General features: G+C 41.2%; 27 protein-coding genes (2 of these 27 cut by a window edge). 4 read left to right on the top strand and 23 right to left on the bottom strand.

Features of this window, described 5'->3' with window-relative positions:
• From F9Y84_RS11145 to F9Y84_RS11115, 7 genes are all read right to left on the bottom strand, one after another.
• On the bottom strand, positions 1–10,687 hold the 5' portion of the coding sequence (locus tag F9Y84_RS11145; protein WP_147388739.1) for a non-ribosomal peptide synthetase/type I polyketide synthase. It extends 6,260 nt beyond the left edge of the window; only the first 10,687 of its 16,947 coding nucleotides appear in the window; the start codon lies at positions 10,685–10,687; its stop codon lies off the left edge, out of view.
• A 40-nt stretch (positions 10,688–10,727) separates the two neighbouring features.
• Positions 10,728–13,670, bottom strand: coding sequence for an amino acid adenylation domain-containing protein (locus F9Y84_RS11140; RefSeq protein WP_167508203.1), 2,943 nt, complete (start codon positions 13,668–13,670; stop codon positions 10,728–10,730).
• Positions 13,671–13,767: 97 nt separating this feature from the next.
• Positions 13,768–22,452, bottom strand: coding sequence for a non-ribosomal peptide synthetase (locus F9Y84_RS11135; protein WP_147388741.1), 8,685 nt, complete (start codon positions 22,450–22,452; stop codon positions 13,768–13,770).
• Positions 22,453–22,474: 22 nt separating this feature from the next.
• Positions 22,475–23,494 carry a TauD/TfdA family dioxygenase gene (locus F9Y84_RS11130; RefSeq protein ID WP_161972749.1) on the bottom strand — a complete coding sequence of 340 codons (1,020 nt, stop codon included), beginning with the start codon at positions 23,492–23,494 and terminating at the stop codon, positions 22,475–22,477.
• A gap of 41 nt (positions 23,495–23,535) precedes the next feature.
• Positions 23,536–31,590 carry a non-ribosomal peptide synthetase gene (locus F9Y84_RS11125; RefSeq protein ID WP_147388742.1) on the bottom strand — a complete coding sequence of 2,685 codons (8,055 nt, stop codon included), beginning with the start codon at positions 31,588–31,590 and terminating at the stop codon, positions 23,536–23,538.
• A gap of 147 nt (positions 31,591–31,737) precedes the next feature.
• Positions 31,738–33,069, bottom strand: coding sequence for an N-succinylarginine dihydrolase (gene astB, locus F9Y84_RS11120; RefSeq protein ID WP_147388743.1), 1,332 nt, complete (start codon positions 33,067–33,069; stop codon positions 31,738–31,740).
• Positions 33,070–33,590: 521 nt separating this feature from the next.
• Positions 33,591–35,690: a winged helix-turn-helix domain-containing protein gene (locus F9Y84_RS11115; protein WP_147388744.1), complete on the bottom strand. Its 2,100-nt coding sequence runs from the start codon at positions 35,688–35,690 to the stop codon at positions 33,591–33,593.
• Between the two features lie 260 nt (positions 35,691–35,950).
• Between F9Y84_RS11115 and F9Y84_RS11110 the strand changes: the two genes are divergently transcribed.
• The 3 genes from F9Y84_RS11110 (at position 35,951) to F9Y84_RS11100 (ending at position 37,379) form a co-directional block, all read left to right on the top strand.
• Positions 35,951–36,142 carry a hypothetical protein gene (locus tag F9Y84_RS11110; protein WP_147388745.1) on the top strand — a complete coding sequence of 64 codons (192 nt, stop codon included), beginning with the start codon at positions 35,951–35,953 and terminating at the stop codon, positions 36,140–36,142.
• 23 nt (positions 36,143–36,165) lie between these two features.
• Entirely contained in the window at positions 36,166–36,930 is a 765-nt protein-coding gene (locus F9Y84_RS11105) for a 4'-phosphopantetheinyl transferase family protein (protein WP_167508204.1), read from the top strand.
• A gap of 62 nt (positions 36,931–36,992) precedes the next feature.
• Positions 36,993–37,379, top strand: coding sequence for a hypothetical protein (locus F9Y84_RS11100; RefSeq protein ID WP_147388747.1), 387 nt, complete (start codon positions 36,993–36,995; stop codon positions 37,377–37,379).
• A gap of 236 nt (positions 37,380–37,615) precedes the next feature.
• On the opposite strand, the gene F9Y84_RS11095 is transcribed toward F9Y84_RS11100, so the two are convergent.
• The 5 genes from F9Y84_RS11095 to F9Y84_RS11075 all read right to left on the bottom strand — a co-directional run bounded on the left by F9Y84_RS11095 (position 37,616) and on the right by F9Y84_RS11075 (position 45,554).
• Complete coding sequence (locus F9Y84_RS11095; protein WP_147388748.1) at positions 37,616–39,703, bottom strand: winged helix-turn-helix domain-containing protein; 2,088 nt, start codon at positions 39,701–39,703, stop codon at positions 37,616–37,618.
• 143 nt (positions 39,704–39,846) lie between these two features.
• Positions 39,847–40,386 carry a hypothetical protein gene (locus tag F9Y84_RS11090; protein ID WP_128732785.1) on the bottom strand — a complete coding sequence of 180 codons (540 nt, stop codon included), beginning with the start codon at positions 40,384–40,386 and terminating at the stop codon, positions 39,847–39,849.
• Positions 40,387–40,396: 10 nt separating this feature from the next.
• Positions 40,397–40,579: a hypothetical protein gene (locus F9Y84_RS11085; RefSeq protein ID WP_128732786.1), complete on the bottom strand. Its 183-nt coding sequence runs from the start codon at positions 40,577–40,579 to the stop codon at positions 40,397–40,399.
• Between the two features lie 631 nt (positions 40,580–41,210).
• The gene (locus F9Y84_RS11080) at positions 41,211–44,339 is read right to left on the bottom strand and encodes a lantibiotic dehydratase (RefSeq protein WP_147388749.1); all 3,129 of its coding nucleotides are present in this window, start codon (positions 44,337–44,339) and stop codon (positions 41,211–41,213) included.
• Positions 44,340–44,348: 9 nt separating this feature from the next.
• Positions 44,349–45,554 carry a lanthionine synthetase C family protein gene (locus F9Y84_RS11075; RefSeq protein WP_147388750.1) on the bottom strand — a complete coding sequence of 402 codons (1,206 nt, stop codon included), beginning with the start codon at positions 45,552–45,554 and terminating at the stop codon, positions 44,349–44,351.
• Between the two features lie 400 nt (positions 45,555–45,954).
• On the opposite strand from F9Y84_RS11075, the gene F9Y84_RS11070 reads away from it, so the two are divergent.
• Positions 45,955–46,155: a hypothetical protein gene (locus tag F9Y84_RS11070; protein ID WP_147388751.1), complete on the top strand. Its 201-nt coding sequence runs from the start codon at positions 45,955–45,957 to the stop codon at positions 46,153–46,155.
• A gap of 58 nt (positions 46,156–46,213) precedes the next feature.
• Here the strand turns inward: F9Y84_RS11070 and F9Y84_RS11065 are convergent, their stop codons facing one another.
• The 11 genes from F9Y84_RS11065 to atpD form a co-directional block, all read right to left on the bottom strand.
• Positions 46,214–46,981 carry an outer membrane lipoprotein-sorting protein gene (locus F9Y84_RS11065; protein ID WP_147388752.1) on the bottom strand — a complete coding sequence of 256 codons (768 nt, stop codon included), beginning with the start codon at positions 46,979–46,981 and terminating at the stop codon, positions 46,214–46,216.
• On the bottom strand, positions 46,974–48,188 hold the full coding sequence (locus F9Y84_RS11060) for an ABC transporter permease (RefSeq protein ID WP_147388753.1): 1,215 nt from the start codon (positions 48,186–48,188) through the stop codon (positions 46,974–46,976). Before F9Y84_RS11060 ends, F9Y84_RS11065 begins: the two co-directional genes overlap by 8 nt.
• Positions 48,188–48,514, bottom strand: coding sequence for an ATP-binding cassette domain-containing protein (locus F9Y84_RS11055; protein WP_225740644.1), 327 nt, complete (start codon positions 48,512–48,514; stop codon positions 48,188–48,190). Before F9Y84_RS11055 ends, F9Y84_RS11060 begins: the two co-directional genes overlap by 1 nt.
• Entirely contained in the window at positions 48,480–49,085 is a 606-nt protein-coding gene (locus F9Y84_RS11050; protein WP_147388754.1) for a LytR/AlgR family response regulator transcription factor, read from the bottom strand. Before F9Y84_RS11050 ends, F9Y84_RS11055 begins: the two co-directional genes overlap by 35 nt.
• A complete protein-coding gene (locus F9Y84_RS11045; RefSeq protein WP_167508205.1) occupies positions 49,069–50,091 on the bottom strand; it encodes a sensor histidine kinase in 1,023 nt (340 codons plus the stop codon). The genes F9Y84_RS11050 and F9Y84_RS11045 overlap by 17 nt, the downstream gene beginning before the upstream one ends.
• Positions 50,092–50,117: 26 nt before the next feature.
• The gene (locus tag F9Y84_RS11040) at positions 50,118–51,260 is read right to left on the bottom strand and encodes a hypothetical protein (protein ID WP_128732335.1); all 1,143 of its coding nucleotides are present in this window, start codon (positions 51,258–51,260) and stop codon (positions 50,118–50,120) included.
• Between the two features lie 128 nt (positions 51,261–51,388).
• Positions 51,389–53,533 (bottom strand): peptidase domain-containing ABC transporter, encoded by a 2,145-nt coding sequence (locus F9Y84_RS11035; RefSeq protein WP_128732334.1) that lies wholly within the window; start codon positions 53,531–53,533, stop codon positions 51,389–51,391.
• 17 nt (positions 53,534–53,550) lie between these two features.
• Positions 53,551–54,795 (bottom strand): HlyD family secretion protein, encoded by a 1,245-nt coding sequence (locus F9Y84_RS11030; protein ID WP_125250817.1) that lies wholly within the window; start codon positions 54,793–54,795, stop codon positions 53,551–53,553.
• A 154-nt stretch (positions 54,796–54,949) separates the two neighbouring features.
• Positions 54,950–56,308, bottom strand: coding sequence for a bifunctional UDP-N-acetylglucosamine diphosphorylase/glucosamine-1-phosphate N-acetyltransferase GlmU (gene glmU / locus F9Y84_RS11025; protein WP_147388756.1), 1,359 nt, complete (start codon positions 56,306–56,308; stop codon positions 54,950–54,952).
• A gap of 339 nt (positions 56,309–56,647) precedes the next feature.
• Positions 56,648–57,064, bottom strand: coding sequence for a F0F1 ATP synthase subunit epsilon (locus tag F9Y84_RS11020; protein WP_147388757.1), 417 nt, complete (start codon positions 57,062–57,064; stop codon positions 56,648–56,650).
• Positions 57,065–57,077: 13 nt separating this feature from the next.
• A protein-coding gene (gene atpD / locus F9Y84_RS11015) for a F0F1 ATP synthase subunit beta (protein ID WP_128732332.1) crosses the window boundary here: on the bottom strand, positions 57,078–57,671 show its end. Its footprint extends 792 nt past the window's final position; only the last 594 of its 1,386 coding nucleotides appear in the window; its start codon lies beyond the right edge, outside the window — the gene reads right to left on this strand; its stop codon occupies positions 57,078–57,080.

Below are 57,671 nucleotides of genomic sequence, written 5' to 3'. Positions count from 1 at the left end.
ATAAACATCTATGGCCATCTACTTGGCTAGGCTGGTTTGGCTTGCGCAGCCAATTTGGTGCATAGAACCACTTACTAAAGTCTAGCTTATTGTTTTGATTGGTAATTGCACTGTGCATCTCTTGGCGTATTTGTGGTTCAAATCGCTTTCTCTGGAACGCATACGTCGGCAAAGGAATGCGTCTTCTTTTCTCACCACGATAGCAAACTGACCAATCAATATGAGCACCAATTGACCAAAGTTTAGCCATTACATTGGCGACTAGCTCTTCGCCTTCACTATGGTTATCCGCTAATGACACAAAAGGTACTACACTTTCTATTAGCTCAGGAAGATGCATTGAGACCAAGCCCGCTAGCGTTTTCCCAGGCCCAACTTCTAATAGTGCATGCTCTGGGTAACGATTTATCAAACTTTCAATCCCACTGGCAAAGCGCACTTCCCCAGCAAGCTGCTCAACCCAGTATTGCGCTGTCATAGCCTGATCCGGCGTGATCCAGTCGCCGCTCACATTGGAAATAAAAGGTAATGCAGGAGCGTGTAGAGAAATGCCATCAAAAACAGACTTAAACTCCATCAAGATTGAGTGGGTATGACGCGAATGGAATGCTCTATCACCTTTTAATTTCTTGTACTTAATCGAGTTTGCTTCAAGAGACGCTAGACAACGAGAGATAGAGTCACTGTCGCCTGATAGCACGATGCTCTCTTTTGCATTTGTTGCAGCTACACATAAATTAAACTGAGCCGCAATCTCATTAGCTTGCTGAGCCGTACATTTAATCGCCACCATATTACCTGTTGGCATGCTCTGCATTAACCTACCACGATTCGCTACGATATGAATCGCATCTTCTAGACTGAACACACCAGCAAGACATGCAGCCACGTACTCTCCTATACTATGGCCTATCATCGCACTCGGTTTGATCCCAAGAGTCATAAGGTGACGTGCTAACGCGTATTCAATACTAAATAACGCAGCTTGAGTGTAGTTAGTCTGATCTAATAACCTTTCTTTTTCGGGGTCAAAGCAGACTGCGTACAAGTCACTGTCTAGGTATGGATTAAATAGCGCGATACACTCGTCTAGTTGCTGTTTAAACTCATCACTAGACTGATATAGAGACAGTAGCATACCGGTATATTGTGCACCTTGCCCTGGGAACATAAAGGTCAGCTCACGAGACGCTGCGCGATGTACTTTTTGAGCTGTTGTTTGTAGTAATTCAGTCGCTTCAGATGCCGACGTCACGACCAACGCATCTCTATACTGGTAAGGTTTTCTGCCTTGCTGCAAAGTATACGCCATATTCGCCACATCAATATCCGCATGGCTATTGATGTATGCAGACAATCTCCCCTTACTTGCAATTAACGCCTCTGGAGATTTTGCTGATAAAGGTAATACGTGATATTTCATACGGCTTCTGTCCTCACCGGATCCCTCAAACTCTTCCAAAATAACATGTGCATTCGTTCCACCAATTCCAAAGGAGCTTACAGCACCTCTTCTCGGCTCCACACCACCTTTCCATTCGCGTAATTCATTCTCTAAATAGAATGGGGTCGACTGTAGATCAAGTTCAGGATTCGGGCTGTTAAAATTAATATTTGGAGATATTTTCTTATAATTAAGTGCACAAACGGCATGTATAAATCCAGCTACACCAGCTGCTGTATCCAAATGGCCGATATTGGCTTTGAGCGTACCTAGCGCTATCGACTGTTTATCTAGTTCTTTGCCAGCAACACTCTTATATGCTCGGTTAAGCGCTCGAACCTCTATCGGATCTCCTAAATAAGTACCTGTACCATGCGCTTCAACAAAACCTATCGTGCTGGGTTCAACACCTGCCACTGTCATTGCACTCGCAATTGCTTTAGCTTGCCCCTCAACACTCGGTGCTGTATAGCCAGGCTTTAGCGACCCATCGTTATTTATAGCCGAGCCTTTGACGACTGCGAAGATGGTATCACCGTCCTCAATAGCAAGATCTAAGCGCTTTAGTAACACCATACCAGCACCTTGTCCTACTCGTGTCCCACTCGCGCTCTCATCAAACGGGCGACAATGTCCATCTTTTGAGGTGATAAAGCCTTCTTGATGAACATAGCCTGCAGGCTCCATAGCTGAGATAGAAACCCCTCCTGCTAAGGCCATCGTGCATTCACCATTTTGAATACTTTTACATGCTTGGTGAACTGCAACAAGTGACGTTGAGCAAGCAGTATTGATATTAACACTCGGTCCAGTGAGGTTCAGATTGTAAGAAAGCTGAGTCGATAAAAAAGCGCCCGATGATGCTTTCATCGCTTCCATGCCATCAACGGCATTATGCCCATGACTTTGCGACATCATCTTTTGGATCCATCCAATATTGTCGCTCTTGCCAACAAAAACACCCACACTTCCTGATTCAGGTTCACTTGGGTATCCAGCTATTTCCATAGCTTCATATGCACACTCCAACAGCACTCGGTGTTGTGGATCTGTCATTTCAGCCTGACGTTCGCTAAATTCAAAGAACTCCGCATCAAACATTTCCATTCCCTGAAAACGGAAAGTTTTCCTAATATACTCTGGGTTACCAATTAGCTTCTCTGAAATACCTGCTGCTCGTAGCTGCTCATCAGTCAGCTCTTCAATAGCCTCATGTCCTGACTCAAGCAACGACCAAAACTCCTCAAAGTTTTGTGTGTTACCGAAGCGAGTAGACATACCGACAACTGCGATTGGGACATTGCCGCTACCTTCTTCGGTAAACTGAATCAGCGCCGTATTTACTAATGGGTTATCTTTGTGCTCATGCAGAATGAAACCTGCCAATTGCTCCACCGTTGGGTAGTTAAAGATGTCTGTGACTGAAACCTCAATTTCCAACTCTTGAACAATTTTTTCTCTTAACCGCATGGCTAACAGAGAGTTTCCACCCAACTTAAAGAAGTTATCTTTTATCCCAATATTGCGCTTATTGAGCAAACTTTGCCACAGCGCTATCAATTGTGCTTCAATTTCAAATTTTGGCGCTTCATACTCCAGCGTGCTCGGTTCACTTTGTATTTTTTGACTGAGGGCTTTACGATCCACTTTGCCATTATGGTTTAAAGGCAATGCTTCAAGCACATTAATAGTTGAAGGCAGCATGTAAGACGGTAACTTAGCTTCCAACAAGGTGAATACATCATCCGCTGCATTTGTCAGCGCTTCAGTCGTCTCGATAAAGGCGATCAATCTATTGTCATGTGATTCTCCCTGTGCCAAGAGAACAGCACTATTTGCAATGAAATCGAAGCTGTTAATAACGCTCTCTATCTCACCTAGCTCCACTCTGAAGCCTCTTATTTTTACTTGGCTATCAACTCTTCCTATAAACTCAAGATTACCTTCAAGGTTAAGCCTCACTAAATCACCGGTTCGGTATACTCGCTCGGTATTACTTCCCACCACATTCGTTGGAAGTGTCAGGAATTTCTCAGCGGTTACTTCAGGTAAGTTTAAATAGCTTCGCGCCAGACCTCGGCCACCAACATATAGTTCCCCGACACAACCAGCAGGCACTGGCCTTTGATATGCGTCAAGAATAAAGCACTCGACATTACCAATCGGGCGTCCAATATGCACATTATCAGTGGTAATTTCTCCAACAGAAATACACACTGTATTCTCCGTTGGTCCGTAGGCATTAAATAATTTCCGTCCTTCTGACCAAATGATTGCCTGCTCTTTTGATATGGCTTCACCTGCCACAATCAAAGTTTCTAATTGACTAAATTGCTCTGAGGCTAAGTTTACTAGCAGCGCCGGAGGCAGCGTAGCATGTGTGATCTCTTGGTCAGAAAGGTATTGAGCCATTAGATCTGGATTCATCAATGTGTGAGCGTCAATCAAGCACAAGCAAGCACCATTGCATAATGCCATGAGTAGTTCCCATGCCGCGGCGTCAAAGCTCAGCGATGCAAACTGCAACACTCTGCTTTGCTGATCAACTGCAAACAAACCAGTCTGTTGGCGAGCTAAATTTAACATTGACGCATGCTCAATCAACACACCTTTTGGATTGCCAGTCGAGCCAGATGTATAAATAACATATGCAAGGTCATTTGGCGTCGCACCAGTGTGTTCACTGACGGTATTACACTCGGAATAGGCCGCAGTTAATTCAGATAAATTATCGACACTAACGACATCACAAGAATGAGTCGGTAACGTCTCCTCTAGCGCTGAGTGTGTAATAATAACTGCAGCTCCAGAATCATTAATCACATAATCTTTGCGCTCAACAGGGTAAGATACATCAAGAGGAACATACGATGCTCCCGCTTTTAAAACGGCTAAAACCGCAACGATCATTTCAAACGAACGTTCACAGTGAATAATGACTTTACTCTGTGCATTAACGCCCTGGGCTTGTAGATACCCGGCAAATCGATTTGCCGCGATATTTAAAGCTTGATAGCTCATGACCTCATCATGCAACTGCAGAGCCGGACGAGTTGGGTACTGTGCAACTTGTTGTTCAAACCAGCTGTGAACTGTCATTCCTGGTACAGTTTCAGCGGCATTATCCGATGATATTACCGCGGCATCCAGCTCAGTTGCGGTCAGTAATGGTAGCTCACTGACGTTGGCTGTTAAGTTATTTACAATGCCTGCTAAAACGGTTTCAAGATGATCCAGTAATGTCTGAACATAATGAGCTTCATATTTTTGCTCTGAATAATTTAATTCAAATGTCAAAGCCTCGCCTGGTGCGACTATCAAACTCATACCAAAGTGTGCATGTGCTTTTGCATTAAAGCCTGAGATTTCAAACTCACTCTCTTGCTGACCAAGCTCAGGAGCATCCGCGATAGGATAGTTTTCGAATACCATTGCAACATCAAACAACGGTGCAATCGGATCAAATTGGCTACATTCTTTAATTTGCGTGAGTGATAGGTAACTGAATTTATCTCGTTTGTTCTGATTCTCATGCAGCTCTTTCAACCACTGATCGACACGAGTGTTATTTGTGAACGACACAACTGAAGGTAACGTCTTGATAAATAAACCAACCATTTTATCCACGTTATCGACTTCAACATTGCGCCCAGAAACCGTTTCACCAAATATAACTTCATCGTTACCACTATAGCGATGCAGTAAATAACCCCAAGCAGCTTGAACCAAAGTGTTCAATGTAACTTGTGCCTCGCCAGCAACCTTCTTTAATTGGCTTGTAAGATCTGTGGTTAACGATTTTCTCTGCTCAGCAATGGCTCCGGAGGTGTCATCACCCTCTCTCTTCTCAATGCCCAGTTGCGTTGGTGATTCTAGTGTTTTGAGATGTTCAGACCAAAACTGCTTCGCTTCATCCAGTGGTTGCTCAACACACCACTTTATGTACTCTTTATAGTTAGCTTCACCAACAAACTCAGGTAGTTGATTAGCTGCAAAAGCCTGATAGGCACTAAAAACTTCACCAAATAAAATTGGCTGTGACCAACCATCAATCAGTGTGTGATGATGAGTCCATGCGAACTTATAGCAAGTTGCATTAACCTTAATGGTGAAAAAGCGCATGAGTCCAGGAACTGAAAAGTCAAACCCTTGCTGTTTGTCTTCTTGCAACAAGTCAGCGAATTCATGTTCTACCTCAGTTGCACTTTTGGCACTCCAATCTAGGTGTGTCCAATCCATTTGAATTGACTCAGATACAAGCTGCAATGGTGTTTCACGATCTAACCCAACAAACGCCGTTCTTAAGATATTGTGCCGCTGGATCACGGCTAACCACGCTTTTTTAAACAGTTCTATCTCAAACTTGCCTTTAAACTCAATGTTTAGCTGATTGATATAAGAATCTTTCTCAGTATTTAACAGTCCATGATAAATCAATCCCGCTTGCATACTAGTTACAGGATATAACTCTGCGATATTGGTATAACGAGACTGTAGCGTATCTAATTCACCTTGACTCAATTGACATAAAGGGAAATCCGCAGGTGTTAGTCTTTCTACATTAGGCTGTTCACAATACGCCGATACTTCCATCAGTGCAGATTCGAAAAATGAACAAAATTTCTTAATGTCTGCATTATCGAACTTTTCTGCATGATAGTTTACTTGGAACTTCAACTCGCCATTAAACACCATGCCATTTATATCCAATAAATGACTGCGAGTATGTTGGGCACTAATATCTGCGCCGGTAAAATCTCCTGCGCCTTTGAATAGTGCTTGCTCACCAGCTTGTTGATCAAATTGTCCTAGGTAGTTAAATAAGATGCTATTTTCATGTTGCTCACACGCACGCTTAATATCTTGATCGTCAAATATATAGCTAAGCGCACCAAAACCTATTCCATTATTTGGTACTTTTCTTAGCTGCTCTTTAACTGAGCAAATAAGATTTCCAAGTCCACCACTGGCTTTACAATCTTGGTGACTAAGCAGGACAGGATACATACTCGTGAACCAGCCCATTGTTTGAGACAAACTCACGTTTTCATGAAACTCTTCTCGCCCATGACCTTCAAGTGTGACATTGATCGCAGTAGAACCACACCAGCGGTTAAACGCAAGTGCAAGCGCACTTAGGAGCAACTCGTTCACTTTGGTTTTAAATGGTGCATTGCTCTGACCTAATAATGACTGTGTTGTTTTAGCATCTACAACAACCTCTTGATTTGCAGCATCTGCATAAGTATCGCTGGAACCAGTATCTTGATATGGAAGTACTAGATCGCCATTTTGCAATTGATGTAGCCAGTATTGCTTTTCTGATTCAAAGCGCTGCTGGCTATCTTGATTGCTTAACATCGCCGCATAATCTTTGTAAGAAGTGCCACTAGCTGTAAGAGACACACTGCCATCAGCCAAATACTGTTGATAAGCCGAATTCAAATCCTCTAATAAGATCCGCCAGCTGACACCATCCACAATAAGGTGATGGATAATAATTAATAAGCGTCTGTTTTCAGGCTCTTGGCTATCAATATACACGATATTAAGGAGCGGCCCCGATGAAATATCAAATGATGATTTAAACTCAAAGCCAATCTCTTCATAACGCGTTGCTAACTCACCATCACGAGTGTCTAAGTTTACCTGCTTAACTACCTGACTTAATTTGTCAGTATCCATGTGTGCAAACTTACCCTGCCACTTCTCATCTTGCTTTGCAAAAGTTAGCCTCAACACGTCATGTCGTTGGTATAAAGCTGAAACAAATTCATCCAAAAACTTAATATCAAAATCTGTTGGTACACTCAAACATGCGGATTGATGGAAGTGATTGTGATCTGTATGTTGTGTTGAGAAAAAATTAGCTTGGATTGGGTGAAGTGTCAGTTTACCACTACTCACCTTGCTAGCGGATACCGTATCATTTTCAGCACACTTCTTCGCAAGTTCAGCGATTGTTTGTGCTTCAAATATATCCCTTGTATTAATGCTAATACCTTGTCGATTTGCTTTAGATACCAGTTGAATTGAAATAATTGAGTCACCGCCACAAGTAAAGAAATTATCATGGATCCCCACTTTCTCAAGACCCAAAATTTCTTGCCAAATTTCGCAGAGTATCTTTTCATTGGTGTTACGTGGTGCTTCAAAGTGGCTCTGATTCTGTCCTGTAAGTGTTGGCTTCGGCAGCGATTTTTTATCTACTTTTCCGTTTACTGTTAATGGGATACTTTCAAGCTCCTCAAACAGTGTTGGTACCATATAGCTAGGCAGTTTGGATTTTAAATATTTGATTACTTCGTCTAAATTACTTTCACTGTCATCACGATAAACAATATAGCCCACTAACTTTTTGTCACCAGGTTCATCTTCTCTGACGATGACAGTACTGTCTTTTAATATAGGACAAGACTGTAGTGTTGTACTGAGCTCATCTAGCTCTATGCGGAAGCCTCGGATCTTTACTTGGTTATCAACACGACCAACAAATTCAATGTTACCATCACTTAGGTAACGTACCGTATCCCCTGTTTTATAGAGCGTTGCTGCACCACTGTGATTAAAAGGGTTAGGAATGAAGCGCTCATCCGTTAAGGCTTCACGTTGCCAGTATCCACACGCAACGCCATCTCCGCCGATATATAGCTCACCAACACTACCAACAGGTACTGGTTCTAACTGTGGGTTCAGTACATAACATTTATGATTGCTCAATGGCTTACCGATTGGCGCACTCGCGTAGCGGCGAAACTCATTACAGTCAAACTTAAACGCTGTCGCAAATGTCGTTGTTTCTGTTGGCCCGTAAACATGTACTAATTGCTGTGGTGATTTACCCAATAGAATGTTTCCAATCGCTTTTAGAGAGTGTGCCTCTCCCCCAAATAAAACTTTTCTCAGCGATTGGAAAGTGTCCGGTTGCTCGTCGGCAATACGATTAAACAACGCCGTAGTAACAAACATGACTGTAATCTTATCTTGTTCAATTTGCGCTTTTAAAAGTTCAGGAGAAAGTAGAGTCGTTTTGTTTACCCCACATATCATCGCGCCTTTAGTCAATGCTCCCCAAAATTCATAGGTCGCGGCATCAAAAGCGGCGTTGGATGCCTGAGCCATAACATCTGATGGTAATACTTCGATATTTTTATTGTCCTCGACAAGGCTAACGACATTATTATGTGTTACTGCCACACCTTTAGGTTTACCCGTGGAGCCTGAGGTATAGATAACATAAGCAAGCTGCTGTTCGCTAGGAAGTAACTCTGAGTGATGTAGGTTACTGCTCGGTAGCGTAGATAAATGTTGAAGATCCCACTTTTCTTCTCCAAAAGAGTCTAAGCAAATCATGGTATGTGAATTAGCTGGTAATTTTGATTGCAACGTTTTGGTGCTAATAACAAGATTTAACTGTGTGTCTTCAAACATATATTCCAAGCGTTCTTGGGGATAGTCAGGATCTAACGGTAAATACGCCCCTCCCGCTTTTAGGATCGCGGTCATTGCGATTAAAGACTCAACGGAGCGTTCTAAGCAGATACCGACTAATTCGTTATTTTTTAGTCCCAACTCCACGAGACAATATGCCAGCTGGTTAGCTCTTGTATTTAGTTCCCCATAAGTAATAGAGTCATCGTCATATTTTGCAGCAATTTTATCATGGTAAAGCTCAGCACAGCGCTCAACCATAGTGTGAATATGTAAAGTACGGTCATACTCCTGTTCATGTTGATTCCACAATACTAACTGCTTTTCTTTTTCATCATTGCTCAAAAAACAGCTACTTGCATGGGGGTTATCTAGGTTCTCAACTAAGTCCTTCATCAGTCGAACGTAAACTTCCATATAACTTACAAATTGCGACTTAGATACTTTATTAAGGTTTACCTCACCAAGAAATTCTATGTTGTACTTATCGCTCGGATCCATACAGAACACAGTAGATAAATCAAAGTTGGTCTTTGACAAGTCGACATTGCTTATTTTTTCTACATTCCCCTCGGCGATTTTATCTGCCATCGAGTGAAAGTGAAGAAACCCTAAATGAGTATGAAAAACAGGCTGAGTTCCGTACTTTTTCTGGATCGCACCAAATGGGTATCGACGAAATGGTACTAGCTCTAGCTCAGACTGATGCGAAGCAAGAATAAGATCGCGCCAACTCCCCGCGGACAGATCCATGCTTACCGGCAAAGTGTTGAGGAACATTCCGCGCATTTGCTCACTATTTTCCGCTTCTAGCCGACCATTAAATGCTAAACCAGTTGTCACATTGCTCTGACCGGTGACAATACTTAAAAACTTAAAGTGAATAGCCAGCAGAATTCCTTTGAATGGCACCCCTGTTTTTTTTACCACTTCATGCAGTTGCTTAACGATGTCACGGGGTAATTTAAATGGGTATTTATGGCTATATATGTCTACTTCTTGTGTCGCGACTTCTTTTTCTAAGAAAGGTAGCTCTGTATTAACGCATTCTTTAAGCTTTGCATCCCAAAAATCAATGGCTTCTTGAGATTTCAATATTTTCAATTCTTCGTGAATAAAATCACTATATTTCAGCGCCGGTTCTGGCAAAGAGAAGGTCTGCCCTCTTTGCAGCGCGAAATAAATATCAAAAATATCCATGACGGTTAAGTGTGTACTCCAACCGTCGGATACAGAATGAGGCTCCGTAAAGGATAGACTGATCACATCATCTTCTATTTGATGTACATGAAAACGCATCAGTGGAGCCTGAGTAATATCAAACATGTTTTTATTTTCGAGTTCGATATATCTACTAATTTCAGCTTCTTGCTCTGCTTCAGACAAACCTCTAAGGTCGTCATACCCCATCTCCAAAGAGGCTTCACGATGCACTAATTGAAGCGGGATACTAAAGTTCGTTAAGTCAAAAGTAGTTCTAAGGTTATCGTGCTCCTTTACGATGATATTGATACTTTCTTGAAAAAGCGTTTTATCAAAGGCGCCTTTTATGCGCCCTCTAAAGGTAGTCAGGTTATGGTAATCAGCAGGACTTTCTTCACCATTACTCATATCCATGTGGTGAAGCATGCCCATTTGTAAGACACTGATCGGATAAGCGTCTACAACATCATCGGCAAGCAAGCTCTTATCATGGTCACTAATTAAGCTAAAAGGAGCTACCGGTTCTACGTTATGTTGGGCATTTTCTTTTAGTTTTTTTTGCTTTAGTAGTGCTAGTAATTTTTTTTTGTTGTTCGAAAGATTATTCATAATTGTTATACTTATTCTGCCTGTCCGATTACCAAACCTTTTAGCCTTCAGCCAAAAGCCTCTCCACTTCTTCTTCTGAAAGCATTTCTATTTCCGCTAGCAACTGCTCTGTTAGCTGTGCTTCATCAGCAGCCTGACGTTTCTGTCGCGTTTCAATCAAGTTGGCCAGTTTTGCAATAGTAGGCGCTTGAAAAACATCTTCAGAAGAAATTTCCAATTGTTGCTTTTTAGCACCTCCAACAATCTGTACTACTCGAATAGAATCTCCACCCAAGGAAAAAAAGTTATCGTTTATCCCTATTCGCTCAACCTTTAAGCTCTCTTGCCAAATACTCACCAACTGCGCTTCAAGGGGCGTATTAGGTTCTACATACGCAACGTTACTAAGCTTTGAATCTGCATGAGCCAACAGCTTTTGAATATCGACTTTACCGTTGGTGTTAAGCGAGAACGCATCTAAGGTTATCACTTTGTCGGGTATCATATAGTGTGGAAGAAATTCCTCTAATTGATACGGTAGCGTTTCCTCTAGATCCTGCTCTGGAGTCTCTAGAAAAGCACAAATCGACAATTTGGATAGTTGATTTTCTCGAGTAGTAACCAAGGTATTCTTACCGCTAACTTGACTAATAACGCGCTCAATCTCATCTAGCTCAATTCTATAGCCATTAATCTTAATTTGTCGATCATTACGTCCTAGAAATACTAACTCTGCACCTTGTTTCGTGCGATTTAACTTCGCAACGTCACCCGACTTATATAGTCGCTTATCCTCGCCAGCTATACGCACTGTCAAAAAGCGCTCACGCGTGAGTTGTTCTTTTTCAAAGTAGCCGGCAGCAAGTCCTGTACCACCAATATAAACTTCACCAGCAATACCATAAGGTGCAACTCGCAAGGCGTTATCTAGCACATACATTTGCATATTGTCGATTGGCAGACCAATTGCAGCGTTGCCCTTACCACCACGCTCTAATCTAGCTACACAACAACCTACAGTTGCTTCTGTGGGGCCATATTCATTGAACACCTTGATATCTGGGTTGTGTTGGAACAAAGGAGCCAAATCTTCATGCTGTAAGGATTCGCCACCAACAACCAAATGGGTTATACAAAGGCTTTCCAACTCCCCTGAGGCGAGCCAGCTGTTTACTAGCTTCAGGTGTGATGGGGTAATTTTAAGTAAGTTGATATTTTTGATATCAACCAGCGCACGTTTAAAATCATCAGTCTCATCGCCCTCAACCAGCTGAACGCTGCCACCAACAAGTAAGGGAGAAAACAACGAGGTTACAGTCAGGTCGAAGCTTATGGCGGTATGAACTAAGCTGTTACCTTGATGAGATAAGTAATGCTTAGCTGCATAAGATAAATAATTTGCGAGCCCTTGACGAGTTACTTCGACCCCTTTTGGTTCACCTGTAGAACCAGAAGTATAAAGTCGATATGCAATATCAGTGTTGTCAGTGATATCTTGCAGCAAGACCTCAGAACATTCACTAATACTTTGCCATGCCGAATCAATATCAAAGACCTTCGTGTCGTGACATACGCTATCTAGCACCTCTACACAGGAGTGCTTCACAAACGTGCATTTGAGACCTGTCAGCAAACGCTCTAGACGTTTACCCTTTGTTTTAGGGTCAATGGCGCAATAGCTAACTCCTGAATATATAGATGCAAGGAGAAGTACAAGTAACTCATAGCTTCGAGGCAACATCACACCTATCGTGTCGCCACGTCCGTAGCCATGGGATGTTAGAAAGGTTATACATTTACCCACATCAGAGCCTAGCGTGGCATAATCATAACTAACCTCACCATTTGTTACAGCGATATCTTTTGCATATGCAGCAAAAGAGTCAGAAAACAGACTCGTCAAGTTAGGTGCGGTAGATGGTGTAGGGTTAAGCTGTGACAGTAAGCTTTGCTCTTTTTCAGCATCTAAAAGCTGAGTCGCCAACAGTGCCTTATCGTCATCTTGATGAGACAACGCACATGAGAGCATATTAGCTAAGTCTTCAATCTGTTCTGTCGTGTATTGATCTTCTGCATAATCAAACTTGGCCACTCTTTTGCCATTTTCAAAACAAAGCAACTTTAGCACAATGCCTTGATAAGTATGGCAACAGTCTAGATCTACAATAACGAACTCAGCCCCTTCAGAAGCCTGCACATTGTGAATTTGTATCTCTTGAAAAGCAAATGCCATAGAACTACTGATCGCTTCAGGTGCATATAATTGATACGCGCTGTTCGCCTTGAGCTTATCGGCGAGTTGCAACGCAACATCTTTTACAGATTCAGTTTCACCTATGGTTAGCTGTAGAGGTAGCGCTCGCGCATACAAGCCCACTGCATCTCGAAGCTCTGGGTTCACACGACCGTCTAGTACCACATTGATAGATAATGGGTTGTTCCCCGAGTACTGAGCCAATACACCAGCCCACTGCGCTAGAACAATATTACTTTCGACTGAATCAGGTAATCCAACTTCATAATTACCACGCTCAGAAGGTGCTTGAATATCCTCGACTTCATTTTCATGATATGACCAAAATTCGGTAGCTTGATTGTCTTGTTCAATCATTTCTTGCTGCCAAAGTCCATAATCAATATATTCTGTTGAAGCCAATGAGGGAGCTTTACCATTGTACCGAGAAACTAATTGCTTAAAGATATTCTGTAAACTCTGGCTATCTGTAAACAATACTGGCACACGGATAGCTAGCTGATGTTTATCAATCGCGAGTGCTGTTAGTGTCGCATGAACGCCGTAGCTTCCACTTGTAGGTATTTGATTATCATCACCCTCTGGCGTCTCCTGCCATATTAATTTAGGTGATACGACACTCTGTCTTGGCTGATGATACAGCTCATCATGTACCAGCTCCATACGCAGTGATTCATGTTCATTAATCACTTCATGTAAGCTGTCTCTAAGCCGCTGTCTATCAATAATACCATTGATGATTATTGACACTGAATTATACTTTTCAGTTACAACCTCCGGGCGTTGAGCCCAGAGGTTGCGTTGCTGAATTGTCATTGCATAACAATTTTCGTTCAAAATATTACCCTTAGCTTTCAAATGTGATTAGGTTGCCCATTGATACAAGAAGCTTTCTGTCACCTTTATACGGGTTTCGCCCATGAGCCATCATGACATTATCGACTAATAAAGCATCGCCGTCCTGCCAAGCAAATGACGATTCAAGCTTTTTATATAGCGCTAATAAATCTGATACAAACCCATCTTCTATTTTGTCCCCATTACCAAAATAGCAGTTACGAGGATATTCACTTTCGCTGTAAACAGTCGCTATTGATTGCCTAGTATTGTCATCCAAACAAGAAAAGTGCCAATGCTGGATTTGAGCTACCCAATAACATTTATTTTCTTGGTCTGTTACAAAAGCAGGTCTTACCGCATAAGTCCGCAGCTTGTCTTTCTCTAGCCATTCAAAGCGGATGTTTTGCTCTTTACATTTTCTTTCAACAATTGCTTTATCGGTTGTACAGAATACGCTCTCCCAACCTAAGCCTACATCATCAGTACGAGAATAATTTCGAACATACATCACACCATGCTGTTTAAACTTTTCAACAACCTCAACAGGTAAAGCTTGATAAACCGCATTCGTGTCTACCAGTGGCGTTTCTCCCCCCTCAAGGGCGGCGACTTGGCACCCAAACATAATTCGAGAAGGCCATGTGCTATTAAATGTATTTTCATTGTGCCACAACAAATGATGTTCGCTCGAGTACTGAACTGGAGTCTGTACAGTCGCGTGACCATCAACTGGATTGTGCTCGCCATTATCTTCAACTAAATCACTGATTAGCAGATTCGCTATGCTGGAGAAGTTTTCTACTGATCCAACATTGAAATTTCTAAATAGAATAGCACCATACCGTGAATAATAAGAATCTACAATAGCTTTATTGCTATTTATCCAATTCCTTAAGTTCACACCAGGCTGTGAAGCACTGATAGACATTGGCTCACTGATGTTGCTTGGGGGCGTTAATACAATCGCAGAACCGTTATTATCCGCCCCCCTGCGGCGCCCTGTTATCTTAAGTGTTGACTGTTTTTCTAGTAGTGCATTTTCTTGATTCTGCCGTTGTGTCGCAAGATTTTGTTGCAGAGAATTAATTAACTCACCTACCTTTACTGTATCTGCGCCTGCCGCAATCTGTCTTAATGCAGCTTCAAAGCTTGCCAATAGTTCATCAACTCGCTTTTCGCTTATCACATTCGCATTATAGACAAGCTTACCTTTTATCGTATCTGAATACTCTAATAGACCTAGTGTTAAATCAAGACGAGCTTTGGGCTCACCGATATCTAAAACTTCACAATGCACGTTTTCTAATGCAATTTCGGTGTCTGGCGCTTGATCTAAAAATAGCTTGATCTGAAAAATCGGTGACTTTCTATTTGCTTGCGTTCCTCTTAGATGATTGACAACTTTTTCAAATGGCACCTCTTGATTACTCAACACATCTAAGGTGTTAGATTTAACCTGATCAAGAAATTCTGAGACCTTGCTGTCATGATCTACAGCATTTCTCAATGCCACCTGATTTACAAAGAAACCCATTGTATTCTCAAGTTGATAATGCTCACGATTTGCCACATCTGTCCCGATAACAATATCTTTTTCTCCAGTTAATGCTGCAAGCGCAAGATTGAATGCGGTTTGAAGCAGCATAAATGGTGAAAAGTGTGTCTGATCACTAAATCGTCTTAGCTGTGACGTCAAATCAGCGCCTAACTCATACTGTTGGGAGCCTGTAATCACGTCACCGGCTTGCGGTACAGACTTATCACTCAGTGCTAGCATCGTGTTTGGCATATCTGCCAAATACTGTTGCCAAAAGCGTAGCTGTTGGAGCTCATCTTTACGCGTATCTCTTTGCCAAACGGCATAGTCAATATAGCTTACAGAATCGCAGGTATCTGTAGTAGATTGCTCATTATGTCCTTGCTCATAGAAGCGACACAACTCACTGATGAACAGACGCGTTGTCCAACCATCAGTAATAATGTGATGGAAGTTAAGCACCAAAATAAACTTCTCTGGTGAGAGCTGTAATAAACGAGCCCGCCATAAAGGCGCAGCAGATAAGTTAAACTGGTAAGCTTCCTCTTCGGTAACTACTTTATTGATGGCATCCGGCTGTTCAAACTCCGGTAGGTGGTGCAGCGGCTCAATTGGTAATGCAACAGTTCCAATTGCAGCCAGTTTTTGATGAGGGATGCCTTTTTCTACATCCATCATAATCGCAGTGCGCAGTACCGCATGTTTTTCCACCACACAATTGATTGCTTGCTCAAGCTTCGCAGTATTGAGCGAGCCAGTTAAGGCAATAGCTGCAACATTATTATACCTAGTGTGATGGTTATCTATTTGATCTGCTAGCCATAAGCCTTGCTGAGCAAAAGAAAGCGGCCCCTCTGTTGCTGATGTATTACGGATTATTGCCTCTTGTTTATTCCCACCTGATGTATGCCTATCGATCAAGCTTGCCATCTGCTCTAATGAATCTGCTTCAAACAGATCTCGCAGTGAAAAGGTTACATCAAAGTGGGCCTTGATCCGTTTATACAGACTGGCCAATTTTAATGAGTGGCCTTTTAGTTTGAAAAACCCGTCTGTTTTGCTCACGTGTGAGACACCAAGAACGTCACACCACATTACCGATAGCTCTTGCTCTGTTTTAGACTTTGGTAGCTCGTATGTTTGCACCTCGTTTGCGACAGTAAACTGATTAGCTAACGCCTTTCTATCCACTTTACCACTTGGTGTTTTCGGAAGTTGCTCAAGTAGCTGAATATAATTAGGTACCATGTAATGCGGTAGCTGCTGCTTTAATATTGTCAGCAAACTTTGCGTATCAACACTTCCGCCATCAATTACCTGCACAAACGCTTCTAATGTGGTCATATCTCCTTTGCCACTAATCATAGCGACTGCTGCAGAGACATCAGCCTGTTGCTCAAGGATTGATTCAATTTCGCTCAGTTCAATCCTAAATCCACGAACTTTAACTTGAGTATCCTTTCGACCAAGATACTGCACACTTAAGTTATCTCGTTCACCGACCCAACGGCCCATGTCTCCTGTTTTGAATAATCGACCCCAAGGTGAGTCTATAAAGCTCTGGCTATTTAAATCATCACGAGCAATATAACCAGTTGAGAGGCCGGCACCACCAATATAAATTTCTCCCTGCGCGCCTTGTGGGCTTAATGAAAGGTTCTCATCAAGAATATACAAGTCTGTATTCAAGATAGGCTGACCTAACGCAACAGACTCGTCACGACTAATTTTAGTGCAAGATGACCAAATAGTCGTTTCTGTTGGGCCGTACATATTCCAGGCATCACTCGTCACATCTAACAACTGACGCTTCAGTTGTGTTGGCATGCTTTCACCACCACAGAGCGCACGAATGCTGTTAGGGAGGTCAATACCGAAATTGAGCAATGCACTCCAAGTTGAAGGCGTCATTTGTAATACGCTGGGTTTGACATCAGAGATGGTGTTCGCCAATGACTCAATATTAGCTAACTGAGCGTTTGAGCCAATCACACAAGTTCCACCTGATACAATAGGCAAAAAGAGCTCAAGTAGCGCTATATCAAAGCTGTATGGTGTAATGGCAAGAATGGAGTCGTCACGGTTAAACCCAGGCTCTACTTGCATACTCATCAAGAAGTTTACAAAGCTTCCATGTGATATTTGAACCCCTTTAGGCTTTCCTGTACTACCCGATGTGTAAATTGCGTATGCCAGTTGCTCTTGCTCTAACTTTTTACTGGCAGCAGCTCTACTGAGATGCTCAGTTTCGCTTATACGGCATACTGTGACCTCATCTCCATACTGGCTTGCCTGAACACTTAGCGTGTCACTACAAATCACTAAACGCATGTCGCTATTTTCAACGATATATCCCAATCGCTCAGCTGGATAGGTAGGATCTAAAGGAACAAACGCACCTCCCGCTTTGATGATCCCTAACATGGTGATCAATATATTCTCAGAGCGCTCCATCAAAATACCGACAAAGTCTCCTTGTACAAACTGAGAAGACTGGAGCAGCATATTTGCCACTTGGTTGCTTCGAGCATCTAGGGTTTCATAGCTAAATTCCATCCCTTCGCATTTGATCGCCGTTTTATGGCCAGATACCTGAACTTGCTGAGCAAATAAGTCTTTCACAGATGTAGCAGCTAAATCGCTTTTCTTACCTCTACTGTGACTTAAGATAGCGTTTTTATCCGCTTCACTTAGATATGAAATATCCTTTATTGGACTTAGCCACTGCGCTTGTAGCGATTCTAATAGGTATAATAGTTGCTCACCAATTTTGTCAATTGTACTTCTGTTATATAAGTCCTGAGAATACTCGATTTGTAGTTCAAGCCCACCAGCATCCGTATTGGCAAAGTCAAAAGTTAAATCAAATTTGGCCGATATTTGTAATGGCTCTATCAGCTCGGCATCACACCCTGCAAAGTCAATATTATTATTTAGGTCAAGATAGTTAACTAATACTTGGAATAGGGGGTTTCTGCTAAGGTCTCTGTCAGGCTCAACGAGCTCTACAACCTTTTCAAAAGGCAGAGCTTGGTTGGACTGTACCTCTAGCATCTTCTCCTGTGTTGTTTCAAGAAAACGGCCAACCGAACTGTCTTGAGAAATACCTTTTAAATTAAATGCGACTGTATTTAAAAATAGTCCAACAGTATCTTGGATTTGAGATTGCTCTCGATTTGCAACCGGGATACCCAGACAAAAATCCGTTTGATTTGAATATCGTTGTAAAAGGAGATGAACCGCACTGATTAACATACTAAATACGGTTAATTGACGGCTATCACATAGAGATTTTAAGGAATCAAATTGTCCTTTGTCTAGATTGAAAAGTACTCGCTCCCCTTTACCTGACAGTACTTTAGGTCTTGGGTGATCTGTTAGCATTTCTAAGTTTTGATAGCCACTTAATTCCTTATTCCAAAACTTCACTTCATTAGCTAATGTCTTCTCGTTGATAAAGTCGCGCTGCCACTTCGCATAGTCAGTATATTGAATGGCAGGATGCACGACCTCCACATCTTTTTGTTGTACAAAATCTCTATAGCTAGACGTGATATCATCAAGAATAATATTCAGAGACAACCCATCTGCCACAATATGGTGCATACATAGTCCTAATACCCATTTATCTTCTGCAAAACGAACAAGTAATGCACGGATCAAGGGCAACTCACCAAGGTTAAATGGTTTTTCAACCCAGCTTTCTAATGTCGCTCTATAGCTTGATAGATCAGTAATATCAGCCTCTATAGACATATCTAGCTGTTGTAATGGAAGCTGAATATGTGGCTCCACAATTTGGCAAAGTCGCTCGCCTAACTCACTAAACTTAGTTCGCAGCGAATCGTGTCTTGCTATTGTGTAAGCAATGGCTTTTTCCAAAGCCTTAGTATCAATCTGGCCACTAATCTTAACAAAGCCTGTCATGTGGTACTTTGTACTTTCACCAATTTTATCAAGGAAGTACATTCGCTCTTGACCATAAGATAAAGGAATATCCTCTGTGCCGCTGAGCGGCTTAATCTCAGGCAACTGAGTTTGTTTACTCGTCGCTTTACCTTTTTTCTCATCAATAAGTGCGGCCATCGACGCTAAGCTTTCTGAATCATATATTTCTTTAATTGTCAGCTTAACTTCCAATGCGTCACGAATGTTTGCAATCATCCTCATTGCTTTGAGAGAGTTTCCATATAGCCCAAAAAAGCTACTATTGATACTCACCTTGTCTTGTGAAAAGACACTCTCCCATACCTTAGCTAATACAGCTTCTGTTTCTGTTGTTGGCGCAAGGTAGGGTCGACTTTCTTCCTTTTGATACTTATCTATTTCGCTTACCAAAGCTTTTCTGTCCACTTTTCCACTCGGTGTCATCGGAAAGCTTTCAACCTGAAATAGTGCATTGGGTATCATATAGTCCGGCATTTTGCTTTTTAGCGTGTTCTTCAGCTGCTCTACATCTATTGTGGCAGCTTCAGCCGTGAAGAATGCCATAAGCTCAACACTATCTGCATCACCGTTCGATGGGTGTCCTATAACAACCGCCTCTGTAACTCCTGCAATAGCATGTACCTGCGATTCAATCTCACCAAGCTCAACGCGATAGCCCCGAACTTTCAACTGCGCATCGTTTCGGCCGGTGAAGTAGAATAAACCATCTATGTCGTAATACCCTCTGTCACCTGTACGATACAATCGCTTCCGTTGTGAGCCAATTTCACAGGTTACAAACTTAGCACGTGTTTCTTCATCACGGTTTATATAGCCTTTAGCAAGGCTCATCCCACCTAAATATAGCTCGCCAACAAAGCCTGGGGGCAAAGGGTTCATTTTTTCATCTAAGATATAAGCCTCCCTTCCCTGTAACGGCTGCCCGATTGAGATAGCGTTACTTTGGTCGCGACCAACTTCATGCGCCAGTGCCGTTACCGTTGCTTCCGTTGGGCCATAAGCATTTATTAATCTGACAGTGTTTTCAAATAGCTCGTTCCAACTATTCGCTTTGTCAGCTACCATCCGATCTCCACCGACGATCATGAGCCTTAGGCTACTTACCTTTTCAAGTGATGGTAAGTTTTGCCAATCATCAACCACATGATTCCAATATGCTGTAGGTATATTAACCACGCTCAACTGATACTGTGCAATCTTTTCAGCTAACTCAGCAGGACTCCAAACAACGGGCCCTCTAATACATAGTGTCGCTCCACTCGCCAACGCAACATAGATTTGTTCAATAGATGGATCAAAGTTTGCTGGTGCAAATAAGAGCGAACGATCAGCTCCGCTCATTTGATAGTACTCAATCATGGATAATGTATGTGCTATCACTGAGTGATGTGGTATTAAAGTTCCTTTTGGGTTCCCTGTCGAGCCAGATGTATAAATCATATAGGCATCGTCATCTTGACAATATTCATGATTTTTATTGTATGCTATTGATTCACAGGGTTTATTAACCGTAATCAGCTGTAAGTTGTATTTCTCTAGCTGTTGTTGATCATCTGCTAAACAAATAACCTTGCTGACGTTTGAATCTTCAATCATGTATTTGATGCGTTCTTCTGGGTACTCAGTATCCAGTGGTAAATAGACTGCATTTGCTCTTGAAATCCCTAACATAGCAGCGATCAGTAAAAATGAACGCGGTGCAAAAACGGCAACTACTTCCCCTTTTTCTACCCCATTGTCATCTAACTTTTGCGCAATAGCATTCGCCCAATTACCCAATTCTTGATAGCTAAGCGTGTCCGAATCATGCTCTAGTGCCACTTTATCGGGGCATTGTTTGATTTGCTCTGCAACTAGTTGGTGGATCGCTTTGTTTACTGTATTGCCTGTCGATGTTTTAACTTTGGTATTATCTAGCGCTGCTTCTTCTAACTCGAATATCGGTATATTGTGCAACCCATCAACTTGTGCTGATAACAAATAACGCATTTGGGTAATAAACGCATTGTTTATTTGTTGGATTACTTGTTCAGTATAAGCATTACTGTCAAAGCGCCAACATAGCTCGATATTATTGTCGATGTTTACTTCGGCATGCAAAGCTAGCTTGTGTAGAGAAGGAGCCAGCTGGATATGTTTAGGGGCCCAACTTAACTCGCTGTTGGAACAAGTAAGTGTAGAGGCGCTGTTATAAAAAGCGAAACCGATATCTAACGATTCCGATGCTTCTTCTCTCCAACACTCAGGCCATTTATAAAAGTCTTGCCAACTTTGAATAGAAGTTAACTGCCTAGAAAGTTGCTTAACAAGTGGTAAAAATGATTTAAACTCAGTGATGTCCACACAAATTGGTATGTCTTTTTGAACTATACCCATGACACTTTGTAGCTGCTCATCATCTCTCCCTTCAACCCTGAATGAGACAGCTTGATTGGATTGCCCACTCATGCGTGAGACAATTAAAAGCCACATCGAGCAAAGCACGTCTTGAGCCCGCAAATCATGTTGTGAACAATACGCATTAAGCTGCTCTGTATACACACTAGGTAAGTTAACAACTTGACTGTGTTGGGTGTACGCACGCTCTGTTGTTGGCTCTTCAAGCGCAAAGCTAAAACGTGGGGAAAAGTCTTTGCAATAATTGCTCCAGAACTTGTTTCCTTCAAAAGCATCATCTGACATTTGAAGCTCATCTAACCATGCTGCATAGTCGATATACTGTAGAGGCTCCTCCAGTTCAGGACACCCTGATCCGTGTATAGCATCGTAGCAATAGGACCACTCTTTTAGCATAGTCATTACGGCTTGGTAGTCCATAGCCAGGGCATGACAGCAAAGAATGATATGATGCTTATTCTCGGCTTCTTTTACTAAAGAGATATATACTGTGCTGCTATTACCACTTTTTTGGAACTCTTCATTTTGTACTTTAGCAATCTCTGTTAGCGACGATTCACTCAATTCATGCTCGCTCCATTCGAGGTTTGCTCCCGCTAGCACTTGCAGTGGGTACTTCATCCCTGGAATAACAGTGTAATCTGTCTGAAAGATCTCATGCCTTTCCACGACAGTGCTTAAAGATTCTTTTAAAGCAGCAATATCTACACTACCTTTAAGCTCTACTACAATTTGTGCACCAGAGCGATCATGCTCAAGTATTTGAAAAAGATCCCTCTGCTGTGGTGAAGTCAGAAATCCATCAGACATAATTTTCTCCTAATTATTATTATTAAAATTCAGGTCTTGAATAAAGGTCAGCCATGGCTACACGTACTTTTCTTGGGCCTGTAAATGCCTCCCTTCCGTGAACAGAGAGCACATTATCAATAAGTAGTACATCCCCTTTTTGCCAATCAAACATTTTCTTTTCTTTTAAATATGCTTCTTTCAAGTGTCTCGCTACATCATCTGGGATCCTTGTACCGTCACCGTACAAGGTATCAAATGGTAGCCCTTCTTCACCCACTTGACTTAACATGCTTTCAAGTACAAACGGTGGCAAATTTGCACGATGCCAGAAGGCAATGTGATTGAACCAACATTCTTCATTAGTCTGCGGGTGAATAATCGTGGCAGAGCGAGTTTGGCTAGTGAAGAGGCCGTCGTCTTCTTTCCATCGAAAGTCAATTTGATTCACACGGCAGTATTCTTCAACTTCACTTTTAGAACGTCCAGCGAAAGCATCTTTCCAATCATATGCCAAATACTTTCCATAATTTCGATGTAGTGTCCAGCCTACTTTTCTAAACTTATCTAATACATCTGGGTCTATATGTTGCAATATACGCTTGCTGCAACCTATTGGTGTAGCTCCCCCAGTGATCGGCTCTTCTTCACAGAAGAACCATACTTTTAATGCGAATGAAATTGACGCTGTATTTTCATTGTGTAACGCGATAGTTTCATCATCTGGGTACAATGTTGAAGTAAACACATTATTCGCGATCGTCTTTCTGGGTGAAGAACGTTCTACATATTCAATTAATTGATACTGTGAGTCTCGAACATATTCAACAAACTCCTTATCACCATAAACATCAAAGCCTCTAAACAATATTGCACCATGCTGCAAAAGTTTTTGATCAATAAAGCTTTGGTTCGTACGAGTCCAATCTTTAAGGCTAACGCCTGGAACCTGGGGGGTGATTAACAGTGCATAAGAGTCACCTTGAAACAGTTCAGTGCAAGCCACTAGATCTAAACTAGAAATAGGAGCTTGACGACTTCTTGTTATTGTTCTTTTTGCCATTTTAGGGCTGCTTTTTAATTCAATCATATACAATTTCTCTACTAAATATTACTAGGTTCGCGTCTAGAAGTTCCTGTTCTAACGACTCGTTTTCGGCTTGTTGCTGAGCGCAGATTCCGTTTACGCTCATCTAGATTTTGCAAGACTTCTGTCACTGATGTATCAGGCTGGTCACATATCAGCTCTGCAAGATAATGAATATCATCCAGTAAGTTTGTAATCGCTACTCGAGAAAAGCGACGAACGTCGTAACAGAAATAAAGCTGTATATTATCTCGTGGTATTACTATCAGTGTTAATGCTGTCGGACTTTCACCATGATGTTCAATATCCTGAAGATCTATCAGCGTAGACTGTTCAAGTGTTTTATTATCAATTGGATAATTATTAACGTTCAACAGAATTTCAAATAACTGTGAGCTACTAAAGTTAGTCAATTTATATAGCCTATCTTGCTCAATATCTAAATGACCATTTTTACTGCTTTGCTCACTTTTTTGCTTCTGCAACAGGGAGTTTATTGTCTCACCTGCCTCTAATCGTTGCCTAACTGGCAGAGACTTTACAAATAGACCCGCCAACTGTTCAATCCCTTTAACTTCAGCAGGTCGGCCTGAGTATGTTTCGCCATACATGATATCCTTACTGCCGCTATGACTGGCAATGAGTAAAGTGTACAGGGTGTGCATAAAGTGATTAAGCGTTAACTTTTCCTTCGTCAAAAAGCGATGTATTTTTTCACTTTGAGCAGGTGTAAAATCTTTAGCAAAATTCTCTTTTTCTTCAAGATCTTCATCTAGTTTGGGGTCATTGTACCTATCCGCGAGCAGTGTGGTTGCCGTAGAAATACCTTTTAGATAATTAGACCAAAAACGCTCTGTTTCTTTCTCTTTAGATGTATTAGTAAGTTTAAACTCAACGTAATCTTCTAGCTTTGCAGCAACAGGTAACTCTTGTAACTCTCGACCAAGACGCTGCTCATATATAGTAAGCACTTCTTTGATAATGTTGGCCATTGACCAACCATCAAGAATACTATGGTGGAAGTTCCAGACAAATACGAATGATGAATCACTCATTTTGTATAAATGATATTGGCTCAATGGCACATCTTCTAAATTGAACCCTTTTTGCCTTTGTGCATTTAATTCATTGGCAAGATAGGTAACTTTCGTAGACGCATCCAAGTGACTAAAGTCATACTCCGTCATTGAGAATGGCTGCTCTTCATATACAACCAGCAGTGGGTTTGCACAGTTTTTATAGACAAAACCCGACCTCAATATCTGATGCCTCTCAATTACCTGTTCCCAAGCTTCTGCCCAATATTGCGCATTTAGTTTCTTTGTAAAGTTAAACTTAACTTGTTCAAAGTATAAGCTCTTGTTCAAAGAGGATAGGCAATGGAATAAAATAGACTCTTGCGTTTCAGTAGTCGGCAATATATTGCTAATTTTTTTATTAGTGCTCAGTTTTAAATCATGAATTAGTGAATTAAATTTATGCTCCGGCAGTTCAATCAACGGGAAATCGCTCGGCGTATAAAAACACGTATCTTGATCTAGACAAACACGACTAAATTGCTGTAGCTGAGTGTGAATATCGTTTACCAACTGTCGAGCTGTTGTTTCACTCAGTGTTAGCTCATCATAAAGTAACTCAATACAAAGCTGACCATCTTGTACCTTAGAAAGCACCTCTATTGGGTATGCTCTCTTGTCGGCAGGATTTCTATCGCCCTCCTCAACAAGCTGTATTTTATTAAACGCATCACTTTGTTGTAGTGAATAATCCAGCTGACCAAGATAATTAAACAAAATTGGGGCTCGATGATTTTGTTGTATGTCATTAGCTAGATAATTGATCACAGAGTAATTAAATCCTGCTTCAGGCACGTTTCTTAACCGTTCCTTCGTCTCAATTACCGTTTGCCCTAAAGCACTGGGATCAGAGATACGTAGACTGAATGGATAAATGCTTGTAAACCAGCCAATTGTTCGGCTTAAATCAATACGTTCATTGAGACTAGCGCGGCCATGCCCTTCTAAGTCAATCATAAAGTCAGAGCCACCGGACCATGAGTGTAATGCAACTCCAAGCGCACTCAGCAATATATCTTGCATCTCTGTATTGAAAGTATCCTTGGCTTTTTTGAGCAATGTCTGCGTTTCACTTTGTCCTAACTCAACCGTAACTTTCTTCTGCTCTTCATAGGTTGCTTGCATTTCGGAGCGAAACGGTAAAGCAGAGTAGTGTTTATCAATAACACCTTGCCAATATGGGACCTCTTTGGCAACCGAGTCTACGTCGCTGTAAGCATGTAATTCCGCAGCCCACTGAAAATAAGAAGTCGTATTTTTTCGCTCCGACACGACATTATTAACACGATCTAAGATTGCATGGGAAAAGTCTTCAATTAGGATCCGCCATGAAACAGCATCGACAATCAAATGATGAATAGTAATAAAAATATAATCAGGAGTGTCTTGTGAACAAATATAACTTGCAGCAACAGTATTACCGGTCTCAATATTCAGACTACCTTGTAATTTAGCTTCAAGAAGTCTGGCCTCCTGAGCAGAACCTACCGTGTTATATTCTAAAGAAGCAAGCGCATTCTCATCAAGGTAGTGTTGAGCATCACCTGAAAATCCAGTTTTGAATATTCGATGTGCTTGTATCAGCTGTTTAAATGCGGCTTGATACACCTCTTTTGAGATCCCTTCTTTCACTTCTAGCCTTAGTGACTGTGTCCAACGAGAATGGTCAACCAAATCCAACGAGAAAAACCACTTTTGAATGGCAGTGAGTGGAGCACTACGAGATTCTGTTTCACATTCTATTAAGACCTCACTTTCCTTATCACCTACTACGGCTTGCATTTCAATCGTTGGGTGCTTGAAAATATCATTTGGTGTAAGTGATAAGCCAGCCAATTTAGCCTGAGAAGATAGTTGAATAGCTAAGATTGAATCACCACCCAAAGAGAAAAAGCTATCATTTTTTGAAATATTCTCTTTCGGCACGCTCAATAGTCTGGCCCAAATATCCAGTAACTCAAGCTCCAAAGGTGTGACAGGTACAGTATCAGATTGAACATCATTGCCATGATGATAAATAGGCTCAGGCAATGCTCTTTTATTTAACTTACCATTGGCAGTAAGTGGGAGATTATCGAGCATCATGATTGATGCAGGAACCATATAATCCGGTAGGTGCCTTTTCAAATGTGTAAATACACCTTTAGAATCAACCCCTTGTTCTGCTACAACATAGCCAACAAGCTTTTTGCTTTCATCATGTGTCACGCACAAAACAGCGGCTTCTTTCACACCATCTAGCGCTTGAATACAGCCTTCAATCTCTCCTAATTCTATTCTAAAGCCACGCACTTTGACCTGATCGTCTGCACGAGACACATAACAAAGTTCGCCATCATGTCGCAAATACGCTAAATCTCCTGATTTGTATACTGGTAAACTTTGTTGACCAGGAAACTGATGATTAAAGAATCGCTCACTCGTTAGTGTTTCATTATTTAAGTAACCTTTGGCGACACAATCCCCTGTGAGGTACATCTCCCCGATCACCCCAAAAGGCTGTATTTGCATACTGTCATTACAGATGTAAATCCCTATATCACCCAAAGGCTGGCCGATTAAGTTACCTGTAGATTTTAATGCGGACACTCCAATTTCTTTAAACGTAGAGTGGACGCAAGTTTCTGTAATGCCATACATGTTTACTAGTTTGGTTTGAGAGTTTGAGTTTGCTTCGAACCAAGGTTGTAATTTCTGTAGCTCTAATTTTTCTCCTCCAAAAACCACGTAACGGAGTTCATGATGATAACTTTCGAGCCCTTCAACAGCCATGAAAGGATAAAAAGCCGATGGCGTTTGAGAAAGTACAGTTACCCCATAGTGTTGCACTAAATTACGCATTGCAAAGGAGTCTCGAGCAATTTCAAGCGGCATCACTATTAATTTAGCTCCTGTAAACAAGGCTCCCCACATTTCCCACACTGAGACGTCAAAGCTATAAGAGTGGAATAAAGTCCATACATCCTGATCTGAAAAAGAGTAGAGTTCACAAGCTGAGTCGATAAGTCTCATGACATTATTATGCGTTACCATCACGCCTTTAGGCTTACCGGTAGAGCCAGATGTATAAATTACATAAGCTAATGCATTGTTCTCAATATCAACTTGTAAGTTTTGGCCACTATACTCTGCCAATTTTTGTGACTCAGCATCTGCATCAATAATGAATTTTTTACCATCAAATATCGTATGTTCGGTATTAGATTCACAAATCATAAAATCAACTTGAGCATCTAATAATATCCCCTCCAAACGAGACGAAGGATTAGTCGTATTGAGCGGGACATAAGCAGCTCCAGCTTTTAATACCGCAAGAATAGCAACAACGGTATTAATGTTTCTATCAATCAACAGCGCAATCTTATCTCCAGCTCGAATGCCCTGCGTTTGCAAGTGGCGAGCGAGCTGGTTCGCTCGCTTATTGAGCTCAAGATACGTGAGTTTATCGCCATTTGTTGACTCTACAGCAATTTGCTCAGCCCCTCTTTCTACTTGCGCTTCAAATAAAGACTGAATGGTATTTGATGCGTTATTGAAGCGTCTACGAGGAGCCAGCATAGCTGCCACTTTATGCTCCTGCGATTCACTGAGTATAGCGACTTTATCTAAGGTCTCATGCTGGTTTTGTATTACTGCAAATAGCAACTCTTTAATACTGTTGAGCATATTCTCAGCTGTCGCACGCTCAAACAAGGAAGTGTTATAGTTAATTTCTAACTTTATACTCTGATCGAACTCTGTTGCTTCTAACATTAAATCAAACTGAGCCGTCGACTTATCGCGTTGCACCGGGATCAGTCTTTCATTTTCACTCAAGGCAAGTGCGCCACTATTATTGAGCAGTATATCAAGTACTTCATAGTCTTTTGCATCGGTTGTTTGGTACACAAACATGGTTTGGAACAAGGGTGCAAAATTTTCAAGCCGAGTACTTAAGGTACTATTTACAATATGTTCAAACGGTACCTGGCTATTTGCCATTGCAGACAATAGATTTTGTTTTATATCTGTGAGTAGCTGTTGGAAAGTCAGATCTCGACTTAAACTGCTTCGAATAGGGAGAGGGTTAACAAAATACCCAATTGTTGAGTTAAAACAGCTAAGATGCCTACCCATACTTGGAGTGCCAACTACAATGTCATCTTGGCCTGTATATCTATATAGGAAAAGAAAATAAATAGATAGAAGCAGCTGGTTCATCGTAATGTTATTACTCACTGCAAACTGCTTAACAGCCTCTTTTTCATCGCTATTTAGCATCAACGAGGCCACTTCACCATCATAACAGTATGATTTAGGACGAACAAAGTCTGTAACTAGCTCTAGATTAGGGTTTACGTTACTTAACCTATCTTGCCAGAATTCGTGCTGCGTTTGATAGGGTTCAGAACGCTCCACTTTGCTTTGCCACAGTGTAAAGTCAACATAAGAAAATGCGTTCGTTTGTTCATACTCCTCTACTGTATTGGCTGTATAAAAGCGCTTGAAGTCTTCGATTAAGATCATCATTGAGTGCATATCTGTCACAATGTGATGAAGTGTAATCGCTAAATAATTGTCTTCACTGGAACTGATTAGTTCAATTCTAATTAAAGGGCCATTCTCCAAATCAAAATGATACGAAGCGGCTTGCCGTAATGCGTCCTCTACTGCAACAGAGTTATTACAGTGTTTGTGCGTAAAATATTCACCGAGATCAGAAGAAATCTTTTGATTTAGGATGCCATCAGCAAATTGAAATTGCGTACGTAACGCCGCATGTTTGGCAATCACCTTATCCCAAGCACACTTTACCCGATCAATCTCCAAGCTTGATGACTCGAACTTAAAGGCATAGTGAATATTGTAGGCTGTTTGTAATGGCGTTCTTTGATGTAGCGACCACAAAGACCTTTGATTTGCGCTTGCAGGGTAAAGCTTACCTTCAATGATCTGTTGAGGTTCAATGGATTGCTCAGTTTTAACGTTATTTAATTTTAATAAAATGGTATCAATTAAGTCTTTGACCTTAGCAACTGCGAGTAATTCGGCAAGTGGCAAGGAGACGGAAAATGTTCTTTCTAATCTTGCTTGTAATTGCGACGCTCGCAGTGAATTCATCACTAATGACAATAAAGAACTATCATAACTCACGTTATCAATAGGCTGTTTAGTAACAGATGATATCTCAGCTTGTAAATATTCGAATAGTGTAGTGCGCTCTACAGCGTTAGCTTGTATCTGACGAGTTAATTCAAGATTATCTGCCAATTCACTTGATGTATCCTTAAATGTTACACCATGATATTCTCCAAGATCTCCATTTAAGAATGACTCTTTTGTCGCTTGCCTTTTCACTTTGCCACTAGAGGTTTTTAAAAGCTTACCTTTGCGTACCAGCTTGATACTGTAAATATCTAGCCCTATACGTGTACTGATAGCCTCACTGATTTTATGAATAACCGAGTCTAATTCTTCTTTGATATCTTTGCTTGGGCGTAACTCTTGCACGAGCACTAACTTTTCTGTTGCTTCATCTTCTATTGAAAATGCAGCAGCATTCCCAAGAGGCAACCCTTCTAGCGCTTGTTCTGCAACAAACTCTATATCTTGTGGGTAATAATTAGTTCCGTTGATGATGATGGTATCTTTTATTCTACCAGCGACATATATTTCACCATTATAGATAAAGCCTAAATCACCAGTTCTGAGGTATTTGGCATCACTCCCCTTTGGCTGTGCACCGAATGTCTTAGCAGTTTCTTCCTCTCGACCCCAATAACCTAGCGCCACACTACTACCACTGGCCCAGATTTCACCAATCTGATTATCTGGTAAAATTTCAAGTGTTGTGGGGTCTACAATGATTGCACTATGGTCTGTATATGTTTGACCACACCCCAAAAGAGTTGTCGAGTTTACTGCTGTTGCACCAGTCTCCAAGGCCTTCGCAATTCCCGCACCAAGGGACTCGGTACAAAAGTGAGTTGTTATTGCACAATTAGCACGCAGTGGTGCACTTAAGAACACTGTGATTTCAGCCATCCCATAGCTAGGATAGTAAGCTTCTTTTGAAAAGCCTGCTAATTTAAACTTATCGTGAAACTTCTCAAAAGTCTTCGCCCTGATAGGCTCTCCAGCATTGAATGCAACTTGCCAACTGCTGAGGTCTAGCTGTGATACCTGCTCATCCGTAACATGCTTACAACAATGATCAAACGAGAAGTTTGGACCACCACATATCGTCCCTTTATATTTATCAATGGCGGACAACCACGAAAATGGGTTTCTGATAAAGTCAGAAGGAGACATAATAACTGACTGGGCACCAATATAAGCAGGTAGGAATAGCGTATTTACTAATCCTAAATCATGAAACAGAGGCAACCAATTTACAAAAACATCCTTTTCACTGCTATCACTCGCTGCAATTAATGCATCTAAGTTTGCCGCGATGTTTCCATAGGTAATGATTGCTCCCTTCGGGATCCCTGTAGAACCTGATGTATATTGTAGATATGAGATGTCGTCAGCATCAATTTGGGTGTCAATTTCTATCGCATCACCTTCTAACAATGCTTCAAACGTTACGATGTTACTGTGAAAATCATAGCTGCTACTGTCAAAGTAAGCTTTTGTATTTTCAAGATTATCACTTAATGTAACTATGATAGTTGAATTACAGTTATCAACAACAGCATCGATTCTGGAGTGCTTATCTTTCGCTCTTGCGGGATAGAGGGGGACTGATACCAAGCCAGCAAACATACATGCATACATCGAGATAATATATGCCGCTCCATTTGGAAGTAGAAGTGCAACTCTATCGCCTTTCTTTCCGTTATCTAAGAGCTGCTTAGCCATTACTCTCGCTTGATGTTCCAGCTCTTTAAAAGTAAGTTCTACTTCACCTTGCGCTTCGATAAACGTGAAAGCCACCTTATCAGGATAGTTTTGACTATTCTCAATCAACTTTAGTAGCACTTTGGGAAGTGGCTTATTTTGTTGTTCAATCAACTTCTTTTCCTCTTAACTCTATGACAATCTTAGTATTAAAGCGTAGGTTCTAATTCTTCTGTTACACTTTAAACACTACTCATTGATAAATAATGATTAATTAAATTTGTATGTGATATAGCACTCCCCAATGAGTGCCATATCTTTTTATATTTCGCTCTGCTGAAAAAAATAAAGCGAATTTAAATCTAAAATTTGCGACAGGTTATCCAATGCTTCACAGCTTTCTACATATAGATTAGGGTCAGCTAAATCTTCTACACGAAGCTGATCTCTATAGTATTTTTCAATCCACTGACGAAGCTGTGCATACAGTTCAGGTGTCAGGATAACCCCTGAATGCACCGCCGCGAGCTCTCTTTCTGTCAGCTGTACACGCAAACGTAAACAAGCTGGCCCACCTCCATTTAACATGCTTTGCCTAAGATCGACATAATGTATCGACTTCACAGGGTTATCAGAGGTGATAATGCTATCCAAAAATTGTTTAACTGTTGGTTCCATACTGCATTCAATCGGAGCGATTAATGCCATATGTTCACTATTTATAGAAATAAGCTGAGAATTAAACATATACGTTTTCAAAGCCAAGTCTAGGCTGATCATTTCTGAAGGTACGCAGATAGGGTAAAAGTTTGACCTACCCCCAAAATATTCGGCTATCTTTGTTGTCAATTCATCATGGTTTATATAAGCCATTTCATGATAGAGAAAAACATTTTTATTATTTACAGCAATAGTATCGTTGTGGAAAAAACCTTTTGACACAACTTCAGGGTTTTGCATTAGGAGGATGGTTGTATCTGAGTTTAACTGATGTAATCTCCGGATACTTTCATGCGCTTGACGCGACTGTCTACCTTCATTCTCCGCAACCGTTGCACATTGGTTATGAACGAATACGTTTAAACCAGCGTCACCATACTCATTGCAAAATCGCAGTTGGTTTGCAGCGCCTTCATCTTTAAATAACTCAGCAGGAGGCAATGCTGGATGATGCACGAATTTATCACTATCTTTAAAAATCTTCTTTAGTGCTAACTCTGTACCTTCCACTTCTAAACTCCGATGAAACTTAGATGCAAGGTTAGCAGCCGTAATGTGTAGCTTACCATCACCCGTGTCAGAGCTGGGAGAAATTGTAGCGCTATTGGCGGCCCACATTGAGGACGATGAATAACATAGGCTCAGTAGTTGTGGCTCTATTTTGGAAACTTTATCAATGATATGGTACTCACTTCCCGTAAAGCCAAACCGTCTTAGCATGCTAATATCAGGCCTCATCTGAGGCGGAAGTATCCCTTGTGTTAAACCACTATCCATCAACAACTTCATTTTTTCTAGCCCTTGTAAGGCAGCTAACTTTGGGTTGGATATGCGTCCTTTGTTAAATTGTGAAGCGCGATTTCCTGATGATAAACCCGAAAAGTTGTGACTTGGGCCGACCAAGCCGTCAAAATTTACTTCTATTGTTTTCATTATTTTTCCTGTAAATAGTGAACTGATACAGCCTACTGTTCATTGTGTTTCCGACTTACTTAACCAAGTGTTCTATCCGCAGATAGTGAAATTTTGTTAATAACATTGAAACCACTAAGGTTTCCTGGTCCGTGCACATAAAGCACAACTTTTCGTTTTGGTTACACTTAATACCTGCACTTTTGCTAACTATCGCCTCTTTGGTATCCAACCATAGCGCTAGAGGCGTTAAATTCACTTCCAATAGCCGAGTTATTGACCCATGAATTTTCCTCGGTATCCCTAAACTAGGTAAATAATTAAGGTGAGCGATAAAGCATTCAATTAGCTCATTCCTTACATAAACCTCAAGTCAGGTGCGAGATTTTATCTTTTTTGGCGTCAGCCTTAGTTTCTCAAATTTATTGCACATTAAATGAAAGTGCTATGATGCGTCACCATGTTGCGTGAACAACACATCTCACACGTGAGACATTCATCTATTTTGTTCAGCAATTAACAAAAGAGGAAAACCGTACATACTAGCGTAACCTTTCAGCCATCACGATGTCAGACTCAACCTCTGTCATATTATTTGTATAAATAACATATTTCCCATCAAATGAAACGCTAAATCCTTTATCGACTTCACCTTTGATATTAGCAAATTGCTCTAGCTCATCATTTTCAGTATCAAACCGAAAGACAATAAACCCGTCTTTGGTATTTTCTTTATAGTAAAGGTACTTTCCTAATATTTGAAACCCGCCAGTATTCAATAGATCAATATCGGGGATCACTAACTCTTCGTTACCGACATCGATAGCGGTTCGCCAGAGCCCTTTCGCTCTAAACTTACTAAAATAAAGATACTTCCCGTCATCACTTTCGATGCCATAATACCCTCCTTTATCTGTTACTTGCTCAACTTGATTGTCGCCTACCTTATATATCTGCCAATCCAATTTATGGTCGGAAGACAGGTAATACGAACGACCTTCTCGAGCTACATCACTGAATGCGTAATAAGGTTGGTATAACTCAGTCACTTCATGCTCGCCAGTGTTTGCATTCACTGAGTATATATCTTGTTCGAATAAAAATAAAACTTTTGAATCATCTGCTGACCAAACTAAGCCTGTTGGGCGCACTTCTTCAGGTAACTTACTCGTAGAAATCACCTTACCTTGCATATTAACAACAAACACTTGCGGTGAACCATTACGATTGGAGACGAACGCAAGTAACCCTGTCTTGTTGGCAAACCTAGGGCTATAGTCGTCCCTAGAAGTGTTAAGGGTTTTAAGTAGCGCAGTTGGCACATCCTTATTATGTGAGAAAACTTCTAAATCTCTCCCTTTTATCGATTCCACCATGAATAGCAGCTTGTTATCATCAGCGAATATCTGTGGGTGCTTTATCGGAAAAGAAGCTCGATATGCAGAATGTTGTTTCGTAGTTAATAAATCAAAATAATCAAAGGAGTACTTGCTACTGGAAAACAGCGGATAACCGGCTTCGGTTAGCGTAAAATATTTGATTAATCTATCTTTTTTAAATAAGTGCGTTATCTCTTGTTTGAGAGGATCTAAGCTATAAAAATCAGTGCTCTTCTTCCAATGCTCGTTGCGGAGAAAATATAACAGACCTAAGTCATATGAATAGTTTAAACGGTAATCTCCAAAGCCACTAACGATTGGATTAGTTACTTGTACTTTTCGTCCAGTATTTAGGTTTAACTGAAAGATTGCCGCGGGCTCAGTTAGGTATGGTTTTTCATTAAAGTAGATAAGTTCGATTTTCTTATCCCAAGCAAAATCCATAGCATGGCTGAATAGTTCACAAGTATAAACGCTTTCTTCACTCCAAGTACTTTCACGCAAGCCAGCTATATAGATTTCACAAAAATCCTCTCCTATTCTATGAAATATAATTTTATCACTGGAAAATGACCATGCTGGAGCCGTAAATTCAGAAACGTCTAAGATGCGATGTACAATTTCCCTGGAAGATGACAACGATATATTGATATCCCACCTTTTCTCATCAAGGTTGAAAGATAAGTAACTAATAAACTTCCCATCCGGTGAAGCTCTAGGTGTTTTCTCAGGCCCCTCTAAACTAGTGACCGGGTGCATACCTTGAAACTTTAACGGCTTCTCTACAACATGGTTCTCTTTAACAATGGATAAGGTATCTGCGCTATAAAACACCACCAAAATAACAACAAGTGCAAATATCAATACGACTGATACCTTGATCAGTTTGATATTATTCGTACTCGTTGCCGATGTATGACTCGTAGTTTCAGTTACCTCTTCTTTATTGCAGATCGAAACATATACCTGCTTGGGGATACGGTAACCGCGCTTGGAGATAGTTTCAATATATATTGGAATACTCTGATCTTGAGAAAGCACCTTTCTTAGTTTTGCGATACAAGATGTCACCGCATGATCACTGACGACCATACCATCCCATACACTTTCTATTAGAGCATCCTTAGACATGATATTACCCTGATTTTTAGCCAGGCATACCAATAAGTCCATCGTTTTGGGCTCTAGTTTAAATGTCTCATCGTGGATCTGCACAACGAGATCATCAACAAAGACATCCCAATTCCCACACTTAATTTCCATCGCAAACAATACCTTTACCAGAAGATTTTGTTTCCTTTTTTCTCACCGCCTTAATGCCAGCAAGAAAAAAAGCTTTAAATTCAATACCGTGACAATTCCGCGAGATTATAAATAGCTATTCCCACGATTTAAAAGTAAGAACCAAAAACATTCCGAGAGTTTTAATCATCCTACCTTGAGTACCTTGAAATGGAGCTTTAGAGAGCGACCTGAAGCCTAGTTAAACAATTCAACTATGTTCCATTATTAAGGATTAACACATGAAAAACGTAACAAAAAAATTAGCAGTAATCTTAGCAACAACTCTACTTTCTTTTAATACATATGCGAGTGAAGCTAACACAACAAACAACGACCAAGAATTACAAGCAGCTTTGCTTAGCGACTTATATACATTGGCATACTGTCGCATCGTTGATAAGTGCGAACCTTCAATTTCAAAAGACCAGTAGTTCTTTTGAATATGGAGATGCTTATGCAACAGTTACATTTTCACAACCGTAAAATATCAGAAAGCCATTGTATAAACAATGCCTTTATAGAAGCCACTGAGTCGTATACTTTACCACATTTAAAGGACATACAGCTTTATAAGTGCCAATTTAACAGTGATAACTTTAGCTCAATGCAGTTTGATGAATTAGGTATCGAGTTTCCTGAATCACTTCACTCAGCGGTAAAAAGTCGCCAAAGTGAATTTTTAGCAGGCCGTTTTTGTGCATCGCAAGCTGTAAAATCTCTAAACAGGAGTTGTAAGCAAATACCAATTGGAGAAAACAGACAACCAATTTGGCCTGAAGGACTTCTAGGCTCTATCTCTCATGTTGATACAAGTGCTATCTGTGCCGCAGCAATTGAAAGTGAGTACGAATACTTAGGAATCGATATAGAACACTGGATGAAAGAAGATATATCAAATGAAATCAGAGACTTAGTAATTTCGCAAGAAGAGGAATTAGCCTTTAAACATAGTAATTTTAATGACTCCGATCTAGTGACATTACTATTTTCTGCTAAAGAGAGTTTATTTAAAGCTATCTATAAATATGTGGAAAAATACTTTGGCTTTGATGCGGCAAAGTTAGTCATGTTAGACACTGAAAAACACTTGCTAGAGCTGGAAATAGTTGAAGATTTATCCGATAAGATCCGAGCAGGTAGTAAATTTACTTGCTACTTTGTACTCCATGAAGAGAGTGTTTTTACCATAGTTTGCGGGAATTTAGACGGTAAGATATGAATAGTAAAAAAGAAGACTCTAATACTGAAATTATTATCAAACTACGAAAGAAAGCAATAACAATGAACCAAGTATCGTCAATACAAAGCAACCATCAAGGCATACAGCTAGGTGTTATAGAAGATGAAATTGCAAATAAAATTATCCGACGTGATATTAGCATAGAGGCAATTAAGACATTTTTTCCGCTACAAAATGGGATCCTTGTAGGTAAAGGTGTTGCCTTAAATACAGCACAGAGAAACACCAAGCAGTGGCATCACATCAATCAGGAGATCATGCGCTTGATAAACTCATCAACACAGCAGACCTGTACTGTCTTAGGTGCCAATGCAACCGGAGAGTATAAGTTGATTTGCGGATATGAAAAACTCTTCAAATGGGTATTCAACAAAGGACGCTTAGCACCTTGTGAAGTGTATGTCGTAGAAAATAACATAAGCCATTGATTTAAAAGGATAGAAAATGAAAATAGGATGTGCCATTGGCTAATGCGTAAAACACTTACAAGAACAAAAGATGAGTTCACAAGCACAGACAAAAAGCAAATACTAGATACTATGGTAGTCGCCAATTCATAGCAACTATCAACAAGCAGTTATTTTTAAGTTTTGATAATTCACATGATTTCTTGGACAATATTACGTAGTCATACGGTAATACATGTTGCTAGTAAAGATTTATCTTAGTGTCCAACTCGGCTAATATCTGCATAAATTAGTGAGTTTGAAGATACACTAACAATATCTAGAACCAGCTTTGAGCTACTATCAACAATGTGAATATCATTAATAAACATGTTCTTAGAAAGTTCTGATGAAATGAGTTTGGGCTGAGAACTATCCAATTCGAGTTCGTATTTAAATATGTTTTTTCCATCCGAGTGGAATAGTTCGCCTTCCTTTAACGCAAAAGAGTCTTTAAAGTAGCTTTTTGTAATATTGGCAACATTTTTAGTGCTCCCATCACTCTGTTTAATCCATACTCTGCCCTCTACATCAATATAAACATAGCTGCCGTTTTTGTAAGGAGAAAACCAACTAACCTTATCTAGAGGTAAGAGAATCATCTTCATCGCATTTAGGTCATAGAGAAAAGCTTGATTTTGTCTTAGCTTGTCGTTCTTTAGTAGGCCATAAACAACGCTATCACTTTTGAATCCGATACTTATTGGATGATTTTTTAGCGCTATATCTGCTTTCAACTCTCTAGTTATCAGGTCATAGACTTTGAACGAATCTTTATATAGTAACAGTAGCTTTTGTGACCTCTCATCAAGATCAAAGTCTAGAGCACTTCCTACCTCCCAAGGCGTGTCCTTATCTATTTCAGGCCCACTAACTATTAATTGTTTTAAACCATTATTATACCTTTTGAGATAAGCGCTGAACTGACCTTTATGGACCGCTTTAAACTCATCTTCCGCACTCACGTGTAAAGGACTGAGTTTCCAATCTTCTAAATCGAAGTTATAAATATCAAAAGAATACGGAACACTCACAGCTATGATCTTATTATTACTTAAGTTATATGCCAATGAATAAGCGCTTTTCTTTTCTAATTCTTCAACTTTGGATACTGAAAGCTTACTCAATGAAAAGTAAACTAAAGTTTGATCTATGTTATCAAACCACGATATCGAGTTGCTCTCTTTGTCGTAGCTAACTCTCCATATTCTACCTTCTGTTTTATATAAGCTTTTCACCTCCGTGCCCTCGATATCAGTCACCATTAATTCGGTAAAACCAAACTGAACTCGTTCAAAATATACCTTTTTGGCTAACTCATCGAAGTAAAGAAAGTTATCCCCAAATGAACTAAGACTCGGCGAGGTAATTTGATATTCGTCACCAGATTTTATGTCTCTGATAACGACTGTAGATAAGTTATTATTATTTCTGTAACCAAATTTAGAATAAATTATTGTTTCGTCACTTATTCCGACCATGACGCGCTGTCGCTCGTCACAGTTCATTATAAACTTTTGAGATCTTTCTTTGTCCTCTAAGTCTATTTTCCAAATTTCACATTGGTTGTCTTTAATCTTTTTGACGAAAAGCTCACTCGACTTTAATGACCAGCCGGAAGGAGAAAGATTAACGTTTGGGTGGGCAAGCTTATTTTCTTGATTCGTCACTAGGTCTCTAACGATAACACTAGAAAACTCCTCTCCCTCTGCCGTAAATTCAAAAGCAAGAAACCGTTCAGAAGGATGTATGATAATTGAGTTATAGCTACCTTCAAGCCAAGAAATCGTTTTTTCATCAACACTAACTTCTCTCACATCTACTCCCTGTTTCTCGAATGAGATAAAGACAGATGCTAAACCCGCAAGTAACATGGTGAATAAAAAGTAGAAAATGAATATTCGGTGGTTAGATGTTTTTTTTGGCGGCTTATCTTGAGGGCGAGACTCTGAGACGTTTTCAAAGTAAATAATTTCGGGTTCGAGAAAAAAACTATAACCCTTGCTGTAGTGTGTTTTGATTACTGTGCTTTGCTGCTTATTTGAGCGTAAAATTTTTCTTAACTCAGACATCGCACGATTGATGGCGTTGTCATCAACGTAACGTTGACACCAAACATTTTCAGCAAGGTCTTGCCGAGTTACAACAGCTTCATGATTAACAATAAAGTAACAAAGTAGTTTAAAGATAAGCGGCTCTAATTCTCTGGCTACTTCGCCATCAAATATTCTCTGTGACTTGGGGTCTAAAACCCATTCACCAAATCGAACTTCTGTAACTTTCCTTGAAAAACTAACTTCGTTCATTATTTACTTTTTGCTATAAATACCCACAGAGTTATTCTACCCGATAAGAACAATAACTCAATAGTAACACAGCGCAAAAGACTATTAGTTTAAAAAACCACCAAACAACAAAGAAAACAACATATTAACTAATGCAACAAATATCATACACAACCATGGTTATCCTCCTTGATATTTATACCAATTTTTGATTGCCATTCAAATGAAGCATCGTTAGCTACAAATGTATAATTTCCTTTTTCTTTACTCTGGATCACGATATTTGCAGACATTCCCCTATTACACAACGTTACTAATTGTCCAACCTTAAAACTTTCATCAGCGTTATCTGGCATCCTGATAACGCCATAAATTGTTTTGCTTTTCAGTTTCATAAGTAAATCTCCAGAGTTAAACCTTTGTTGAGCAAGACTATGCTGCCTTGTCCATTTGACTAAACTCGGAGATGTAGCAACTATTTTCTTTTCTTCATTTTTTTCATTGAGATATTTAATTAGAATATCCCCTTCAAAAACCTCTACATTTTCCGACGCTAAAAACTCAAAGTCTATTGCATTCTCATACGCATATACGAGTTCGATTCTAGGTGGCTCTACCTCAATAATGATGGATGGTGAAGTAGAAGCAGAAGCCATCAAAGAATACGCCGTGAACCCTCCAAATAATGTTTTTCTTACATTCATTGCTAGACTACTAAAGCTGAGGCTTTGTTAAAGAGTTGGAGTGATACGGATCAGGCTCAGGTTGACTGATATGTGACGTAGTCTTAATACCATCAGTATTACCACCTGCAATCTTTTTAGTCATCGATCCATCGATATGAGCTTTATCGTTTAACTGTTTTAAGTTTTTCTTTATAAGTTTTAATTTAAGCATGACGTCTACACCTTTTATTTATGTTTATTTTTGTAGTTTTAGTCTCAATCAGCCTTGAACCTTTATGAGAGCCATTAAAGAGTACAAACAAACTGTAAAAAATGGTAATTATCAATCCTTAGAAAGGTTTAAGTTAATGATATTTATGCTTTTATTCTGGTTTCAAGATAATGTTTAATATGATTTCTTTGGTGAGTTTATACAGCAATATTAATGAATATTTGCAAAAGTTAGGTTGTGTTATCAGCTTATTGTTGTGACCCTCTAACGCAACACATATTGGAACAAGCTTTATCACTACAGTAGTGATAACAGAAAAAGTATTCAGCTTAAGCTGCAAACAACTATTCCCTTTTTAATCACTGATGTGAGCGCTAACGGTGTTGGGAACACCTTCAGTAACCAGCAGGAGTAAAGTAAAATTCGTCATTACCGTAAGGTTCTCTGACTAGGCAAATTAAAGTAAATTTTGAAAAGTAATTGATTAACTAACTTTTTATCCAGCCTCAAGTTATCATCATTGAACTAGTATTGCTAAAGCTCACTTTGATTCATAGTGAAGGTAAAGCACCAACATGGTGCTTTACCTAGTGAAAAATACGAGAGGGTTGCGACTAGACTTCCCTCTAATCTACAGACTTTTAGACTCAGAAAAATATTTTCTTCTTAGCATATCGTGGATCACAAACTCTTGCTCTCGGCCATATGCTTTGAACATACGGTTATTGTGCATATGCAGCAACGAGCTAAGCAATGAGTCCGTACTCAAATTCAGTTCACCGCTGCGCTCAAGCTCGAGGATCTCTTTTACCACCGGCTCAGCCTGTTTTTGCCAAGCTTCCAAAAGCGCTAAAATAGCTTGCTGGGTTTCATCACATTGAGCAAGTTGCGACACCTGTAACTTCACAAAGTCATCATCGAGTTGCGTTTGATGATCACGATATCGGTTCCCCAGCTGCTTTCTTAGCATGCTATTTTCATTGAACTCTTTGCCAAAGCCAGCCCTTAACGAGGAAATAAGGTTAAGCTTGCGCTCGGCATCATAGTCAAATAGCGAGAGTAATCTATCAGTACAAGCCAATGCGACACGCCAGCGAATATCTTCTCCAAACTCTTCGACTAATTGGCAGCTTTTGGCAATGAGTATACTGTCGAACATAAATAAGTTCTCAACTAACGCCATAGACTGTGGACCGCCATAGCGTTCGACTTCTCGCTCATAAGTCATTAGCTCCACTTTGTGAAGTTGAGAGCTTTCGATCATTGGCGCCAGCAGCTGATTAAGCTTTGGCAGTAGCTCTCCACAAAGTACTTCTGGCTGACCATAAAAACGCAATCGTATATGCCAATCAGGATCGCCATAGCGAATGAAGAACCACTTCTCAAATAACGTGCTGTTTTCTTCAATCAATGGTACTAGTTGTTCATATAGTAGCTGCTCGACAATCGTATTACCGGAATAAATCTTTAAACTCAGCCACTCTGAACCTGCACTAAAGCGCCGCGTAATAGGTGTTGCGGTAATATTTTCTAGCGGCTTTTCAATATAATGGCGATATGGTTTTGCTGTCTCTGTAAATAAAGGAACAATGATTTCATTAGCGTAGTGCCGACCTTGCTTATCGGTCACGCGGGACGTAAAGCGTGAAGTGAGTACTTCACTTAGTTCAACCACAGTGCGCCCTTTTGTCTCCATTAGTAGAATTTCGACCATGCTACTTTGATTTAAGTTCAAGGTGAGAATGTTGTCTCCAGCAGCAAAGCTTACCCAATCATCAAGGAGATACTGTGCTTTTAATTGTGCGAGTTTAGCACTATCTACTTGCTGGTTAACTAATAGCGCCTCTAGTGCTTTACGTTCAACTCGCCACGTTTTTTCTTTTAAGATCAGGTTGTCCAGCATAATACGAGGTAAATAAGCTGCGCTACTCAAATTAGCTGGCATCGAAAACCTTGGAGGATCGGTTTCTTGATACTGCATCATACACAAGAATTTATAGGCACTGAGGCTTCTTGCTGAAAAGTTATGTGCACTCGAAAGCCTTGGGATCACTCGCTTATTTAGACGTTTACTCCAAAGTTTAACTTGTCTATTTTCCACCCATACATAAAGATCATGCAGGGGAATTTGGTATTCAGGGTCTAATACACTGTCCGCCATAAATACAATTTCGTATTGACGTAAGTGTGGTCGAGCGATGACGTTACCAGGACGTCCTTCAGGAACATGGACAATTTCGGCAAAAATTACGTCATCGCTATGGTTATGTTCTTGCGCTAAATGTGCCACTACCGACTTGTTTAACGTGTCATCTAGGTGACAAAAACGACCTAACAAGTTAGCCGCCGAAGGGCCATAGCAGCCATTTAGTTTGACCACTGAGTTTGACTCTTCGTCCTCAAAAAGGCTCAGCATAACCGCCATTGAGTAGGGGAATTGATAGTCGACCTTATTTTTTACTCGCTGTTTTAACTCACTGCTTTTTAGCACGATACAGTCTTTACCTAAATTACTGGGCATAGACACGGCTTGCTCAATAATAAAGTCCAACTCAGATTGGGTTTGCGTAGATGTCTGGTTACTGTTTGCTTTACCCAGCTGTAACCCCCCCACCAGCGGCGCATCATAGCCAGTCTCAGTTGAAACACTAATACCTGATTCATCATCTAGTACCACATCTAATGGCACAAACTGCCCTTCAAATCGAGTGTTAAACTGATTGATAAACTTCTCTAGCGGATTATTTTGGCTCGTTTGACTCAAGCTTGTGATCAACTGTAATTGCTTGGTGACTCTGCTCACCTCTTGTTGAGATAATTCGCACTCAATAAATGCACGATAAGTATCTGACTGAAAGAGTTTATTTTCCTGAACTTTGATGGGGAGTTCTGACAAGTAACGATAAATGTCATGATACTGTTGCGGACTTGCTTCCCCAGCTTCGTCCATTGCAGCCAAATCAGTAATGGCTTGTGATAATTTAGTTGTAATAGTTTCTGGTGCGAACTGCTGTAGCGCCTTTAAAAGTGCAGTGTCAGGGCTTTCACCCGTAAGCGGTAAAGGGATATTAGGCACAAGTACCCCTTCATCTATCAATGCTTCGAGATACTGAGTGACTTCCTCATGCTCAGCATCAGGATAACGCAACTTAAATTGCTCAACTAACTGTGAAAAGCTCAGCCCTTGCTTCGCCAAATCGAGCATCGTATTGAAATACTCGTCACTATCCACAGCGCTTAAACGATACTGCATCGCATCATCGGATAAATAAGTTTCAATATATCGGCATTGATCGGCAATAAAGTAATGTGACGGATTTGGGTGATACTGTAAGTTGTCTGATTTTGCTTCAGTGTCAGCAAGGTGTGAGCGTATTGCTGACAATAAGAACATGTCTAAGCGTGTTTTTCGTGTATCACGCTGCGCACTGTCACTGACTAAACGTGTTTCAGTACCTAGTTTGCCGGTATGGATCCCTGAAAACAATCCAAATGGTGTAGGCCTAGAAGACATGCGTATTAAATATCGTAATAAGGCTAAGGCAACTTTTTTGCCTTGCTTGGAATGTGGCTTTTCACGCCATTGGTCCAACCGCTCCACCAATGACGGACTCGCCACATAGAGCGCTTCCATCACCCCAGGGGTTGCAAGCCATTGGCTTAGCATAAGGTTACTGTCTTGCTGATCAAATAATGTTTCAACTGGCAGCTTTGGTGCCCTTAATACAAAAAAAGAGTCTGTTGTTATTTTTGCTGACATCGTTATTCCTTAACTCATTAAGAGACAATCAGTCCAATCCAAGTTGTCGTCTAGCGCGCCGATGAGCGCAAGACCAATTCCGGCATAGCCCATTAAAAAACTAAAGTCTTGCTGATGATCTTGATCAACACCATTAAATGAATATAGTGCTTTAAGACCGCTTTCTTCATACTTGGCAAGGCCATAATCAAGCCATGTTTGCGCTGCTTGTAGTAATTTTGGATGTGGCATTTCTTGATTTAGGCGCTGATAAATTGTCACCAAACCAAAAAAGCCATGACAAAGGCCAGCATCATTAATATGACCTTGCTCTGCATCTCTGTCGACATTAAAAAGCGCAATCTCTAGCGCACGATCAAGGTAACAGGGTTTATCCAAAGCATGCCCAGCTCTGGCCAAGGTCAGTGCAATGGTTAAATCACCGTAACACCAACCTAAACGAGATTCATGCTTGTCGCCAGCACAAGAACCAAAACAAGCAGCCCTATCTGTGGCATGCGTTTGTTGCTCTAGCAACCAATCACAGCTGTTGATAATCAAGGTTTGAGCACGCGACTTGGTCTTCTCATCTTGTAATGCTGGAAGTAACGCAGCAATAATACCGGGTACACCGTGCGCAAGTCCCAAGTTAAATTCAGGTGCCGTCGTATCATCCTTATCAAATCGAAATACAGACTGTGCGGGTTGAGACCAAGTGGTATGTTGCTCATTGATGTTAACAGCTACCGACTCATAACCAGTCACGACTCTGTCTAGTAAAACGGTCTGAGTGGTTTGTTTTGCTCTTCTGGCAATGTAAGGAGAATATCCACCCAGCCCGAGTACCATTTCTACTTCCCCCGTCCACGGGGTGAAATCTAGAGCTGCAGCAAAAAAGCTATCAATTTCTTCGAGTAATTCGGGGTCGTACTCTTCGCTGTTAGACTGGTTCAGATACTCTAAAAGCCAGGCTTGACCTGCAAGCCCTGAGCTCAATTCGGGCGTTTGTTCAGCCAGCTCATTTTGCAGCCGCTCAAGAGCCTGATGAAACTGCACTTCATCGACCCAATCGTCACAGCACTCTGATGCACGATATAAAAATAATAAGTGGCCAGCCAATCCACTGAGTAGCCCATTACTCATAACACTTGTAAGATCGGATTCGACTAACTTCACCAAATCACCAATAAGAGTTTGTATTTTATGTTTTTTTTCTGAATCTACTGGGAGTAACATGGTTGTCCTTGTTAACACACTATGGTGGTTTTATTTGTCTTTACTATAGGTAAGTTAACCTCTTATGTGAATAAACTCAAATGCTGATTCTAACCACATAACTCACACCATACATACAAAAAAAACCAAAATTAAACATAAAGAACAAAATTAAAAAAACAAATCAAAAGTGTTGACAAACCCCAAATGAGGGACTAGTTTAATTTTTGACCACTCAAGTTTGAGTGATTAAAAAGGATATTTACAAAAGGATTTTTCATCTACTTAACTTGGGTTTGGATAGGGTATGTATTTTCAGGCTCGCCTTATACGATGGCTTTATCTAGCCAAAGTACGTTTTTATTAGGCGACGTAATAACTATTTCAAATCTAGGTTGCTAATTTTGGTAAGGAAAAACACATGAAATTACAATTAAACAAAAAAAATATTAAAGCACTTTCAAATGATGGTAAGTCAGTACCAGCAGCGATGACACCACAAGTTGTTGGTGGAAATATGCAGCCACTTTCACCTGTTGGTAGTAACTATTGTAGTGATGATTACAACTGTTGGACAGGTAGACCTCGTTCATGTCGCGAGCACACTTGTCAAATGGAATAATCGGTCACGGTATATACAAGTAGAGGTAATCCTCTACTTGTATTTGAACTCTGGTGATTTAAAAGCGTAAATCATTGCGGATCAGTATTTGCGGGTTAAAGAATTTTTCTGCAAGAGTTATCGCTTCAAAATCTTGATACTCCACTTGGGTCATTTTATTACGCTGTACCTTATCTCTGATTAGCATGCTGCCCACCCGCTCACCTCGAGCCGTAAAATTGACCGTTTTAGCCAAACGTCCTGAACTTAAAAACATCTCTGCCTGCTTTGGAAAAAAGTTCTCTTTAGCCACTAACAGCTTAATGGTCTGATAACTCACCTTCTCATGCTTTGCTTGCAATGTCATTTCTATACCTTGGGCGTTATGATGATGTGTGACGACTTGATAATCATCACTCCAGCGCATGGTAGCGATATCTCCAATTGCAGCCTCGCCGAGGAGCTTTTGCATCGGAGTGATCCGAATTGGGCGTCTACTTTTTGGTAAAAACATCCAATAATCATTACCCTTCATCAGTACTTTTTGGCCTAGCTCAGACTTACTTTTATAAATAACTAATGCACGCTGTTGTGACTGAGTATAAACGTCAAATTCACGGACTGTTAGAAGTTGCTCAGCTTCATACTGACTCACCTTAATCGCTACTTTCGCATTGTCATATTTACTACGAAATTGATCCGCTTGATTCAGAGCATCGGCTATAGCTTGTTTGCTAAGCGCTTGCTCACTCTCCTGCTCTTGCGCCCAACTAGTATTACTAGCACTCAATAACATCAATAACATCAATAACATCAATAACATGGCTAAAATAACTGAGTTAAACATGACTTAATGCCTCCACAATCGTATTTTTACAACCTTGATGCGCAGCTCTAAGTGCTGCCAACACCGAAATAACCAAAATTGCCACCGCACTCATCAACGCGATATGCCATGAGAATAACACCACCAGAGGATACCCCTGCTCACTACCAGGAGGGGGAGGCATCTCGATACCTAACATCATAATGACTAGACTTACTAGCCATGCAGCCACAACTCCAATCACCACGCCGATAAGTGCAATAGTGACCGCCTCCAGAGTAAAGTTGCGTAAAATTTCAGATTGATATATCCCAAGCGCTCTTAATGTGCCAATCTCTCGGGTACGCTCGGCAACAGATAGCGTCATCGTATTCGACACTGCAAACAGCACTAACAACACCAGCATGACTCCAAGCAAACCAAATATACGGTTATACAGTGACTGAACCGATTGATAGTAAAACGCTTTATCCCACCAAGGTGTATAAGCATAATCCTGTTCAAGCTGCTGATAGTAAGACATCGTTTCTGCTGTAGCCGCTAAGTCAAACAAATAGACTGACAGTGAACTTATTTTTGTTGTATTAAGTAGAGCTTGTGCTTGATCTAACGCGGCATAGAGCTGACGCTTATCAAGTTCTGGGATCCCGGTGGTGTAGATCCCTATCACTTCGAAATCAACGGCATTCAAGGCACCACTTGTCGTTGTGGTCATCAACGTGACGACATCACCTATGGAGACCTTTAAGCTTTTTGCCAACCCCTTCGCCAACAACAATTGTGGTAGTGCCTGAGGATCGGTGTAAGATGATAATAACCGCCCCTCCAACAAACTGAAGATTGGCCCTTTGACCATAAACTCTTCACTGTCTACTCCAAGACCCATAAATATTAAGCTTTTATCACCGTTTGAAGCCAAACCACTAAACTTCACTCGAGGTAATGCAGCTTTTACCGCTTCATCAGCATTCAGCGCAGTATGTAGTGAGCTAATATCTCCAAGCCCATATTGCAAAGGCATGTCTTCCTCTAACTCATGGTCTTGATGCGTCACAATAAAGTTTCCCTCATCTCGCGCTGCTTTTTCTGCGAGTGATTGATAAGTAAACAATGCAAAACCAGAGGTTGTTAATATGGCAACCATCGCCACCGCTATGATAGTCACCGCCAATATTGAGCGGCGCATATTTCTAATTACATTTAACAAAGCAAAGTAACACCAGCGCATTATCCAGCCCTCCAAAACGAGTTTGTCGTAGTCACTGGTTGTAATTCACCATCTTGTAAATTGAATCGACGAGTAAAGCGATGTAGCATCCTGTCGTCATGGGTTGCCATTAAAAAAGTCGTGCCATACTGCTGACCTAGCGCCGCCATCATGTCCATAACCAGGTTCGCGGTGGTGGTATCCAAATTTGCGGTCGGTTCATCTGCTATCACTAACTTTGGTCGCTTTACCAGTGCTCTTGCGATAGCAACTCGTTGCTGCTGGCCACCAGAAAGCTGATCAGGTCGTTTATTAATATGGTCTTTTAATCCTACCTGTACTGCCATTTTCGCAGCCAGTTCCAGCCGTTGTGCACTGGGCATATTTATTATCGGCAATAAAATAATCCACGGCATTAATATCTAGCATGTGTATCGAACCACCTTTATTAGCGCGGATCCATTGCAAATTATCGTTCGCTGTTGGCGGCGTTAATGAGGCCAACAACTGTTGGAGCTGCACCTGTTGCGAGCTTGCTTGCAATAGCCGCTGTTTTATTCGTTCGATGGTCTTTAGTAGCCTGTCATTACTGATGGGCTTAAGTACGTAGTCTAATGCTTGATGTTCAAATGCTGAAATAGCATACTCATCATAAGCGGTCACAAACACTATAAGCGGCCGGTGCGTAACTTGCTGATTAATCAAAGCTGCCACTTCTAAACCAGTTTTTGCTGGCATATTAATATCGAGAAATAACACGTCCGGTTGTAGTGTTTTGCTAAGAGCCAGCGCCACCTCACCGTTAGCAGCTTGCGCAATGATATTAAGTTCAGGCCAAGTTTCTGCTAATTTTGCTTGTAAATGCGCGCGTAAGATCGCTTCGTCATCGGCAATAACGGCTTTATACTGCTGAGCCATTGAAAGGTACCTCCAGTTTTAACAAAAATGTTTCTTGTTGTTGTGAAATGTCGATATGGCCACTTCCTTGATAAATCTGCTGTAACCTACTTTTTATATTATCAAGCGCTACCCCGTTGCCCGACTTTTGACTCCCCTCAGCAAGCATACTATTTTCGATGACGATGAGTAGACGTGTACTGTCTTGGGATAGCAAACGTATGGTTATTTTTCCTCCATACGGTAGTTGCTCAATACCATGGATCACCGCATTTTCAATCAAAGGCTGCAATAACATGGGAGGAAATTGTGTTGCTAAAGAGACACTGTCGGCAACGGTTATCTCAGTATCCAGTCGCTCGCCAAGCCGCACCGCTTGAATTGCTAAATATGCCCTGATAAATGCCAGCTCATCTTCAAGTGAGACCCAAGCACGGCGAGCATGAGTAAGACTTTGCCTTAGTAACGCAGTCAAGGCATTGAGCATATCATTGGCTTGTTTAGGATCGATATCTATCAGCGCTTGAATGGTGGCAAGAGTATTAAATAAAAAGTGTGGCTCCATTTGTGACTGTAATAGCTTAAGCTCAGTCTCAGCGAGCACCTTTTCATGTTTTGCTTGGTCAAGCTCAGCTTGCAATAGCGCTTTTTTCAGTGCCATGGTTTGCTCAGTGCGGTAATAAACAAAACTAATCACCACAGTAAAAAAGCCTCCCATAGCCACTATGCCTATGTATTGGCGCAAATTATGTTGATAAACAGTTTGTGCCCATCCCATTAATAAAGGCGCGCTTCCCCACAAAGCAAGGGCGATAAAGATAGCGCTGACAAACTGTACAGATAGAGGCATATTGGTATAGTTTTTACTTAACCAATAACGTGTTAACCGGATTGTAAAACCAATCCCAACAGAAACGAATAAGCTAATTGATAAATACGCTGACCACCCCATTAGGTAGATAAGCACACCTATCATGCAGCAAATAGTAAATAACAGGCCATGACGACGCAGTAAATTTACCGACAATGATGATCCCAACATAATGATTGTTATTATAATTTTATCTCAAGGCTCAAATAAGCCACCTGCTGCTGACCTAATTGACCATAAATACTAAGCGCGCTTCCCAAATAACGGCGAGCACCGGCGCAGAACTGACGTCCCTGAATTTGAGAGTAACATAACTTACCATCGATAAACATACTGCTATCTTGGGGGTTGAGCACTGCCGTAAAACTCGGTTGCCAAGATTTATCATGGCCTCGCACATGCAGCATCAAATTATGTTGAAACAAGTTTTGTGTCGCATAGTGGCCTCGTAGTGAGGCACTTCCCATCTCCAAGACTTGACGCCATTGATGTTGCTTTGGTGCACGACCATCAAACCAGTACTCTGCAATGATGTTCACCCCCGCCATCATGCTGTGATTTACCCCAATCAGTGCCTGCAAACTATTTTCATGCCAAGTAGTTTGTGTCCACGCGTTATTCAATCCACGTTTAAATGTCGGAGATTGATAACGAGATTGCCACAATAACGAGCCATATAAAGCGGTTGCCTCACGCAACACAGTAACTGCACTGCCTCCAACTCGCCACCCCATACGACGGTCAAAATGCGCGATAAACTGAGATTCAACATTATCAAAATAATGATAATATCGACCGCCACAACCTAACGATGATGTTGTGGCTCGCCCTTTGTCTAAATATAACCGCTTGCTTTCATTACATAATAAGCTGACATTACCGCGCTGTGTAAAATAATCTCCAGCCACTACATAACTACCTGGAGGAACCGCTGTATACAGCGCGAGGGACTTAGTCGGCGAAAACAGGTCCAAAGGACGAAAACCATAACCTACTCCCCAATCGACTTTCTTTTTACCTACAGAGCCAAACCACTGAGCTAACGAGAAGTCGTAATAGGCTTCTGAAATCGTAAATTTTGTTTCAGTGCGCTGCTGTTTAGTCATACTAAAGGTGGTCGCCACCCTCACACCGCCCGCTTCATAATCCACGTCTAAAGCAGCAAACGATAAATGAGCATCTGTCGTTTTAAAGAATTGACTATGATCAGCCTGGCTATATTGTTGCTGGGCTCGTAACGTAGTATTGAGCTGCGCACCAGCAAAAGCCGGATTTAGTAGACTAAGCGTTAGTATCAGAAAAAAGCATCGTTGGTATATATACATCGTTATTACCTCCAAGTTGATGGAGGTAAAATAACGCTGTAGCAGGTGTATTTGTGATCTAACCGACGAAAGGGCAATAACTCGGATAAATGGTTACCAAGCAAGATAAAGCGAGCACGGCGCTCGCATTATTCAGAGTCGGTCGTTGAGGTGTGCTCCTCATCCTCATGGTGCTCAGGTTTTTTCAGCTTTATCTCTCTATCTGCCGAGGCAATGGTTTCCTTGCGGTGTGCGATGATTACCCGAGTGATTTTCAAGCGCGAGACGGCATCATTAATATCTTCTTCCAGTCCAGTATCTAGATGACTTGTGGCCTCGTCCATAAATAAAATTTTTGGATCTTTATATAAGGCGCGAGCGAGAATGATCCGCTGCTTTTGACCGCCAGATAAACTCGACCCCATATCACCAATCAAGCTGTCATAACCCATTGGCATTTCACTAATATCGTCATGAATTGCGGCAAGTTGAGCACAGTGCACTACCTTTTCCATATTAATTGGGGAATCAAAAAACGCGATATTGTCTGCAACAGTGCCTGATAACAGCTCATCATCTTGCATCACCGCAGCTATTTGTTGGCGATATTGTCTTGCACCGATTTGACTCAGTGGCACACCATCAACCACTATTTCACCGCTTGAGGGCTTATTCAATCCAAGCATCAGCTTGAGTAATGTCGACTTACCACAACCTGAAGGCCCAGTGATTGCCACTGACTCCCCCGCATGAACCGTTAAATTTAGTTTATCAATGACGTTTGGCGTTGCATCCGAATAGGAAAATGAGACATTTTTCACCTCGATTTTGCCTTCAATATTCAGTTTTCGATACTGATCTGGCTGTAACTCTTCTTTGTCGGTTAGTGCAATGTCAGCAATACGGTCGAAGTGCAAACCAAGCATCTTAAACTCAATTAACTTCTCAATAAGGTTTGCGGTTTTATCCATAAATTGGCGTTTATACGACATAAAAGCAAATAGCATCCCTGTACTAAACCCACCAGCAATCACCAAATGCGCGGCAAGGTAAACAACGATGATATTTTCAATCCCAAACAATGCCCGGTTGATAGCATCATAGCCAATTTTAAAGTTACCCAGACGTATATTATGATTAATTGCACTGGCATAGCGGTTTTGCCATTGCCCTTCTCGTTTTACCTCAGAGCCAAATAACTTGATGGTTTGGATCCCGCGTACCGTTTCCATGAAGTTTGAGTTTTCTTCTGCGCGCGCCATGATCTCCTGCTCGCTAATATTACGAAACGGCTTATACATGGCTATCCGGATTGCGGCATAGGCAATTACAGCGACTAGTACAACGGCGGATAACATCGGACTATAAAAGAAAATCATCGCCAATGTGATCACTGCCATTAAGCCATCAATAATGGCTTCTATCACCCCGGTGGTAAGTAACTGTTTGACCTGTTGTAATGAGCTAAATCGAGAAACCACATCTCCCATATGACGCTTTTCAAAGTAGGAAATAGGTAATCGCACTAGGTGATGAAACAGATTGGCACCCAACTGAATATTCATTTGGTTACCGAAATGCAGTAATGTAAAACCCCGCAGTGCATTCGTCGCGATTTCAAACACTAGCACCAAGAAAAAGCCAACGGCAAGTACTGTAAGCAGCGAGGTATCTCCGGTGAGAATAACATCATCTATCACCAACTGAATATAATACGGTGCTGCGAGCGTAAACACTTGCAACAAAATAGACAGCATAAAAATCAGCAGCAAAGAGCGCTTCAGTCCAGTGATCCGGCTCCAAAAATCAGAAAACCTTAGGCTTGCTTTTTTCTCTTTCTTTTCAAACTCTTTTGTTGGGGTAAGCTCAAGCGCAACACCGGTAAAATGCTTCGAAGCTTCTTCCATTGTGTAAGTTTTTTCACCACCGGCAGGGTCATGTATCACGATGCGCTTTTCATTTGCTTTTTTGAGCACCACAAAGTGATTCATATCCCAATGTAAAATGGCTGGCGCTTGCAAAGCATCAAGATCTTCTAGTTCAATTCGCAGTGGCCGTGAAGTTAAATGTAGCTTTTCAGCAAAGTGCATAATATCAAGCAGCGTACAGCCTTCTATTGAAATGCTAAAGCGTTGTCTAAGGCGTGTTAAGTCAGTGTGATGACCATGATACCCAGCGACCATTGCAAGGCTCGCTAGACCACATTCAGCAGCCTCAGACTGGATGATCACAGGTAAAGATTTTCGAGACCAGAACTCTAATTTACTGGCTGCGCCTTCATGTTCCATTTCCATATCAACCCTTCTACTACTTATAACTGGCCTTTAATACTAAACACTGGATCAAACAACCAACGCAACAATGACCGCTCTTCCACCACAATATCAGCATCTAATGTCATCCCTGCTCGCAAAGCCGTGTCTTTGCCATAAGCCTTAACCGCTTGCTCGTTAAGCGCAATCACTACCCGATAGGCAGGCTCTTGAATAATACCCGGCATATTGGTTTCTTCTGGTAAAATAACACTATTGCTCAGCTCAACTATCTTACCCTTATAAATACCAAACTTTTCATAAGGGAACGCATGATACCTAAGCTTAGTTTCTTGCCCCGCTTTGATAAAACCAAACGCCGATGTTGGAATATAGACTATCGCTTGCATGTCACTATGCTCGGGAATAATAGTCAGTAAGTGCTGCCCCATTGACACATTTTTACCCAGCTTTGCCAGTAACCCTGTTACCACTCCTGCTTGAGTTGCTCGGATCTCACCGAGTCGCGCTTGTTCGATAGAAGAGATTTGAATAAGTAAATCAGCTTGCTGGGATTGTAGTTGGGAAATTCGATTCTGATGCTCAATCGGTAGTTTGGCCAATTGGTTGCTAATGTTTTTCAGTTGCGACTCAAGCGCAATACGTTCAGAGCGGATCGAAGAAGACTGCTGCTTTAATGACAGCAAGGTGTCTTTTTGACGCTGTAACTCAAGTTCGGAGATATAACCCGTCCCCTTAAGGGTAGCGATTTGGGTGACCAACTCTTGATTAAGCAACAACCGCTCTTGAAAGGTACTCGCTTGGCTTTCAAGCTCTTTTAGTTTTTCTTTTGCCGTGTTCTCTTGCTGGCGCAACTCTGCTATATCTAATTGATATTGCTCACGCAGTTGCTCAATTTGCTGAAGTAAATTTTGTTGTTGAAAGCGATATTGATTGAGTAAAGCTTGGTTTAACTCGGTTGCTTCAGTGCTGTGCTTTGCCGAGGCGATACGCAGCAGCGGCTGCCCAGCAACGACCTTTTCACCTTCTTTGACCAGTACTTCTGAGACCACCCCTTGTTGCATCGCACCAACACGCAGCAGCCCTCCACTGGGCTCAATCACGCCAGATACACTTTCCTTTCTGGTATAGCTACCGTTTGACAAAAACACGAGACTCAAAATAACCACCGCTAAAATAAGCAATCCAAGTGTTTTAAAAACAGGTGGTTGAACTAAGCTGATCGTGCCCTCTAAGCGGTGCTGTTTATGCTCTAACACCTCGCGGCGAAATAAATTTTCCATAGCACTTATCGGGTAATATTATTGTTAATATTTTTTTATTGAAAATACAATGTACCACGAGTGGTTACAGAAAGGAATGAAATAAGGCAAGTCACGCTTGCCTTATTGTTTTCACTGATAATTTAATCCTATCTCTATGATAGTGCGGATTAAATTACTTTTTCTTTGGGCGTTTCCAGCCATCCATATTACGTTGCTTACCTCTGGCAACCGCTAACTGTTTCTCTTTGACTGTCGCGGTGATCACCGAGCCCGCACCAATCGTGGCGGTACTGCCAATTTCCACGGGTGCCACTAACGAGGAGTTAGAGCCAATAAACGCATTATCACCAATGATGGTTTTGGATTTATTAACACCGTCATAGTTACAAGTAATGGTACCGGCGCCAATATTTACTTTTTCACCAACATCAGCATCACCAAGGTAGGTTAAATGATTGGCCTTTGAACCTTTGCCCAAACGAGATTTTTTCATCTCAACAAAGTTACCAATATGCGAATCTTCCTCCATTATTGCACCTGGGCGAAGCCGTGCAAATGGCCCTAAGGTACATTTATCGGCTACTTGCGCATCTTCGATAAGTGTATTGGCTTTAATCACAACATTATTACCAATTTTACAGTTTTTAAGTACGCAATTGGGACCGATCACCACATCATCACCAAGCTCAACACGACCTTCAAAGACAACATTTACGTCAATTTGTACGTCTTCTCCTGTCGTTACTTGGCCCCGTACATCAATGCGCGCAGGATCCGCAAGGCTTGCACCATTAAGCATCAATGTTGTTGCTTGCCAAGCTTGGTAAGCGCGCTCCAGTGCCGCCAGTTGAACGCGGTTGTTTGCCCCTTCAACTTCCATTTTATCGTCAGGCTGTGCTGAGGTTATCTCTACACCCTCAGAATGTGCCATAGCAACAATGTCTGTTAAGTAGTATTCGCCTTGTGCATTATTGTTCGATAATTGCCCTAACCACTTTTTCAACAACTTGCCGTTAGCAGCCATGATCCCTGTATTAATTTCAGTGATCGCTAGCTGCTCGTCTGACGCATCTTTTTGCTCCACGATGCCAACCAACTTACCATTTTCTCTCAGCATGCGCCCGTACCCTGTGGGGTTTTCCAAGTCCACAGTCAACACGGCAAGACCATTGTCAGGTGTGACATCAAGCAATCTTTGTAAAGTGCTTTTTTTTGTCAGTGGAACGTCACCGTATAAAATCAATACTTTATCATCATCAGCGATGTGCTCTTTTGCAACGGCAACCGCATGACCGGTACCTAGCTGCTCTGCTTGATGCACCCAGTTAACTTGATTATGTGCAAGGGCAGCCTGTAATTGCTCAGCACCATGACCAAACACCAAATTTGTCGAGTGTGCCCCCAGTGAAACAGCATTATCAATAACATGCTGCACCATTGGCTTGCCCGCAATCGGGTGCAGAACTTTCGGTAATTTAGAGCGCATACGAGTACCTTTACCCGCAGCAAGAATAATTGTATTTAACGGCATGAACACAGGATCCTTTTTCTTGTGTCAAAAAACAAATGTACAGTTCAATACTCTTGCCTTTAATCCAACCACTTCATTGTGCATAGGAATACTGCGAACATAGCAGCAGACAATAAGTACATACTGAGTACTAAATTGTACGATATTGTAGCGAGGAATAATGAATAAGGTAAGTACTGACTCAAGTGTAATTTATTAAATAACCTGAGCTAGGATATCATCTATCGCTCACCGGTGGTTATTGCTTATCACGATGAGTATCAGTGTGAAGCAGAGCAACCTCAGGTATAAAAAAACCCACGCATTGCGTGGGTTTTTGATAACCAGATAGGCGGCTGCTTATTTGCGCAGCTGGCGTAGAAGGCGTAGTTGAGCAAGAGCCTCTTCAAGCTGCAATGCCGCACGCTGATAATCCAGCTCGCTTGCAGTGCCAGAAGCTAATTGCGCCTGCGCTTCACGTTTAGCGTCTTCAGCAGCTTGCTCATCAATTTCATCCGCACGAATAGCCACGTCCGCAAGGACGGTAACTGTTTTCGGTTGAACTTCAAGCGTACCGCCGGCAACGTAGATAACTTCTTCTGAGCTATCTGCTTTAACCAAACGTACCATACCAGGTTTTAGGCCAGTCAGTAGTGGCGCGTGGCCAGGGTGAATACCAAGTTCACCTTCACTACCTGTCACTTGAATCGTAGCCACTTCGCCAGAGAATAAACTCTGCTCTGCACTTACTACGTCAAGGTGTACTGTCATTGCCATAACAACCTCCTAATTACATGTTTTTAGCTTTATCAACTGCTTCGTCGATTGAGCCAACCATGTAGAATGCCTGCTCAGGCATATCATCGTAATCACCGTTTAGGATGCCCTTAAAGCCAGAGATTGTGTCTTTAAGAGATACGTATTTACCAGGTGCACCTGTAAATACCTCAGCAACGAAGAATGGCTGAGATAGGAAACGCTGGATCTTACGTGCACGAGATACTACTTGCTTATCTTCGTCAGATAGCTCGTCCATACCTAGAATTGCGATGATGTCTTTCAGCTCTTTATAACGTTGAAGAACTGTCTGAACGCCACGTGCTGTGTCGTAGTGCTCTTGACCGATAACTTGTGGGTCAAGCTGACGTGAAGTTGAATCTAGAGGGTCTACCGCAGGGTAAATACCTAGAGACGCGATATCACGAGAAAGTACTACTGTCGCATCTAAGTGAGCAAACGTTGTTGCTGGAGATGGGTCAGTCAAGTCATCCGCAGGTACGTATACCGCTTGGATTGAAGTGATTGAACCAGTCTTAGTTGATGCGATACGCTCCTGTAGAACACCCATTTCTTCAGCTAGTGTAGGCTGGTAACCTACTGCTGA

This window comes from Pseudoalteromonas peptidolytica (assembly GCF_012641745.1).
Lineage (GTDB): Bacteria > Pseudomonadota > Gammaproteobacteria > Enterobacterales > Alteromonadaceae > Pseudoalteromonas > Pseudoalteromonas peptidolytica.
The sequence above is the reverse complement of the archived record's forward strand: the minus strand, read 5'-3'. Positions and strand labels throughout refer to the sequence as shown.

Coding starts and splice junctions, on each gene's coding strand:
- F9Y84_RS11035 (WP_128732334.1), bottom strand. CDS start 53,533: ATGGAAATGGAACATGAAGGCGCAGCCAGTAAATTAGAGTTCTGGTCT.
- F9Y84_RS11080 (WP_147388749.1), bottom strand. CDS start 44,339: ATGTCAGCAAAAATAACAACAGACTCTTTTTTTGTATTAAGGGCACCA.
- F9Y84_RS11065 (WP_147388752.1), bottom strand. CDS start 46,981: ATGTTTAACTCAGTTATTTTAGCCATGTTATTGATGTTATTGATGTTA.
- F9Y84_RS11095 (WP_147388748.1), bottom strand. CDS start 39,703: ATGAACGAAGTTAGTTTTTCAAGGAAAGTTACAGAAGTTCGATTTGGT.
- F9Y84_RS11090 (WP_128732785.1), bottom strand. CDS start 40,386: ATGAATGTAAGAAAAACATTATTTGGAGGGTTCACGGCGTATTCTTTG.
- F9Y84_RS11030 (WP_125250817.1), bottom strand. CDS start 54,795: ATGGAAAATTTATTTCGCCGCGAGGTGTTAGAGCATAAACAGCACCGC.
- F9Y84_RS11060 (WP_147388753.1), bottom strand. CDS start 48,188: ATGCGCTGGTGTTACTTTGCTTTGTTAAATGTAATTAGAAATATGCGC.
- F9Y84_RS11110 (WP_147388745.1), top strand. CDS start 35,951: ATGAAAAACGTAACAAAAAAATTAGCAGTAATCTTAGCAACAACTCTA.
- F9Y84_RS11040 (WP_128732335.1), bottom strand. CDS start 51,260: ATGTATATATACCAACGATGCTTTTTTCTGATACTAACGCTTAGTCTA.
- F9Y84_RS11135 (WP_147388741.1), bottom strand. CDS start 22,452: ATGTCTGATGGATTTCTGACTTCACCACAGCAGAGGGATCTTTTTCAA.
- F9Y84_RS11055 (WP_225740644.1), bottom strand. CDS start 48,514: ATGGCAGTACAGGTAGGATTAAAAGACCATATTAATAAACGACCTGAT.
- F9Y84_RS11085 (WP_128732786.1), bottom strand. CDS start 40,579: ATGCTTAAATTAAAACTTATAAAGAAAAACTTAAAACAGTTAAACGAT.
- F9Y84_RS11115 (WP_147388744.1), bottom strand. CDS start 35,690: ATGGAAATTAAGTGTGGGAATTGGGATGTCTTTGTTGATGATCTCGTT.
- F9Y84_RS11100 (WP_147388747.1), top strand. CDS start 36,993: ATGAACCAAGTATCGTCAATACAAAGCAACCATCAAGGCATACAGCTA.
- F9Y84_RS11020 (WP_147388757.1), bottom strand. CDS start 57,064: ATGGCAATGACAGTACACCTTGACGTAGTAAGTGCAGAGCAGAGTTTA.
- F9Y84_RS11075 (WP_147388750.1), bottom strand. CDS start 45,554: ATGTTACTCCCAGTAGATTCAGAAAAAAAACATAAAATACAAACTCTT.
- glmU (WP_147388756.1), bottom strand. CDS start 56,308: ATGCCGTTAAATACAATTATTCTTGCTGCGGGTAAAGGTACTCGTATG.
- F9Y84_RS11070 (WP_147388751.1), top strand. CDS start 45,955: ATGAAATTACAATTAAACAAAAAAAATATTAAAGCACTTTCAAATGAT.
- F9Y84_RS11105 (WP_167508204.1), top strand. CDS start 36,166: ATGCAACAGTTACATTTTCACAACCGTAAAATATCAGAAAGCCATTGT.
- F9Y84_RS11050 (WP_147388754.1), bottom strand. CDS start 49,085: ATGGCTCAGCAGTATAAAGCCGTTATTGCCGATGACGAAGCGATCTTA.
- astB (WP_147388743.1), bottom strand. CDS start 33,069: ATGAAAACAATAGAAGTAAATTTTGACGGCTTGGTCGGCCCAAGTCAC.
- F9Y84_RS11130 (WP_161972749.1), bottom strand. CDS start 23,494: ATGGCAAAAAGAACAATAACAAGAAGTCGTCAAGCTCCTATTTCTAGT.